This is a genomic window from Streptomyces sp. NPDC002795 (assembly GCF_042888725.1).
GTDB lineage: Bacteria > Actinomycetota > Actinomycetes > Streptomycetales > Streptomycetaceae > Streptomyces.
In genome coordinates this window covers 170,878-225,884 of record NZ_JBIAQB010000014.1, presented here as the reverse complement: position 1 = coordinate 225,884, position 55,007 = coordinate 170,878, and the positions used below count along the sequence as shown (strand labels likewise).

The following is a 55,007-nucleotide window of genomic DNA, read 5'->3' as shown; positions in this document are numbered from 1 at the left end:
TGGCGCCGGCAAGCAGCGGGGCGTACACGATGTACGAGTGGCCGACGACCCAGCCCACGTCGGACGCGGTGAACATGGTCTCGCCGGGGCCCACGTCGTACACGGCCTCCATGGACCAGCGCAACGCCACCGCGTAACCGCCGCAGTCGCGGACGACCCCCTTGGGTTTTCCGGTCGTTCCGGACGTGTAGAGGATGTAGAGCGGGTCCGTCGCCGCCATCGCGACGCAGTCCGCGGGGCGCGCCTCGCGCATCGCTTCCGCCCAGTCCACGTCCCGGCCCGGCGTCAATTCGCCCGGTCCCTGCGGACGTTGGAGGATCACACAGGCGTCCGGCTTGTGCCGCGACAGGTCCACCGCCCGGTCGAGGAGCGGCTTGTACGGGACGACCCGCGCCCCCTCGACCCCGCAGGACGCCGACACGACGACCTTCGGCGCCGCGTCGTCGATCCGCACCGCCAGCTCGTTCGCCGCGAAACCGCCGAAGACCACCGAGTGCACGGCCCCGATCCGCGCGCAGGCGAGCATCGCGACGACGGCCTCCGGGACCATCGGCATATAGAGGACGACCCGGTCGCCGCGCCCGACCCCGAGACCGGCGAGCACCCCGGCGAAGGTGGCGACCTGGTCGGTCAACTCCTCGTAGGTGTACGTGCGTTTGGTGTCCGTCACCGGGGAGTCGTACACGAGGGCGGGCTGCGCGCCGCGGCCCGCCGCCACATGGCGGTCCAGCGCGTTGTGGCAGACGTTCAGCTCACCGTCGGGGAACCAGCGGTGGAAGGGGGCCCGCGAGGAGTCGAGGGCCCTGGTCGGGGGCGTGTCCCAGTCGATCGCGCCGGCCGCCGTGAGCCAGAAGCCCTCTGGGTCATCGGTGCTCGCTCGGAAGACTTCCTCGTACGACGGCATGCCCGCACTCCTTTGCGCAGAACCCGGCCCGCGGAGCCCCCGGCGACAGGGCTCCCCTAGCGACGGGAACACGATCAGGTCAGGCGGTGACCGCCGTCAACAGCACCACCGCGTCCGTCAGCGCGAGGAGCCCGTGCCGTTCCTGCGGGATCGGGTGCAGCTGGCCCTGTGTGAGGGTGACGTCGCCGGAGACCGCGGTGAGGCGGACCTGGCCGCGCAGCACCTGGAGGGTGGCCGCCGGCGGGGCGTTGTGCTCCTCCAGGTTGCTGCCTTCGGTCAGCGCGATGACGCTCTGCCGCAGCAGCGGGTCCTCCTTGATGAGGAGTTCGGCGCTGCGGCCGTGCTCGGCCTTGCGGGCCGCGGTCAGGTGGTCGTCGGCGAGGGCCGCGAGATCGTACGGGGCGGGCGTCGTGGAAGTCATGACGTCAGGGGTACCCCGGACGGCGCCGCTGTGCGACCCGGACGGCGCCGCGCGATCATCGACGTATGAGCCGTATGGACGTCACCCTCCACCTCGCCCAGGAACCCGCCGCCGACGAACTCCTCGGCCGCAGTCCGCTCGCCGCGCTCGTCGGGATGCTGCTCGACCAGCAGGTGCCCATGGAGTGGGCGTTCGCGGGCCCGCGCACCATCGCCACGCGCCTGAACGTCGAGGACCTCGACGCCTACGAGATCGCCGCCCAGGACCCCGAGGCCTTCGCCGCACTGCTCTCCGAGAAGCCGGCCGTGCACCGCTATCCCGGCTCCATGGCCAAGCGCGTGCAGCAGCTGTGCCAGTACCTCGTCGCCCACTACGACGGGGACGCGGCCGCCGTGTGGGAGGGCGTCGACACCGGCAAGGAAGTGCTGCGGCGCCTCAACGAGCTGCCCGGCTTCGGCAAGCAGAAGGCCCAGATCTTCCTGGCTCTGCTCGGCAAGCAGCTCGGGGTGCGGCCGCAGGGCTGGCGCGAGGCGGCGGGCGCGTACGGCGAGCCGAAGGCGTTCCGCTCGGTCGCCGACATCACGGGACCCGAGTCCCTCACCAAGGTGCGCGCCCACAAGCAGGAGATGAAGGCAGCCGCGAAGGCGGAGAAGGCGGCGAAGGCCGAAAAGTAGCAGGGCGGGCGGGGCGCGTCAGCCCGCTGACCTCCTCGTAGCCCATGAGGGCGGATCTACGGCTCCGTGGATCGCCTCGTGGCCGGTGGCGGGCACATGACGTGGCATGAGCGCCGCGCCCTCCACCGCCGCCCCGGGCCGCCGGGCCCCGGCCCTGGCGCGTGTGCTCGTGATGGTGCTCGCCCTGCTGTTCGCGCCGCTCGCCGCCACGCCCGCCGGGGCCTCGGCGCCGCCGCCCGCCGCCGCCTCCTCCTGCGAGCCGGGCGAGGGGACCAGGGACGCCTCCGAGGAGGCCCTCCGGCTGCCGACGGGCCACCCCGTCCGGCTCCTCACGACCCCGCCCCCGTGCGCCCCTCCGCGCCCCCTCGTCGCCGCGCGCCCCGACACCACGGCGCACCCCGCACCGCCGTCCCACCGCGCCCTGCGCACCGTCGTCCTGCGCTGCTGACAGGACCCGCCCCGGATCCGTCAGCACGCACGACTTCGAAAAGGACGGCAGCACCCTCATGACCAAGGACCCCTACGCGCTTCTGCGCGCCCTGATGCGCGCGGAGGCCGCACGCGGCGAACGCACCTCTACGGAGAAGACACCCCCGCCCACCTCGCGGGAACGGCCGGCACCGGGCAGCAAGAACGGCCGCTGAAGCCGGTTCCCCGCGCCCCCGCACGGGACGCGGGGAACCACCCGTCAACGAAGCGCGCGTGACTACCCCGGAAGAGCCACGGACACGCCTTCTTCCCGCCAACTCACCCACGGCGCCACTCATTTCAGGCCCCTGTGGGTGGCTCGACTGGACCCGGTTGGAGCCGGTTCAGCACGGTATTTCCCGGCTGTGTACCGCGTCCCCATGGCTGCGCCCGGAGAGCCTCGCCCGGTAGGCTTTCCGTGTGATCTTCAAGCGCATCGGAAACGGCCGGCCGTACCCCGACCACGGCCGGGAAAGCACCCGGCAGTGGGCGGACGTCGCGCCGCGCCCGGTCCGCCTCGATCAGCTGGTGACGACCAAGGGCCAGCTCGATCTGGAGACCCTGCTCGCCGAGGACTCGACGTTCTACGGCGACCTCTTCGCGCACGTCGTGAAGTGGCGGGGCGATCTCTACCTGGAGGACGGCCTGCACCGCGCCGTGCGCGCCGCGCTCCAGCAGCGCCAGGTGCTGCACGCGCGCGTGCTCGAGCTCGGCTGAGGGCACTTCCCGGCTGACGGCGCTTCAGGTCCGTATTGGCCCTTTTGGGTTGGACTGAGCGACTGACCGTGATCATTTAATAGGCATCGTCGTCACACAGGATTACGCTGCGCTCATGAGCATGCTCACTCCACCCGGCATGGGCGGCAAGTACCGCATCACAGGGGACAAGTACCCCCGCATGCGGCGCGGGCGCCCGCGCAACAGGATCGTGCTCGCGGTGGTCGCGTCCGTCGCCGCGATCGGGCTGATCGGCTGGGGCTCGTTCCAGCTGGTCGACATCTTCACCGGGGGCGACAAGGCCAGCGCCGCGGGGGCGAAGCCCGGCTCCTGCGAGAAGAAGCCGAGCGCGTCGCCGTCCCCCGGCAAGGCGGCCAAGAAGCTGCCGAACCCCTCCCAGATCACCGTGAACGTTCTGAACGCCACGGCCCGCGGCGGCCTCGCCAAGGACACCGCGGACGAGCTGAAGAAGCGCGGCTTCAAGATCGGTGACGTCGGTAACGCCACGAAGGCGTACGACAAGAAGGTCAAGGGGCCCGGCCTGCTGCTCGGCGCCTCCGCGGCCACCGAAGCGGCCCTCCCGGTCCTCGGCACGCAGCTGACCGGCGCCGAGCTGAAGGCGGACAAGCGCGCGAAGCCGACCGAGGTCGACCTGATCATCGGCTCCGGCTTCAAGAAGCTCGCGAAGAAGCCGGCCGCGGACAAGGCGCTCTCGGCGCTGACCCACCCGAAGCCGAAGCCCTCGGCGTCCGGCGCGGGCTGCTGACGGGACCCGTACAGCGGAAAGCCGCGGACGGTCGTCCGCGGCTTTCTCCGTTCCTGTAGTTCCTGTACGGCGTCGGCTACTCCGCGACCCCGTACATGCGGTCCCCGGCGTCGCCGAGGCCCGGGACGATGTACCCGCTCTCGTTGAGCCGCTCGTCGACCGAGGCCGTCACGACGGTGACCGGCGTGCCGGCCAGCTCGCGCTCCATGATCTCGACGCCCTCGGGGGCGGCGAGCAGCACCACGGCCGTGACGTCGTCGGCACCGCGCTTGATCAGTTCCTGGATCGCCGCGACGAGCGTGCCGCCCGTGGCCAGCATCGGGTCCAGGACGTACACCTGGCGCCCGGAGAGGTCGTCCGGCATCCGCGTCGCGTACGTCGCGGGCTGCAGCGTCTCCTCGTTGCGGACCATGCCGAGGAAGCCCACCTCGGCGGTCGGCAGGAGGCGCACCATGCCGTCGAGCATGCCGAGGCCCGCGCGCAGGATCGGCACCACCAGCGGGCGCGGGTGCGACAACTTGACGCCGGTCGTCCGCGAGACGGGGGTGTCGATGTCGACCTGCTCGGTACGCACGTCCCGGGTCGCCTCATAGGCGAGCAGGGTGACCAGCTCGTCGGCCAGGCGCCGGAAGGTCGGGGAGTCGGTGCGCTGGTCGCGCAGCGTGGTGAGCTTGTGCGCCACCAAAGGGTGGTCGACGACGTGGATCCGCATGTCCTCAACAGTAACCGGGCCACAGGGCCGCGGCTCCCCCGCGCGGTGGCATCAACGGCCGCTACGGAGGGAAGGTGGAAGGGACTCGCCGACTGGCGCCGACTGGGCGGACTGGGGTGGTGTGGCCGATGGCGGACGAGAAGCGTCGGGAGCGGCCCGAGCGGGGGCCGGGCGCACCCGAGCCGGAGACGGACGCCGAGCGCAGGCGCAGGCGGGCCGTGTTCCTGCGGGAGCTGACGGAGGCGCGGGAGCTGCGCGCCCGGGTCCAGCCGCGCCGCGCCCGGGCCGCGCGGATGCGGCAGCAGATGCGGATGCGCACGTTTCGCTGGTGACGGGCCCCGCCGGTCCGCGCGGGATGCCCGTCCCGCGGGCCTGTGCGGAAGACGCGCCACGAACACAGCGCGCGGAAGACCTCTCTTGGAGCCGGACTTTCTGCCACGATTCCGAGTGGGCGGGGCTCCCCGCCTCCACAACCCCGCCGGGGGGATTCCCGACCGGCACACCTGAGACCAGTGGGAGAGTCACGGTGTACTTCGCCGCACTGCTCGCGCGCACCGAAGACGGGTGGGAAGCGAGCGACACAGAGCTCGACGACGTGGAGACCCTGTCGGATCTGTCCGACCTGGCCCGCGAGGCGGCGGCCGAGGCCGGCGCCGAGGACGACACGATCCTCGTCTTCATCGAACAAGAGGACGCCTGGTTCGGCGTCGTCCGCATCGACGGCGAGGAGGACCCTCGCATCTACGTCTCCGACGCGGCCGCCGCCGCCCGCAGCAGTTACGGCGAGATCCTGCTCACCGACGAACTGCTCGGCAAGGCTCCGGACGGTTCGGACGCCATCGACGACCTGGAGGCCCTGGACCTGGACGGGACGGAGGACGGCGAACCGGACGGCGAGGCCGGGTCCGACGACGAGGAGGCCGAGGCCGGAGCCGAGGTGGTGCCGCCGGGCCCGCTCGGCGACAGCGGCGTCCTGGCCGACCTGGGCGTCCCGGACAAGGAACTGCTCACCCTCGACGGGGCGGACGCGCTGAGCGAGATCGCCGATGCCCTGGGCGCATCGGAGGTCCTGGAGACGGTGCGCTGACCGCGGCGGGGATAGATTCCTCGCCGTGACACCCACCGACGCCGCTCCCGCCCCCGATCCCGTACGAGACCCCTGGAAGCCGCCGATGCGGCAGGCCCTGGCCGAGGCCGGGCTCGCCGCGGCGGACGGTGATGTGCCCGTCGGCGCCGTCGTGCTGGCGCCGGACGGGACGACCGTGCTCGCTCGGGCGCACAACGAGCGGGAGCTGACCGGGGACCCGACCGCGCACGCCGAGGTGCTGGCGCTGCGCAGGGCGGCGCGAGAAGTGGGCGAGTGGCGGCTCACGGGGTGCACGCTCGTCGTCACCCTGGAGCCGTGCACCATGTGCGCGGGCGCGCTCGTGCAGTCACGTGTCGACCGGGTCGTGTACGGGGCCCGCGACGACAAGGCGGGGGCGGCCGGGTCGCTGTGGGACGTGATCCGCGACCGGCGGCTCAACCACAGGCCCGAAGTGATCTCCGGAGTGCTCGCCGAAAAATGTGCGACACAGCTCACCCGTTTCTTCAGAGATACGGATTTCGGACCACGGCCCACCATGGGCTAGAGTTCCTCTCGGTAGCGTGTCCGAGCGGCCGAAGGAGCTCGCCTCGAAAGCGAGTGTGGGGAAACTCACCGTGGGTTCAAATCCCACCGCTACCGCCGGCCGAAGGGGCGGATCCGTCAAGGATCCGCCCCTTCGCTTTGCTCGGCCCACCCGCGTACACGAAGAGCCCCGGCGCCTGCCCAAGGCACCGGGGCTCTTGCGTCCCGTTCAGGACGGGGGGAGTGGCATCGGGGGGACAAACCACTCCCCCCGATGAGGACGGACTCCCGTAGCCCGCGCCGCTTCAGGGGGGAAGTCGCGGCGCGGACCCCGCAGTCGGGGTCACGTCCCAGCCCTTCGGATTCCTGCCAGACCCTCCGGGCTCATCACCAATACTGCCGCTTTGCGGGGGTGCTGGGCGTCGGCAAAGGGCCCGTAACCGGAGGCCGTTGGTCCTTAAAGGTCGTGTCGGTGATCGTCCGCGTTAGACTCGCCGCCGGCCGACAGGGGTCGACGGGGACCAGACACGGGTACGGGGAGGCAACGTGGTGCAGTCGAAGAAAATCGCACTCTTCGTCGGGGTGGTCTTCGTGCTCTATGTGATCATCACCGATCCCTCCAAGGCCGCCGACTACGTCCAGATAGGGTTCGAAGGCGTCTCGTCCGCCGCCCAGTCCATAGGCGACTTCATGACCTGGGTCGTCAATGGCGGGAAGTAGCCGCAAGCCGCCCGTCAGCACCCCCAGGGAGCACCCGTGATCCGCCATCTGGTCCTCTTCAAGCTCAACGACGGCGTGAGCCGCGACGAACCGCGCGTGGCCGAGGGCGTCGAGGCCTTCCGCGCGCTGGGCGAGAAGATCCCCGAACTGGCGTTCTGGGAGTGCGACTGGAACATCACCGACCGGCCGATCGCCTACGACTTCGCGATCAACTCGGCCGTCGAGGACACCGACGCCCTGAAGCGGTACATCGAGCACCCCGCGCACCAGGAGGGCGTCGCGATGTGGCGCGAGTTCGCCACGTGGGTGATCGCGGACTACGAGTTCTGAGCGGACTCTCCGGACCGTCACACCTTCGAGGAGCCTCTCACCTGAACGGTGAGGGGCTTTCGTGCGTCCCGGGCCCCGCCCCGGCCCCCAACTCGGCCTTCAACACGGAGTTATGCGGTGCTTGCACACAGTGCACATGTCTTGTGATGCTATGACCGCTTTTGACCGATGAGTTGACGGAAACAGAGGTGGAGTTGACCGTGCCGGCCAGTACTGCGCCTCAAGAAGCACCGCCCGAGGCACCGCCCGAAGCGCCGCCCGCACCCGCGAAGAGCCGGGGCGCCGACGCCCGCGCGCTGACCCAGGTCCTCTTCGGCCAGTTCAAGGAGCTCCTGCCGGGCAGCCCCGAGCACTCCCGGGTACGCGGCGCCCTGATCGAGGCGAACCTGCCGCTGGTGCGGTACGCGGCCGCCCGCTTCCGCAGCCGCAACGAGCCGATGGAGGACGTCGTCCAGGTCGGCACCATCGGCCTGATCAACGCCATCGACCGCTTCGACCCGGACCGCGGCGTGCAGTTCCCGACCTTCGCGATGCCCACGGTCGTCGGCGAGATCAAGCGGTACTTCCGGGACAACGTCCGCACCGTGCACGTACCGCGCCGCCTCCACGAGCTGTGGGTGCAGGTCAACGGCGCGACCGAGGATCTGACGACCGCCTTCGGGCGCTCCCCGACCACCTCCGAGATCGCCGAGCGGCTGCGGATCGGCGAGGACGAGGTGCTCGCCTGCATCGAGGCGGGCCGCTCGTACCACGCGACCTCCCTGGAGGCGGCGCAGGAGGGCGACGGGATGCCGGGCCTGCTCGACCGGCTCGGCTACGAGGACCCGGAGCTGGACGGCGTCGAGCACCGCGATCTCGTACGCCACCTCCTCGTACAGCTGCCCGAGCGGGAGCAGCGGATCCTTTTGCTGCGCTACTACAGCAATTTGACGCAATCTCAGATCAGCGCGGAACTCGGTGTCTCGCAGATGCACGTGTCAAGACTCCTCGCCCGCAGCTTCGCTCGGCTTCGGTCCGCAAACAGGATCGATGCCTAACTCGAACGGGTAGACAAGGCGCGCGGCGCATTTCCCGCCGGAAACCGCGCCAACTCCCGCCACACCCCTTGCTTCCTGCACCGATCCATCCCATACATGTCGACATGTCACTACAGCGTGTTGCCGACATGTGACATTCTGCTGGAACGGCGTTTGGCGCAGCCCCTCGTCCGGTATTCAGGTGGAGGCTGCGCTCTTACCTGACGGGAGCGTCCGCCGCGACCGTCCGCGACCTCAAGGGGGTGGCATGTCCGCAGACCAGGGCAGCTCGAAGGTGCTCACGCTCACGCCCGGCGCGCCCGCCGCGACCGATGACATGAGCGAGCAGACGCCTGCCGCGCTGATCGACGCTCCTGTTCCCGCTTCGGTTCCGGCCCAGGCCGCCGAGAGTCCCGAGGTGTCCGCGACACCTCGGACGAGCGGGTCCATCGACACCCGCACGCTGTCCCGCTCCCTGTTCCTGCGTCTTGCCACGCTCGACGAGCACAGCCCGGAGCGGGCGTACGTCCGCGACACCCTGATCGAGCTGAACCTGCCGCTGGTGCGGTACGCGGCCGCCCGGTTCCGCAGTCGCAACGAGCCGATGGAGGACATCGTCCAGGTCGGCACGATCGGCCTGATCAAGGCGATCGACCGTTTCGACTGCGAACGTGGCGTGGAGTTCCCGACGTTCGCGATGCCGACGGTCGTCGGTGAGATCAAGCGGTTCTTCCGGGACACCTCGTGGTCGGTGCGCGTGCCGCGCCGCCTCCAGGAGCTGCGCCTCGCCCTGACCAAGGCAAGCGACGAGCTCGCGCAGAAGCTGGACCGCTCGCCGACCGTCCCGGAGCTCGCCGTGGTGCTCGGCGTCTCCGAGGAGGACGTCGTCGACGGCCTCGCGGTGGGCAACGCGTACACCGCGTCCTCCCTGGACTCGCCCGCGCCCGAGGACGACGGCGGCGAGGGCTCGCTCGCGGACCGGCTCGGTTACGAGGACACGGCCCTGGAGGGCGTCGAGTACCGCGAGTCGCTCAAGCCGCTGCTCGCCAAGCTGCCGCCGCGGGAGCGCCAGATCATCATGCTCCGGTTCTTCGCGAACATGACGCAGTCGCAGATCGGCGAGGAGGTCGGCATCTCGCAGATGCACGTCTCCCGGCTGCTCACGCGGACGCTGTCGCAGCTGCGGGAAGGCCTGATCGCCGACTGACGGACGCCGGCTGATCCTTCAACCGGGTCCGCGGGGTTCCGATTTGACGGGGCGTCAGACACACTGGCGCGATGCTGCGGACTTGGTTGCTCGGTCACAGAAAGCTCGCCGTCGGGGCCGCGTCGGTCGCCGCCGTGTGTGCGAGCGCGGGCGCCGTCGTCGCCCTCGACGGTGGCGACGGGCCCGATGCGTACGTGGCCGTGGGCGCGGCGGGAGCGGCGCCGACCCAGCCGGGCGACCGCGTCGCGCCCAGCGGCAAGGTGGAGCTCGTACCGCTGGACCCGCCACAGGCGGACGGCCCCGGCGCCTCGGGCTCCCCGGACTCCCCGGGGAAGGGCGCGGCGGGCACCGCGGGCGGGGGCAAGGCCACGGGAGGCGGTTCGGACGCGGGCGGCGCCCCTCCGGCCCGTGAGGTCCCCGGCGAGTCCCCCGGCGCCAGCGGCACACCACCTGCCGCCGACAAGCCATCCGGCGGCTCCGGGAGCGCCGGCACCGCCCCCGACCGGGGCGACGACACCCCTTCACCCTCGGGCCCCCCGGGCCCCGCCGCGCTCAAGGTCGGCGACCCCGTGTTCAAGGACGCCGACAAGCGCTGGTGTCAGGACGTGACGCTGGCCCTGCACAACTCCGGTGGCAGCGCGGTGCGTTCGGGCAAGGTGACCTTCGAGACGCACGTGATGGGCGCCCTGGGCATCGACTGGGCGACCATCGACGTCACAAAAAAGCTCCCCGTACCCATCGGGTCCGGGGAGAAGAAGCGGAAGACGTGGACCGTGTGCGTCGACGAGTGGCGCGTCCCGCTCGGCATGCGGCTGGAGACCAAGGATGTCGACGTCGACTGGAAGTGAACTGCCTCCAGTGACCGTGCCTGCTTACTTGAGCGCCAGCCAGGCCACGCCCGCCACCACGACGATCGCGAGCACGATGCCGATGATCAGGCCGACGCTGGGGCCGGACTTCGCGGCGGCCGCCTGCTGACGTGCGGGAGGCTGCTCGTCGACGAAGGCGCGGAACATCTGGGTGTTGCCCGCGGGGTCGTTATTGCCCTGGGGGCCGGGGCCTTGGGGGTTGTTAGCCATGGGGCAGGACCCTAGCGAATTGCCGCGAAGGGCGCCACAGTCCGCGCACGCGCCATCTGAGCTGCGGCTTTACTGATTTGCACTCGATCTTTGCCGCGATTTTATTCGCGATCACCCGGTTTCGTTTGCCTGTGGCAACCAACTGCTTCTATGGTTGCCCTAAGCAACAAATAAAGATCTTTTGGTCAGGAGGTGCCGTGGCCGCACAACGTCATTACGACGAGCTGGCGCGACAGATGAGTGCCTTCGGAGCCGTCAAGAGGGACATGGCGCGGATCCTTCCGCACGACTGCCCGACCGGTTCGGCCGCGGTTCTCACGCTGCTCAAGCGCTACGGCGACATGCGGATGAGCCGCATCGCCGAGCTGCTCGCCGTGGACGTGTCCGTGGCCAGCCGGCACGTGGCACACGTCGCGGACCGCGGTTGGATCGAGCGTCATCCCGACCCCGCTGACAAACGTTCGCGCATCCTCAGCCTCAGCGAAAAGGGCTTGAAGCAGATGGAGGTGCTCAATGAACGGAGCACCCAACTGCTCGCCGACCGGCTGAGCGACTGGTCCGACGCCGAGGTCGATCAGTTGATCGCCCTCATGACACGACTGCGCGAGAGCTTCGGTGACTGCCGCACCACGGGGTCCCGAACGACGGTTCCGCAGGCCGCCACTGAGCCGACCGCCGAGTCGACCGCTCAGACCACCACCCGTACACCCGCGTAACAGGTAAGAAAAGGAATCCCATGGCAACAACCACACCAGCCGGTGTGCGGGGCAGCCATCCCAAGCATTCAGGGGCCGCCCCCGAAGAGGGTGCCCCGATGTCTCACCGGCAGATCATGGAGGCACTGTCCGGGCTGCTGCTCGGCATGTTCGCCGCCATCGTCTCGTCGACGATCGTCACCAACGCCCTTCCCAAGATCATCGGCGATCTTGGCGGCGGCCAGTCCGCCTACACCTGGGTGGTCACGGCCTCCCTGCTTGCCATGACGGCGACCACGCCCCTGTGGGGCAAGATGGCCGACCTCTTCAGCAAGAAGGCCCTGGTCCAGATAGCCCTGCTCGTCTACATCGTGGGCTCGATCGTCGCCGGCCTCGCGCAGAACCCCGGCATGCTGATCTCCGCCCGTGCGATCCAGGGCATCGGCGCCGGTGGTCTGTCCGCCCTGGCGCAGATCATCATGGCGGCGATGATCTCGCCGCGTGAGCGCGGTCGTTACTCCGGCTACCTCGGCGCCACGTTCGCCGTCGCCACCGTCGGCGGTCCGCTGCTCGGCGGCGTCATCACCGACACCGACTGGCTCGGCTGGCGCTACTGCCTCTTCGTCGGTGTGCCCTTCGCGCTGATCGCCCTGGTCGTGCTGCAGAAGACGCTGCACCTGCCGGTGCTGAAGCGGAAGGTCAAGGTCGACTGGGCCGGCGCCTTCTTCATCACCGCCGCGGTCTGCCTGCTTCTCGTCTGGGTCACCTTCGCCGACGACAAGTACAACTGGCTCTCGTGGCAGACGTACACGATGGTCGGCGGCTCGATCGTGCTCGCGCTGATCTTCGTGCTCGTCGAGTCCAAGGCCAGCGAGCCGATCATCCCGCTGCGCCTCTTCAAGAACCGCACCATCACGCTGGCCTCGATCGCCTCGCTGTTCGTCGGTGTCGCGATGTTCGCGGGCACCGTCTACTTCTCGCAGTACTTCCAGCTGGCGCGCGGCAAGACGCCCACGATGTCGGGTGTCATGACGATCCCGATGATCGGTGGACTGTTCATCTCCTCCACCGTCTCCGGGCAGATCATCACCCGGACCGGCAAGTGGAAGGCCTGGCTCGTCGCCGGCGGTCTCTTCCTGACCGCGGGTCTGGGTCTGCTCGGCACCATCGAGTACGACACCCCGTACTGGCGCGTCGGGATCTGGATGGCGCTGCTCGGCCTCGGCGTCGGCATGATGATGCAGAACCTCGTGCTGAGCACGCAGAACCAGGTCGCCCCCCAGGACCTCGGTTCCGCCTCTTCGATGGTGACCTTCTTCCGGTCCCTCGGCGGCACGATTGGTGTCTCGGCGCTCGGCTCCGTGATGACCAGCCGCATCAGCACGCACGCCACCGACACCATCGGTTCCCTCAGCCCGCAGGACCAGCAGGCGGCCGGCAAGGCGATGGGCGGCGGCTCGCTGCCGGACATGTCCGTGCTGCCCGGCCCGATCCGCAACTGGCTGGAAGCCGCGTACGGAAGCGGCATCGCCGACATCTTCCTGTACGCCGCGCCGATCGCGTTCCTGGCATTCATCTTCACGATCTTCATCAAGGAGGTTCCCCTGCGTACCACCGGAGCCCTCGAACAGGCCGCGTCGGGCGATTCGACGCCCGCGGCCGCCTCGGCCCAGGCCGCTGCCCCCGCGCCCGCGCCGGAGCAGGTGCCGAGCCTCGTCGGTGCGGGTGCGCCCGTGGCCGACACGCAGACCCAGCGCCTGGCCACCGTCGCCGCCACCGCTGGTGACGTGCCCGTCGGCGGCACCCCGGTCCGCGGCTTCGTCCGCGGCGCCGAGTCCGCCCCGGTGCCGCGCGCCGCGGTCACCCTGATCTCCCTCGGCGGCCGTCAGCTGGGCCGCGCCGTGGCCCAGGGCGACGGCTCCTACAACGTCGACGCCCCCGGCGCCGGCTCCTACGTCCTGATCGCCTCGGCCGACGGCTACCAGCCGCAGGCCTCCACCGTGCTGGTGGGCGAGGAGCCGGTCACGTACGACATCCTGCTCAGCGGGACCAGCGGCCTCACCGGCCTGGTGCGGGCCAGCGAGACCAAGGCGCCGGTCGCCGGGGCGATGGTCATCGTCACCGACGTCCGCGGCGATGTCCTCGCCACCGGTCAGTCGGGACCTGGCGGCGAGTTCACCTTCGCCGAGCTGATCCCGGGCCCGGTCACCGTGGCCGTGAACGCGCCGGGTCACCGGCCGACCGCACTCCCGGTCGAGGTCACCGGCTCCGGTGTCACCCGCGTCGAGATCGACCTGCACTCCGGCTCCCAGGTTCAGGGCACCGTCCGGGCCGCGGGCCGCGCGCTGAACGACGCGCGGGTCACGCTGGTGGACGCCGCGGGCAACGTGGTCGCCACCGCCACCACCGGTGAGGACGGCGCGTACGCCTTCACCGACCTGGACGGCGGCGAGTACACCGTGATCGCGACCGGCTACCCGCCGGTGGCCACCGGCCTCAGCGTGAACGGCAGCGGCGTCGACGGCCACGACATCGAACTCGCCCACCCCGGCGAGTAGGGCTTCTCTGACGGGTCGGGCTGGATGCGGGAGGCCGCAATGGCCGGTCGCGACTCCAGCAAGATCCGTCAGGGGAGGCCTCATTGGGCCCCGGGCCACCTGAAGGTGTGGTTCGCGCTTTGAGCGGACGCGGACCGCACAGGCCCGGTTGTGAGAATGGGCCCCGGACCCGGCGGCGTCGCCAACGGCAGGGGACGGCCGTGACGCCGCCGACCGGGGCCCGTCCACGTACGGGACCGACCTTCCGGACAACCTCCGGATTCCGTACGTGACTGAGAACTTGAGCTAGGAGAGCAAAAGCATGGGACTGAGCGCGCGGATCCGCACGCGGGACGGGTGGGCCCTGCCGCACGCCGTCGTCACGGTGACCGACATGACCGGATCGCAGGTGCTGCGGGCCGAGGCCGATGACGAGGGCGGTGTGCACGACCCGGCCGCGCTCGCGCCCGGTCCCTACACGGTGATCGTGACCGCCGTCGGCTACGCCCCCGCCGCCTCCACCGCGATGGTGACGGCGAGCGGACGGGCCGACGTGGGCAGCATCGTGCTGCACCGGCAGGGCGGCGCCGAGCTGCCGCCGCCCGGCCCCTGGATGGTCGACCCGGCGCACTCCTCGGTCGCCGCGACGGCGCAGCACCTCGGCATCACGTCCGTGCACGGGCGGTTCACCGACTTCACGGCGCGCATCGACATAGCGCAGGACGTGGAGAAGTCGCGGGTCGAGGCCGTCATCCAGTCGGCGTCCATCGACACCGGCAACGGGATGCGCGACGGCCACCTGAAGTCCCCGGACTTCCTGGACGTGGAGTCGTACCCGGAGATCACCTACCGGTCGACCGGCATCGAGCCCGCGGGCACCGACCGCTGGACCGTGCACGGCCAGCTGAGCCTGCACGGCGTGGCGCGCGAGGTCGACCTCGACCTCAGCTACCTGGGCACGGGCGCCGACCCATGGGGCGGCACGCGGGCGGCGTTCAAGGCGACGGCCGAGCTGAAGCGCGAGGACTTCGCGATGAACTACAACCAGGTCGTGCAGGCCGGCATCGCCGCGATCGGCGCGACGCTGAAGGTCGAGCTCGACATCCAGGCCGTCCAGGGAGACGCGCTGCCGCAGATGTGACACCGGCGGGTGTCGGTGGCCGGGGTTAGGGTCCTTCTGACGGATCAGGCTGGATGCGGGTGGCCGCGCGTGTTCGGTGCCGGGGAGCGGGGTCTGGTGCGTGCAGCTGCAAGGCGGAGGAGGGCGTCAACGCGGAGCGTTGGCAACCGACGACAACGCCGAGGGGGTCCCCCCTGCTCCTTAAGAGCTTGGGGGAGGGCGTGCCAGGGCCCGCGACTCCAGCAAGATCCGTCAGAAGGGCCCTAAGCTGCGAAGCATGGCTCCGAACATCGCGACCAACACCCGTGTCTCACTGGACGAGTTGCTGGACTTCGTACGCCCCCGGCATCGCGCCCTCCTCATCACCGCCCGCGCCGACGGGTCCCCGCAGGCCTCACCTCTGACCTGCGGGGTCGACGGCGACGGGCGGATCGTTGTTTCCACGTACCCGGAGCGGGCCAAGACGCGGAACGCGAAGCGGGATCCGCGGGTCAGCCTCGTCGTGCTCAGCGACGAGTGGAACGGGCCGTGGGTGCAGGTCGACGGTGCGGCGGAGGTCATCGACTCGCCCGACTCCGTCGAGGCGCTCGTCGAGTACTTCCGGTGCATTTCGGGGGAGCACCCGGACTGGGACGAGTATCGCGAGGCGATGGTCAAGCAGGGGAAGTCGATCATTCGTGTCACGCCGGAGAAGTGGGGTCCTGTGGCCACGGGTGGGTTCCCGGCGAGGTTGGCGTAACCGGTACCGGGGTTGACGCCTCGGGGCTCCGCCCCGGACCCCGGTCCTCAATCGCCGGACGGGCTTGAATTGAGTTGCTTCGAGCCCCTGTCCGAGCGTCGGGTGGGCATATCAAGCCCCGCCGGCGATTGAGGCGCGGGGTCCGGGGCAGCGCCCCGAGGCGTCAACCCCGTTGGGCCACCAGCGTCTCGATGCCCGCGATCTGGAGGTCCAGGGCCACCTGGAAGTCCATGTCGCGCATCGCGTCCACGTCGCCGCCCTCCTCCACCGCCTCCATCATCCGCTCGGCGTGCGAGAAGTCGTCCGCCATCTCCTCCGGGACGGAGAACGCGGCCATCGCCTTGTGGAAGTACTCGTCCTGCGTGAGGCCCACCTCGGCGCAGCGCTGGCGGAAGTGGCCCTCGATGGTGCCGTAGCCGTACACGAACTGGAAGACGGAGGAGACCGCGCCGCGCTGCTGGGCGAGCGTGAGGCCGGTGCGGGCGATGACCCGCTGCACCGCGCGCGAGAACAGCAGTGACTTCGGGCCGACGTTGAGGAAGTTGCCGACGAGCGGCGAGATCCACGGGTGCCGTACGAGCAACTTCCGGTAGGTGGCGGCCAGTTCGCGCAGCTGCGTCTGCCAGTCCGGCAGGACCTCCGCGTCCGTGTCCGGGATCTCCAGCTCGCCGAAGGCCTGGTCGAGGGCGAGTTCGAGGAGATCGTCCTTGGTGTCGACGTACCAGTAGACGGACATCGCGGTGACGCCGAGCTCCCCCGCCAGGCGCCGCATCGAGAACTTGGCGAGCCCCTCCGCGTCCAGGAGCTTCACAGTCGCCCGGGTGATCCGCTCCCGGTCGAGCCCGCTGGGCTGCTCGGCCCGCCGGCCGCGCGACGCTCTGGGCCTGGGCTCCACGGCGCCATCCGTGTCCTCGAGCCAGACGCTCATCCGCGCTGCCTTCGCCATGGCGTTCCTTCCCAGGGGTTCCTCGTACGCGGGCGGGACCGGCCTGCGCACAGGACCGCTCCCCACCCGCACCGATGCTAAGCGGAAGTCACCGCTGCTGATTGTGCCCGCTCAGCGCTGCGCAGCAGGGCCGCCGCGAGCAGGCCGCCCGCGAGGACGGCGATCGCGCCGACCAGTTGACTGGTCTCCAGACCGGAGGCGAAGGCTTCGCTGATACGGGCCTTCTCCCCGGCCGAGTCCGCCGCCGCGAGCGCCGCCGGGAACGAGGCCGCGGAGACGGATACGAGCGCGGCGAAACGGGCGTTCAGGACCGCGCCGAGGACGGCGACGCCCAGGCCGTTGCCGAACTCCGCGAGCGTGCCGTTGACCCCGGCACCCACGCCCGCCTTCTCCGGCGGGATCGCGCTCATGATGGCGTTGGCCATCGCCGGCATCGCGAGTGCCATGCCCACGCCCATGACGACCAGGCCGAGCAGCATCCCGCCGTACCCCTCGCCGCCGAGCAGCGCGATGGCCGCGAGCCCCGCCGCCATGCACGTCATGCCGACCGCGATGGTGAGCGGTGTGCCCATCCTGGGCAGCAGCCGGGCGCCGACCCCCGTGAGGTTGAGCGCGACGACGGTGAGCGCCATCGGCGCGGTGCGCAGACCCGCCTCCAACGGCCCGTATCCGAGCAGGAACTGGAGGTGCTGAGTGAGCAGGAACAGCGAGCCGGCCATGCCGAACGCCACGAGGACGACCCCGGCCACCGCGCCCGTGAACGTGCGGTTGCGGAAGAAGTGCATGTCGAGCATCGGATACGGGATCCGCAGCTCCCACGCCACGAACGCGGCCATCACGAGGACGCCGATCACGGCCGAGGCGAGCGTGGTCGTGGAGGTCCAGCCGTCGTCGGGGCCCGAGATGATCGCGTAGACGACGCCGGTCATGCCGATGGTGGAGAGCACCGCCCCGAGCAGGTCGGGACGGTCGCCCTGGGGGTTCTTCGACTCGGGGACCAGCGCGATCACGGCGACGAGGCCGACGAGCGCGACGGGGATGTTGATCAGGAAGATCGAGCCCCACCAGAAGTGGTCGAGCAGCACCCCGCCGACCAGCGGGCCGACGGCGAAGCCGAGCGTGCTGACCGTGGACCACAGGGCGATCGCCCGGACGCGCTCGGCCTCGCTGAAGACCTGGACGACGACCGCGAGCGTCGACGTCATCATCAGCGCGCCGCCGACGCCCATGCCCGCGCGGGCGGCGATCAGCTGCGCGGTGGATCCGGCGAACGCGGCGGTCAGCGAGCCGACGCCGAAGATCGCGAGGCCCGCCGCGAGCATCTTCTTGCGGCCGTAGCGGTCGGAGGCGCTCCCCGCAGTGAGCAGCAGTCCTGACTGGACGAGCGAGTAGGCGCTGATCATCCACTGGATGTCGGACGTCGAGGCCCCCAGTTCCCGGGTGAGGGAGGGGATCGCGACGTTCAGAACGGTGTTGTCGAGCAGCACGGTCAGCTGGGCGACGCAGATGACGCCGAGGATGAGCCAGCGCTGGGGGTGGCCTGCGGTGACCTGGGGTGCCTGGGTGGCCGGGTCGGCCGTGGGGGCCATGGACACTCCTCTACGGTGTATGGGGCTGACGTCTCCCATACACCGTAGAGGATGTGCTGTACGCCGTACAAGCGGCTTACTCTGCTACTTGGTTACTTGGCCTGCGTCAGGTCGTAGAACGTGCTGCTGCCGACCGTCACCTTCTTGAAGTTGGCCGCGACCCACTTCGTGATCTTCGACGAAGAGCCGGAGCCGATGAAGTAGTGGATCTTGCCGTCCTCGACGTACTGCTTGAACTGGGCGAGTGTCGGGGACGGGTCGGTGCCGTTGAAGCCGCCGATCGCCATCACCGGGTCCCCGGTGGCCAGTTGGTAGCTCGACTGGTTCTGCGAGCCGATCGTGGCCGCGACCCAGGTGTAGTCACCGGCGTTCTGCTGGAGGAGCTTCTTGGCCTTGCTGCTGACCTGGGCGCCGTTGAGGAGACCGCCCATGCCACCGCCTCCGGCCTTGCCGCCCTTCTTCTGGTTCTGGCCGGGCATGCCGCCGCCGGGGAAGCCGCCCTGCTGCTTGCCCTTGCCCATGCCGTTGCCCTTGCCCTGGGCGCCGGTCGGTGGCTGGCCCATCTGACCACCCTTGCCGGCCTGACCGCCCTGCTTGCCCGGCATCCCGCCGCCACCGCCGCCACCGCCAGGGCCGCCACCCTTGCCGCCGCCCCCACCGGGACCACCCATCATGCTGGCCCCGGAGGGACCCGCCGTCACGATCGACCCGGTGTGCCCGGTGTTCAGCGTGGAGACGGTGTACGCGGAGGGCGCGGCCAGCGAGGCCACGAGGCCCAACCCAGCGGCGCCGAGCGCCAGTTGACGGTTGAGCCGGCCCCCGAGGGCGAGGCCCAGGCCCGCCACGAGGCCGCCGATGAGCACGGCCCACCGCAGCCACGGCAGGTAGTCCGCGGTCCGGCCGAGCAGCGCGTACCCCCACACGGCCGACGCCACGACAGAGGCGCCCAGCGTCACCGACCAGCCGAGATGCCTCCGCTCCTCCCACAGCACGGTCGCGCCCATGCCGACGACGGCCGCGAGATACGGGGCCAGGGCCACCGTGTAGTACTGGTGGAAGATGCCGGCCATGAGGCTGAAGACCAGGCCGGTCATCAGCAGCGAGCCGCCCCACGCGAGGAACGCGGCGCGCGCCGTGTCGATCCGCTCGGCCTTCCAGGTCAGCACCACGCCCGCGACGAACAGGATCAGCGCGGCGGGGATCAGCCACGAGATCTGGCCGCCGATCTCGGAGTTGAACATCCGGGTGAGGCCGGTCTCGCCCCACTGCCCCGTGCCGCCGCCCATGCCGCCGCCACCGCCGCCGACGGAGCCGGCCTCGTCGCCGTTGATGCGGCCGAGTCCGTTGTAGCCGAAGGTCAGTTCAAGGAACGAGTTGTTCTGGGAGCCGCCGATGTACGGCCGCGAGGACGCGGGCCACAGCTCGACGATCGCCACCCACCAGCCGCCCGAGACGACCATCGCGGCGGCGGACAGGGCGAGTTGCCCGAACCGCTTGCGCACCCGTACCGGCGCGAACACCGCGTAGAGGACCGCAAGCGGCGGCAGGACCAGGAAGGCCTGCAGCGTCTTGGTGAGGAAGGCGAGGCCGACGGCGACGCCCGCCCAGATCAGCCACGTGGTCCGGCCGTGCTCCATGGCGCGCAGCACGCAGTAGACCGTGACGGTCATCAGGAGCGCGAGCAGCGCGTCCGGGTTGTTGAAGCGGAACATCAGCGCGGCGACCGGGGTCGTCGCGAGGACCACCATGGCGATCAGTCCCGCGGTGGCGCTGAACCGGCGGCGCAGCGCCCCGTACAGCACACCGGCGGTGGCCACCGCCATCAGGACCTGCGGGCCGAGGATCGCCCACGAGTTGAGGCCGAAGAGCCGTACCGACAGACCCATCGGCCACAGCGCGGCCGGTGGCTTGTCGACGGTGATCGCGTTCGCCGCGTCGGACGAGCCGTAGAAGAACGCCTTCCAGCTCTCGCTGCCCGCCTGGGCGGCCGCCGAGTAGAAGGAGTTGGCGTAACCGGAGGAGGAGAGGTTCCAGAAGTAGGCGGCCGCGATCACGAGGAGCATGCCGAGGAAGGCCGGGCGTGCCCAGCGCGGGTCCTCGGGCCTGCCGCGCCACACACGCGTCAGGAACGCGGCCGGGGGCGGGGACTCGGCGGGCGCCGCGGAAGGCGCGTCGTACGAGGGTCGGATGTCTGTGGTCATCGCTGGGTCGTCCTTGCCTGCGGAACCTCGGAGTTCCGTACGGGGATGGGGGCGGGCTCGGGGGTGCTCCGGTCGGTGGGAGTGGTCCGGTCCGTGAACACCCACGCGCGGAAGAGCAGGAAGCGCAGGATCGTCGCCGCGAGGTTGGCCGCGATCAGCACGATCAGCTCGGTCGAGTGCGCGGGGTTGCCGGAGGCCGTCTGGAGCGCGGCGAGCGAGCCGCTGGTCAGCGCCCAGCCGATGCCGAAGACGACGATGCCCTGGGCCTGGTGGCGTACGGCCTTGTCCCGGCCGCGCACGCCGAACGTCAGGCGCCGGTTGGCCGCCGTGTTGGCGAGGGCCGAGACGAACAGCGCGGCCGCGTTGGCGAGCTGCGCCCCCGAGAACGTACGGAAGCCGGAGTACAGCAGCAGATACAGCAGCGTCGACATGGCGCCGACGACGCAGAAGCCCAGCAGCTGGCGGGCAAGGCCCTTGGGGACATCGGTGAGCTGGCGGTCGCGCGGATCGTCGCCGAAGGGGCGCGCGAGCCGGTCGAGGGAGAGCGAGCCCGTCGCGAGCGCCTTGCCCACGCGCCAGACGCCCTTGAGGTCCTCGGTCGCCGTCTTGACGATGTGGACGGTCGAGTCCGGGTCGTCGACCCAGTCGACGGGCACTTCGTGGATCCGGAGCCCGGCCCGCTCCGCGAGCACCAGCATCTCGGTGTCGAAGAACCAGCCGGTGTCCTCGACGAGCGGGAGCAGCACCTGCGCGACATCGCGCCGGATCGCCTTGAACCCGCATTGGGCGTCGGAGAAGCGGGCCTGAAGGGAGCCGCGCAGGATGAGGTTGTACGTGCGCGAGATGAACTCGCGCTTCGAGCCGCGCACGACCCGGCTCGCGCGGGCGAGCCGCGAGCCGATCGCGAGGTCGGAGTGCCCGGAGATCAGCGGCGCCACCAGCGGGAGGAGCGCGTTCAGGTCGGTGGACAGGTCCACGTCCATGTACGCGAGGACCGGTGCGTCGGATGCCGACCACACGGTGTTCAGGGCGCGTCCGCGCCCCTTCTGTTCGAGCCGGAAGTGCTCGACCTCGCGGAACTCGTCCGTCAGGTCGTTCGCCACCTGGGGCGTGCTGTCGGTGGAGGCGTTGTCCGCGACGGTGATGCGGAAGCGGTAGGGGAAGGTGCGGACCAGGTGGGCGTGCAGCCTGCGCACGCACGCACCGAGGTCCTTCTCCTCGTTGTAGACGGGGATGACAACGTCCAGGACCGGCACATCGCCGCTGCCGACCGGGAGGTGCTCCCGCGCCGGCAGCGCCCCGAACCGCGCGGAGACGGAGGTCGGATCGATGCCCGGAGAAGAGTCGGTTCGCATGCCACCGACATTCGCCAACTGCCCTGTTAGGGCTGTGTGGTGAGGCTTTGGACGGGCTGTGAGAAATTCAAGCCCCGCCGGCGATTGAGGCGCGGGGTCCGGGGCAGAGCCCCGCGACGTCGGCACGGGTGGCTGCCACGGCCGCGTAGGCCGGCAGATGCACGGTGAAAACGGTGCGGCCGGCCGCGCTCTCGACCGTCACAGACCCACCGTGCGCCGCCGCGACCGCCTGCACGATGGCGAGGCCGAGGCCGGTCGAGCCCGCCTTCCTGGACCGCGAGGAGTCGCCGCGCGCGAACCGTTCGAAGACGCGCGGCAGCAGCTCGGCGGGGATGCCGGGCCCGTCGTCCTGTACGTCGAGGCAGACCCAGGGGCCGTGCCGGTGCACGCGCGCGGTGACCGTGGTGCCGGGCGGCGTGTGCGTGCGCGCGTTGGCGAGCAGGTTGACGAGGACCTGGTGCAGGCGCGCGGAGTCGGCGAGCACGGTGGCCGGTTCGTCGGGGAGCTCCAGTCGCCAGGCGTGGCCCTGGTCGGCTGCGCGGGCGTCGCTGAGCGCGTCGACGACGAGCGGCGACAGGTCCGTCGGCTCGTACGACAGCGGCCTTCCGGCGTCGAGGCGGGCGAGCAGCAGCAGGTCCTCGACGAGCCCGGTCATCCGGTCCGCCTCGGACTCGATGCGGCCGAGCGCGTGCCGGGTGTCGGGACCTGGCTCCTCGCGGCCACGTCGCGTCAGCTCGGCGTAGCCGCGGATGGAGGCCAGCGGCGTACGCAGCTCATGGCTGGCGTCCGCGACGAACTGGCGCACCCGCGTCTCGCTCTGCTGCCGCGATTCGAGGGCGCCGTGCACATGGTCGAGCATGCGGTTGAGCGCGGCGCCGACCTGCCCGACCTCGTTCCTGGGGTCGGCCTCTGACTCGGGTACGCGTTCGTAGAGGGTCACCTCGCCGCTGTGCAGCGGGAGTTCGGAGACCCGGGTCGCGGTCGCGGCGACGCGGCGCAGCGGCCGCAGATTGACGCCGACCATGATGGCTCCGGCGGCGCCCGCCGCCACGAGGGCCGCGGCGGCGACGAGCAGCTCGGTGACGATGAGCTTGTTGACGGTGGAGTCGACCTGGGCGGTGGGGCGGCCCACGTAGTAGTCGCCGTTGGATCCGGAGACGTACTGGACGCGGTAGCTGCCGAGGCCCGGGAGGTCGACGGTGTGCGCGGAGTGGTGGTCGGAATGGTCGTCGGTCTGGGGGACGTCCTCCAGCGCGTCGAGCACGGCCTGGGAGAGTCCGTCGGTCCGGAGCTGCCTGCCGCCCTCGTCGTTCGTCGCCTCGACGCTGACCTTGCCTTCGGTGGCCTGACCGTCGTCGACCTCGGCGCCGAGGGTGCCCTCGGGGGAGCCCAGGGTCACGAACGCCAGGTCACCGAATTCCTTCTGCCCCATGGGGCCGGCCCCGGGAAAGTCGCCCTTCGGCCCGCTCGCCCGCATCGCTATGCCGCGTACCTGCTTGTCGAGCTCGTCGTACAGGTACGAGTGCAGCGAGACGGCGGACACGACACCGATCACGGACGCGACGACGGCCATCAGCGCGACGGCCGTGACGACGAGCCGGGTACGGAGCGTCTGGGGCCGGCCCCTTCGCTTCACGACGCCGTGGTGGCGGCCATGGCCGGCTTGATCAGATAGCCGGCGCCGCGCCGGGTGTGGATCATCGGCTCGCGCCCGGCGTCGATCTTCCTGCGCAGGTACGAGATGTAGAGCTCGACGACGTTCGCCTGCCCCCCGAAGTCGTACGACCACACGCGGTCCAGGATCTGCGCCTTGCTGAGCACGCGCCGCGGGTTGCGCATGAGGAAGCGCAGCAGCTCGAACTCGGTGGCGGTGAGGTGGATGTTGTCCCCGCCCCTCGACACCTCGTGGCTGTCCTCGTCGAGCATCAGATCGCCGACGACAAGCACGGACTCGCTGCGCCGGTCGGCGGCGCCGGTCCTGCGGAGCAGACCGCGCAGCCGGGCGACGACCTCTTCGAGGCTGAACGGCTTGGTGACGTAGTCGTCGCCACCCGCCGTGAGCCCCGCGATCCGGTCCTCGACGGCGTCCTTGGCGGTCAGGAAGAGAACAGGCACTTCCGGCAGCTCACGGCGCATCCGCCCGAGCACGCTCAGCCCGTCCATGTCCGGCAGCATCATGTCGAGCACGACGGCGTCGGGCCGGAACTCACGGGCCGTCTGCATGGCGCCGCCCCCGTCCCCCGCGGTGCGGATCTGCCAGCCCTCGTAGCGCAGGGCCATGGACAACAGCTCGGTGATGGACTGCTCGTCGTCCACGACAAGCACCCGGACGGGGCTTCCATCCGGCCTCAGCAGTTCGGTACGCCCCTGGGGCGAGGTCGCGGTCATGGCGCCAGCTTGCGACGCGCCTCTGAGAGCACCCTTTCCCGAACCTGTGAAAACTCTGAGAAACCCGTTGAGTGTGCTGGGGCTCTCCTGGGCCCCCTGGGTCCCCTGGATCCCCTGGGTCTCAGTCCAGCCCGAACAGCGCGGCGGCATTGTTCCGGCACACCGCCCGCACCCAGTCGTCCCCGAGACCTAGCCCCTCGATCACCTCCAACTGATGCACGTACGGATACGGGATGTTCGGAAAGTCGCTGCCGAGCAGCACCCGGTCCCCGAGATCGGCCAGCCGCCCCAACTCGCCTTTCGGGAACGGCGCCTGACGCTCGACGAAGTCGGTGAACGCCATCGTCGTGTCCAGCCGCACCTCCGCGTACCGCTCGGCCAGCTCGAAGAAGTCGGTGTACTCGGGCATCCCCATGTGCGCGACCACCAGCGGCAGCCGCGGATGCCGGGCGAGCAGCCGCGCGATGGGCTCGGGCCCGGTGTGCTTTCCGGGCGCGGGCCCGGAGCCGCAGTGCGTCACGATCGGCGTCCCGGCCTCGGCGAGCAGCCCCCACACGGGATCGAGCAGCGGATCGTTCGGGTCGTAGGCCCCCACCTGCACATGCGCCTTGAACACCCGCGCCCCCGCGTCCAGCGCCTCGCGCACGTACGTCTCGGCGCCCGGCTCGGGGAAGAAGGTGGCGGTGTGCAGACAGTCGGGCGTACGGGCGGCGAACCCGGCGGCCCACTCGTTCAGCCAGGGCACCATCCCGGCCTTGTGCGGATACAGCATCGAGGTGAAGGCCTCGACCTTGAACTCCCGCAGCCTGGCGAGCCGCTGCCCCTCCTCCTCGCGGTACGTGATCGGCCACTCGGTCCCGACCAGCGGCCCGGCGGAGTCGAAGTACGCCCACACCTTGCGCAGCACGCGCTCGGGCATGAAGTGGGTGTGCACGTCGACGAGGCCGGGGAGCCGGTACCGGTCGAGAAACGCGGCGACCTGGCCGGTCTCGGAGGACGTCTCACCCACGTCACTCACGCTCGAACTCCTGGCTGCGCTCAACCTTCGCGACATGCACCGTGTACCGCTCGTACCACTCGGCGCGGCCCTGCTTCTGCACGGCGCGGTGCTCACCGACGGAGCGCCACTGCTCGATGGCGGCGGAGTCGCGGAAGTACGAGACGGTGATGCCGAGCCCACCGGGATCGCGCGCGGACTCGTGGCCCAGGTATCCCGGGATCTCCTTGACGAGCTCGTCCATCCGGTCGGCCGCCTCCCCGTACCCGCGGTCCCCCGGGGTCCGCACGGAGCTGAACACCACGACGTAGTAGGGCGGTTCGAAGGCGGGTAGCGGCCGGTGCGCCGCCGCCCCGTCAGCCACATCGGCGTGATCACTCATGTCCGTACGATCTCTCGTTCCCGTGCGCGAGGAAAGGGATTTGGCCGAACGGCGGGCCGGCCGCTCAGAAGAGCCCACCCTGCACCGCCGGCACCTCCCGCACCTCGGGCCCCGCACCGCCGGCCCCCTCCAACGCCCGTTCCAAAGGCCACCCGGCCAGCACCCGCGCGTCCACGACCAGGCGCCGCCCGTCGTCCCCCTCCACCAGATGCAGATCGGGCCCGGCCGCGGCAATGACCTTCCCCGCCACGACGGCCCCTTCCCCGAGCCCGCTCACCACAGCATCGACCCGGTCGATCCCATCCAGCCCGAACACCTCCCCGTGATCCACCACCCGGCACGGCAACCGCTCCAGGGACTCGGGCCAGCCGTCGAGCCCCGCCGCGACACCGTGCGCCCGCACCAGCTCGGCGCCCCGCTCACCCACCCCCGGCAGCCCGCCCCGCACGGCGCGCTTGCGCTCGTACGGAATCCGGTCCGGCACCCCGAGCGCCACCCGCAGCAGCTCCTCGGCCCGCCGGGCCGCCATCAGGGGCCCCCGCCCCAGCCACGTAAAGGCGACGGCCCCCTGCTCGAGCAGCCGATCGCTCCCCCTCCGGGTCCCCGTGATCCCCACCTTCACGAGTCCGTCCCCGAACCACGCCAAATACACGTGGTACGGCCGCGGGTCATCGGCGATGGTGTCGGCGGCCACGGACCGGGACCGGTCGATCGCGGCACACTCCGCACACTGCGCCCGCGTCCCCCGCACCGGCACCGTGTCCCGCCCCGGACAGACGGTCCACCGCCCTGCCCGCCACACCCCGAGACACCGCCGCTCCCCACCGACCCGGAACGCGACGCTCTCCCCGAACCGCACCCCGCTCTCCCGCTCGCCCCCGCCGTCCCCCACCCACCCGAAGACCGGCCCGCCCCCACGCCACCGCATTCCGGTGCACCACCACGTCATACGAACCAGGATGACGCACGGCACTGACAACACCCGGAAAACGCAAGAGGCCCCGGATTTCTCCGGGGCCTCTTGTCTGTGTGCACTCGGCAGGATTCGAACCTGCAACCTTCTGATCCGTAGTCAGATGCTCTATCCGTTAAGCTACGAGTGCTTGTTTTTTCTTTTTTGTTGTCTCCGTTCCCGGCCTTTCGGCCCGTCCCGGCGACAAGAAGAACATTACATGACTGCCGCCGCCATGTGAAATCCGATTGCCCCACCCCTCCTGACCTGCGAAAACGCACTGTGGGGGCCGGGCGGGCCGCGGCCGGACCCGGGAAGCGCCGAAGCCCCGGTCCAGAGGGACCGGGGCTTCGGATCTTGCTGCGGAGGCGGAGGGATTTGAACCCTCGATGGGGGGGGTAAACCCCAAACCGCATTAGCAGTGTGTTGCCCCTCGTCGGACGACGACGGGGGGTGACTCCTCCATCGCGTCATCGCAGGTCGTGCGAAGGGACAGTCCCACCTTGATGTCTCGCGGCCAAGGGTGGCTGTGCCAGTTGGTGCCATCACGAGGCACGTGGGCCCGGTGTGTGAGACCCGCAACGAACCCCCGTGATCAATTTCCGCGCCGCCCGGCCCGCCGCCTAACGTCCCCCGGACACATCAACAGCCGGGGGGCTAATCGAGCGGGAGCAAGACGGTGACTCACCTGGCGTACGGCAGCAGCGGCCTCGTCGGCAGACTCATTGACGCCGTGGTGCCCGAGTGGGCCGAGCTGCCGTTGCTGATCCTCATCTTCGTCGGCCTGTTCGGGATGATCGTCTACGGCCGGTACAAGGCGCGCCGCGACGGAGCCGCATCGCCCGCGAACCGCCCCGAGAACATCGCGATACGCAAGGGCGCGTCACTCATGATGGCCGTCTCGTCCGCCCTCTTGGAGATTCTCGGCGTGATCGGGATCTTCGCCTTTGGGTGGCCGTGGTGGATCGGCGTCGCGCCGATCGCCCTCTGCGTCCTCGGCGTCTTCATGTTCCGCTCGGCGTTCAAAGCGGGGGAGCAGCACCAATGATGCCGCGCGAAGACAAGTGGCAGGTTGTGATCCTGGTCGCGGGGGCCCTGTCCACCGTCAGCCTCGTCCTGGAGTACAGCGGCTGGGCCCGTGCGTTCTTCCTGGCCCTTGGCGTCTTGTGCGTAAGCACCGTGTTCCGGGATCTCCGGGTGAAGCGCCGTAAGCGCCTGGCCCGGCGCCAGGCCCTGCTGACGCGCCTCGACCGCCTCATGCGCGACGAGGTGAAGCGCCGATGATCAATAAGGGGCTCGTCCGGATCATGTACGCGCTGATCTTCGGCGGCATGATCGCCTACGTCGCCCAGGGCCTGTTCCACGACGGCTGGGTGTCGGCAGCCTTCGGTGCCGTCACCGTGGCCGTCTGCGGCGTCTGGAACCTGCGCCGAGCCACAGTGCAGCGTGACCGGCGCCTCGGCCGCACTGGCACCCGCTTCAGCCGGTTCCTGCTCAGCCGTATCGGCCTGGTGGTCGTCCTCGTCGTACTGGCGCTGTGCGCGGCGCTCGTCATCGCGATCGGCGACGACGACTGCCCCTCGACGGACTTTGCTGGGAAGTGCCGTATGCCCCGCCACATGAACTGGTAGCCGCACAGGCGTATCGATGTGTGAAGGAGCGGTCAGGTGGGGGCGCCTGCATCGTTGCCGGTCGGGCGTGCCATGCGGACAGTCACCGCCCACTGTTCCCAGCTTCCGGGGGGCTGATGGGTGACCGTCGTTTGGCGGTCCTGTGCGGTCGTCATGCTGACGTTTGTGGCGCTGGCCAGGTGATCGAGTTTTCCGTTCGCGGCGGCATGGGCTCGGATCAGGGCTGAGCAGACGCCCTGGACGCGTGGTGGTAGCCGGTCAAGGCCGCGGAGAGCCGAGGCCCAGTCACCGGGAGTTGGTGCAGATGCGTTCCGGTCGCGGGAGTTGATCCCGGTGCGAAGCATGCCCATGGCCCACAGACAGTTGTCGAGAATCTCGACCATCAACGTGGCATCCTCGCCGATCGCCTCGGTCTCCAATGGAGTGAGGGCGATGGTGATCTCCAGGCTGCCGTTCTGTTCGGCGTTGGAACGGAAAAGAGCGCTCATCAGCCCTCCGTCGATGCGTGCGAACAGTGCCTCATCTGTTGTGCTGGTGTGTCAGCTCGCGGGATTCTGTTCCGCTCGACAGCGACGACTGTGCCATGTGCGTCGAGCGCGGCGAAGGCGATCAGACCAACCGCCTCATCCCGGCGAACCAACCGGGCTCAACTGGACACGCAGCTCGGTCACTATCGGGCGGCCTGGACGATCAAGGTTCCGATGTGGCCCTGCTGCGGGGCGTCGAGCACTTGGGCCTGTGCCTCGGTGAATCCGGCGGTCCGAAGCAGTTCCTCCCAGGTCTCTGGGGTGTGGCTGTAGCGGTACGTGAACAGGGCCGGCCCGGCGAATCCGCCCTTGTACATGCCCTGTGGCCCGTACGCGCCGGGGATCGCGGGGGGCTGCGAGAAGACGAACGCTCCGCCGGAGTTAAGGCGTTGAGCGACGAGAGGGAAGAGCCGGGCGGGGTCGGTGAACCAGGCCGCGCCGAAGATGGAGTACACGGCGTCGTACGTGTCGGTCGTCTCCGCGAGGTAGTCGAGGACCTCGGCGCATTCGATTCGGGCGCCGGTTGCCTGCCAGTGTTCGCGGGTCTTGTCGACCATGACCGGGGAGAGGTCCACGCCGGTGGCCTTCACGCCTTGTTCGGCGAGGTGGGCGAGGGCGCGGCCGGTGCCGCATCCGATCTCCAGGACGGTGGCCGGGGTACCGAGGAGTTCGGGGCCGGGCCCGTGGCCCGCGTACTGGGTCCAGCAGAAGACCGGTTCGGCGTCGGGCTTGAAGGCGCTCTCAGCGTAGGTGTCCCAGAGTTCGCGTTCGGCAGCGATGTTGTGGTGTGCAGGCAACGGGGTCTTCCTTGGTGACGTGACGGGGGGTGGGCCCCACCTTGCGGAGGCCGGTTCCTCGATCGGGCCGGGGGCTCGTCGAGGGGTTCGGGACCTCCGCGAAGCGGGCCAAGGTGATCAGTGGGAGTCGGGGACCTTGTCGTCGCAGGGTGAGCAGTTGGCGCCGTCCACGGCCCACAGCTCCTCGTCGGGGGTGAAGCCGTTCTCGCGCAGCATGTCGGCGGTGCGCAGCACGATGCCGTCGCGGCGGCGTTGGATGAAGGGTGCGTGGTGCTTGAACTCGCCGTCGTTGTAGGCGGTGAAGAAGGCGAAGAGGACGGGGGTGTCGAGGTAGATCTGGTGGACGCCCTTGTCGACAAGCTTGCCGACGCCGAGGTGCCAGTCGGGGCGCTCGATCGCGGTGATCATGTACATCACGGCGTTGCCGAGGATGCGCTCGGCCATGTCGCGCACCATCTCGTTGTCGCGGAGCAGCAGGGCGATCTCGCGGTCCCAGAGCGTCATGCCGCTGTCGAAGACGTTGATGGGCAGGTGCTTCACGTGCTGCTGTACCGCGTTGAGGAGTTCACGCGGGTCTCGGATGCGCGAGGGTGCGGTGCGGGGTTCAAGGGCTGTGGTCACGTCGAGCGGTCCCTTCTCCTGCTGGGGGACGCTGAGGCGGATGCCTTGCAGCGATGGCACCGGCAGATCGGCAGCACGCTCGACGTCAGCGGCGGGCCGCCCTCGCCCGCGTATAAGGTGCGCGGCTCGGTGCGGGTGCCGTCGGCGTGGATCGTGTAGACGCTGATGCTGATCGCCATACCTAGGACGCTAGAAGTGGCTGGGAAGGGCGCACCACGTTGTTGCACGGTCTTGCACGTGGATTACCCGAAGGTGTTGATCGCGTCCGTGATCAGCGTGCGGGCGCGGACCCCGTACACAGCGTTTTTGCTCATCTCGGCGAACGCCTTCGCGTAGGTGGTGACCTCGCCGGGCGCGGTGACGTTCACGGCGGCAGTCAGCAGCTCCGAACTCACCTGGCGGTCGTCGAAGATGTAGAAGGCTTCCAACGGCCACATGCGGCGTTCGGCGTCGAACGGGATGATGCCGAGGCTGACGTTCGGCAGCGCCATGACGGCCAGGAGGTAGCCGAGCTGGGAGGCCATCGTGTCCGGCGATCCGATGCGGTAGCGGAGCACCGTCTCTTCGAGGAGGAACGCGAACTGGTGGTCTCCCTCGTGCAGGACGCCGGAGCGCTCGATGCGGGAGGCGGCAGCATCGGGTGCGTCGTCCGGCGTCCCCTGGAAGCGGGCGATCGTCGACAGCAGCGCGGTCGCGTAGGCCTCGGTCTGGAGGATGCCCGGCACCACGTTGGAGCAGTAGATCCGGAAGCGTCGGGTGCCGGCGTACAGGGGAAGTACCTCGTCCTGGGCGCGGCGCATGCCGTGCCGGTGCAGCTTCTTCCAGTGCACGTACATCTGGTCGGCCTGGCGGTTGGCGGCGACCAGATCGGCGGCCTGGTCCTCGACGCCGCACGCCGTGCACCAGTCCCGTACGTCCGTGTCCGAGGGCGGGGTCTTGGCGTTCTCGATCCGGGATCGCTTCGACGGGCTCCACCCGCACCGAAAAGCCAGTTCCCCACCCGACAGGCCGGCATCCCGGCGGATGTCCCGTAGACGTACCGCGAGGCGTTCACGGGCGGCCTGGGCTGCGGATGAAGGGGAGGTGGTCATAGGTGGCTGGCTCTTCGGTCGCGCTGGTCAGATCGTGTACTTCTCGTGCGGGATTCCGCGTTCCCACACCGTCTCGAAGGCGCTCGCGGCCAGTTGCACGACGGCTGGCTCGGTGCGCACCTCCCACTTCACATCGGCCCAGTTCCCGTCGCCGGAGAAGTGGTTGAACAGCACCGCTGTGCGGTCGAAGAGCCAGAAGTCATTGCCCGGCAGAGCGATGTCCGAGGCGAGCCTCCGGGGCAGCCATCGCACGTCTTCACCGGCATGGATGTTGACCGTCGCTCCGGCGTGCTCGTAACCGATGTAGTCGGTGACGGGCTCGGAGACGATGCGGGCCCGACGCATGGCCACACCGCGTGCGACCGTGCTGCTGACCAGGTCGACCCAGGGCGTCCAGTACGCCGAGGTCGGGTCCGTGTCGCGCTCGCCGGTGCGCTTCCAGTGCTCGAAGTCGGCCGCCTCGTCGCCCACCCCGTACACGTCGCGCATCTCCAGGTGGCACGCGGAACGGTGGGCGCCGGCGAGCAGTTCCTCAAATCCCGGCTCGTCGCTCTGCGACATCGCACGCCTCCCTGATCATCGACACCATGCGGGCCGGGACCCGTACGACGGCCTCATGGTCCGGAATCCCCTTGGCGTGGCCGGGAACCTCGGTCGCCGCGCACTCGGCTTCCAGTTCGGTGCTGGGCTTCCAGCCCTGGAACACCAGCTCCGCGTTCTCCTCGTCGACCCACACCGTGGGCGAGCCCTGCTGGCCGGTTTCTGGATCAATCCCGATGAACCGTAACGCCATGACCGCCTCCAGAGCCGAGCCGATTGCATCGTCTTGCACGACGGTTGCCCGACGAGGTGAGGGTGGTCAAGGGCACACGGAGTGGCATAGGTCGGATCCAGCCACAAAAGATCTTCACGACCGCGGCGCGCAAGATTTCGGCTGTCGCTGCCATTTCCGTGCCATCCGGGGACTGAATCCGCTCCGGAACGACTCAGGGAGCCCGCGTCATCAGACACGAGCTCCCTGGTCAGAGGGCGGAGGCGGAGGGATTTGAACCCTCGATGGGGGGTAAACCCCAAACCGCATTAGCAGTGCGGCGCCATAGACCGGACTAGGCGACGCCTCCAGCTCTGCTCCCTCTCGCGGATGCGCGAGTGGGTGCGTGCAGATGATGACACAGCTGAACGCCGCGTCACCAATCGCCCCCCACGGTACTAGGAGGGCAGGCCACAGGGCAAAGCCTGGGTGTCGGGCCGCAACGTCGGGGTGGGTACGGGCGTTGAGCACGTCATGTTCATGCGCGTTTCTTCTCGGCTCATCGGCTCCGTCGCGTCCGTCGTCGGCCCGCTCGTCCTCCTCGCGGCCGCCCCCGTCGCCGCACACGCGGACGCCGGGCACACGGACGCCGGGCTCGACCACCTGACCATCACCGTCGCCGACTCGGACAACGGCAGCGACGGGACGTACGAGCTGGAGTGTGCGCCCGTAGGCGGGACGCACTCGGATCCCGGCGCGGCCTGCGGGCGGCTCGACGAACTGGAGGCGCAGGGCGTGGACCCGTTCGCTCCCGTCGCCGGCGACGCGCGCTGCACCATGCAGTACGGGGGCGCGGCCACCGCCCGTGTCACGGGGACCTGGCACGGGCGCTTCGTCGACTCGTCCTACGCGTTGAGCAACGGGTGCGAGATCGCGCGGTGGCAGCAGATCGAGCCCGTGCTGCCTGCGACCGGGCCGTGACCCTCGGTCCAATGGTCACAGGCTCGTGACTCTGCCCGCCCGGGATCCCCACATCCTCTACGTGGGCTCCGTCGCATCCGGCGCCTCCAGTCCAACCTCTGCCCGTAGACTCCCTCCCGTGATACGCCGTGGACCGCGCAGCAGGATGGTCCGCGCGGTCGGCAAGTCGCAGTAATCAGGGAGGAACCGTCGTCGTGAGCAGCAGGCCATCCCGAGGCGCTGCTCGCCTCGCAGCCATACTTGACGCGCTTCCGGACGGGTTGTTGCTCGTCAACACCAACGGAACCGTGGTCAACGCCAACTCCATCGCCCTGGAGTCCTTCGAGGCCCCGGGCACGGCACTTGTGGGGCGCGGCCTGCTCGACCTACTGCCCGAGTTCGACTCGCGGCTGATCCCCGGCTCCATGCGCCGGCCGGACACCGTGACCGACGAACGCGGGCGGACCAAGCCGACGCGGATGACCGCTCGGCGCACCGACGCGAGCGAGTTCCCCGTCGAGGTGACCTCCGCCAATCTCGCCGACGGCGTACGGGACGCGGTGGATCCGTACGCCACCGGGAGCGGCCAGAGCTACAGCGGCTCCGAGCTGCTCATGCTCGTCGTACGGGACCTGTCGGGGGCCGTCGACACCGAGGCCGAACTGGCCCGTTCGCAGCGGCAGACCGAGATGATTCTGCGTGCCGCGTCCGAGGGCGTCGTGGGCACCGACACCGACGGGCGCATCGTGCTCGTCAACCCTGCCGCCGCGCAGATCCTGGGCTTCCGGGCCAGTGATCTGGGCGGGCAGGAGCTGCACCCGCTCATCCTGCACTCGCGTCCGGACGGTGAACCGTTCCCGTACGAGGAGTCCCCGCTCGCCGACACGCTGCGCTCCGGGCGCAAGCACCGGGTGCGCGGTCAGGTTCTGTGGGCCAAGAGCGGCGCGAAGGTGCCCGTCGACATGACGACGGCGCCGGTGCGCGACGGGGAACAACTGGTCGGCGCCGTCATGACGTTCGCCGACCGCCGCTCCACGGAGAAGCTGGCCGTCGAGCACGCCGAGGAGATCGCCCGGCGCGACGAGGCCGCCGAGCGGGAGCGCGAGGAGCACGCCGCCGAGCTGCGGCGGGTCGGTGAAGAGGGCGCTGCCGAGCTGGAGCGGGTGCGCGATGAGCTGACCTCCGAGCTCACGTCGGTACGCGAGGAACTGGGCTCCGAGCTGACGTCCGTACGCGAGGAGCTGACCGGTGAACTCGCCGCCGTCCGCGAGCAGCACGCCGAGGAGCTGTCCGCCGAGAAGGAGCGGGGCGCCGCGCTCGCGGAGCGCGAGAAGGATCGTTACGAGGCCCTGGCCGCGCGGCACACGCAGCTGCTCGCCGTGCTCGGGCAGTCGCTGCGCGGGCCGTTGGACGAGCTGCGGCAGGAGCTGAGCCAGCTCGCCGCCGACGACGCGGGGCAGCTGTGGCCCGAGGCCAACCAGGTGCTGCATCACCTGGCCGCCGGGTACTCGCGGATGACGACGCTCGTCGACAACGTGCTGGCGTATCAGACCTTGGACGAGGGCGGTTCCCTGCTCTCCCGTACGAATGTCATGTTCGACGCCGTCGTGGCCGCCGGTGTCGACGGGGCCGTCGAGCTGATCGGTCCCGGCCGGGTGCAGTTCGCCGTGCACGCGCCGCCGATCGAGGCCGAGGTGGACGCGGGACGGCTCGCGACCGCGCTCGCGCATCTGATCGCCGACGTCGCCGGGATCGACGCGACCGGCAATGCCCGGGTGCCCGCCACTTCCGGGTACGTCGACTCGACCGTCGTCGTGGCCGCGGCGCAGCGGGGCGCGAACGTACGCATCGAGGTGCGCGGTCCCTACTCGGGCGGCGACCCGGTGCACGAGCCGATCGTGCATGGCATCGTGCGGGCGCACGGCGGCGTGCTGCAGACGCACGAGATGCCGGGGATGAGCGGCAGCGCGTACGTCCTCGAAGTGCCGATCGGGACGGGGGGCGGGGCCGTTCCCGCCGCCGCGGTCGTCCCTGATGCCGGGGTCGCTCCCGGCGCCGACGGTGTTGCGGAGCAGGCAGCGGGGCCGGATGAGGCTCCCGGCGGCGTGCCCGCCAATGTCTCCGTCGAGGGCTCCGAGGCCACCGGGTCCCAGGATGCCTCCGCCGAGGCGCATCCGAACCTTCCCGCGCAGGCCACCGGTGGTGGCAGCAGGCGCCGCAGGGCGCGGCGGGCCGCGGGTCCCTCGACGGACGCGTTCCTGGAGAGCAGCGTCTCGGGCGGCGAGGAACCTGCATCGGCTCCCTCCAGCGGTACGGGGCGCAGGCGCGGACGGCCTGCCCCGGAGGAGGCTGCCGCCAAGGGCTCCGTGGTGACCTCGGCCGAACACGAGGCGGGCTCCCCGGCGTTGGGCGAGACGGTGCCGCCGCAGGGCGTGCCCGCGCCGACCGGGCGCAGGGCCCGACGCGCCGGGGACCAGGAGCAGGCCGCCCTGCCCGCGCTGCCGTCCGGGTCCACCCCTGAGTCGAAGCAGGGCGCCGAACCGGCTCAGGGCGAGCTGGAGTTGGCCGGTGCCGGGTCCGCGCAGCCCTCCGGCCGGCGGGCGCGGCGCGCACTCGGCAGCGCGCAACCGGAACAGGACGCGCAGCAGTCGAGGACGCAGCAGTCGAGGGCACAGCAGTCGGGTCCGCGCGAGGTGTTCGCGCTGCCGCCCGCCGAGGCCGACCGCACCCCGGAATCCCGGGCCGCGGCCGAGGCCGAGGCGCGACCCGATGTGCAGGCCGTCCCGGGTGACGTACCGCAGGACGCTCAGGAATCGCAGGACGCCCTGCGGGAAACCGGCACGCAGCCGCAGCCGCAGCCCCTGCCGTTGCCGGACGAGACGCACCAGCACGACACCGCCGAGGCACACCCGGCCGCGGACCACACGCCGCCGCAGCCGCACCCGGCGCAGCCCACGCCCGCTCGGGGCACACCCACGGCGCTGCAGCAGGCGACCCCTGCGGGTGGCACGGGCGCCGCGCTGCCGCCGGAGGACAAGCCGGAGACCAGGCCAGACAGCGAGCCGGCCAGTGTGCCGGACAGCAAGCCGGCGGAACTGGCGGAGGACCAGCCGGAACCCCAGCCGCAGAGCGACCCGGCCGACGAACCGGAGAGCACCCCGGCCCCTGCCCCTGCCGCTGCCCAGCCGCTCCCCGCCGAGGCTCCGAAGCCCCAGGCTCAGGACCAGGCCCCGTCCGGTGACACGAACTCGACGCAGGGGCGCGCCTTCAGCGTGCGGACGCTGGGGCAGGGCGTGCCGTTCGGGCGTCAGGTCGCCTCGCAGCCGCGTCGTCCGCAGCCGCCGGTGCAGCCGCTTCCGCCGCAGGCTCCGCCGCAGCCGAGCGCCACGCCGCAGCAGGGCCAGGCGCAAGGCCAGGCGCAGGGCCAGACGCAGAGCGGTTCGGGGACGATCGGCGGCTCCGGCACGCTCGGCGGCTCCGGGCGGCGGCGCAAGCTGTCCACCCGCCAGGAGAACCGCCAGGAGAACCGTCAAGAAAGCCGCAAGGACGGCCGCAAGGAGCAGCCGGACACCGGCAGCACCGCGCAGCCCCCGGCGCAGAACGCCCCGAAGCCGAACACCCCGGCCCAGGGCACCGCTCACAGCACGCCTCCGCAGGGCACGCAGGCCAGGCCGCACCCGCAGCCCCCGCTCCTCTCGCCGAACTCCTCCGAGGACGGCGGCCGTTCGTACGCGATCGGCGCGCCCGAGCAGGACGGCGTCGAGGGCCCCGAGCCGCTGGACGGTCCCGGCGGTGCCGTGGAGGTCGCGAACCGGCCGCAGCCGATGCCGATGGACGACGAGTTGCCGCCCGAGCCGCTCGACAACCCGCGTCGGCTCCTCGTCTGGCCCGCGCCGGACGTGGCGACGCAGCAGGCGCTCATCGACCGCGGCTACCGCCCGGTGACCGTGCACTCCCGTGAGGAGGTCGACGCGCAGATCGCGGCGTTCCCCGCCGCGCTGTTCGTGGACCCGCTGACCGGGCCGATCACGCGGACCGCACTGCAGTCGCTGCGCCAGGCCGCCGTCGCGGCCGAGGTGCCGGTCCTGGTGACCGCGGGCCTCGGACAGGCGACGCGCGACGCCGCGTACGGCGCCGACCCCGCCGTGCTGCTCAAGGCGCTCGCCCCTCGGGACAGCGAGCAGCACCCGCCGCGGGTGCTGCTGATCGAGGAGCACGAGGAGATCGCGCTCGCCCTGACCGCGACCCTGGAACGGCGCGGGATGCAGGTCGAGCGGGCCGCGAACGACGCGGACGCGGTGGCCATCGCGTCCGAGCTGCGGCCGAACCTCGTGGTCATGGATCTGTTGCAGGTACGTCGCCGGCAGGCCGGCATCATCGACTGGCTGCGTGCGAACGGGCAGTTGAACCGCACCCCGCTGGTCGTCTACACGGCCGCTGTGGAAGGTGCCGACCTGCCGCGGCTCGCGGCGGAGGAGACGGTGCTGTTCCTGGCGGAGCGGTCGACGAGCACCGAGGTGCAGGGCCGGATCGTGGACGTACTGGCGAAGATCGGGACGAACTGAGCCTCAACACACGTACAGGGGCGGCCCTTTCGGGCCGCCCCTGTTTCACGTGAAACAGGCCGTCACAACTGCGTGACGTCCAGCTCCCCCTCCGCGTACTGCTTGCGCAGCACCTTCTTGTCGAACTTGCCGACGCTGGTCTTCGGCACCGCGGGGATGATCGTCCAGCGCTCCGGAAGCTGCCACTTGGCGACCTTCTCGGCGAGGAACGAACGCAGTGTCTCGAAGTCGGCGCCCGCGCCCTCCTTCAACACCACAGTGGCGAGCGGTCGTTCGCCCCACTTGTCGTCGGGAACGGCGACGACCGCGGCCTCGGCGACGTCCGGGTGGGACATCAGCGCGTTCTCCAGGTCGACGCTGGAGATCCACTCGCCGCCGGACTTGATGACGTCCTTGGCCCGGTCGGTGAGCGTGAGGAAACCGTCGGGGCTGATGGTGCCGACGTCGCCGGTCTTCAGCCAGCCGTCCTCGCTGAACTTGTCCTCGGGACGCAGCACTTCCTTGCCGGAGCCGCCGTAGTACGCGCCCGCGATCCAGGGGCCGCGCACCTCCAGCTCGCCCGCGGACTCACCGTCCCAGGGCAGCTGCTCGCCGCCGGGGCCCGTGAGCCGCCCCTCGACGCCGGCCGGGAAACGGCCCTGCGTGAGCCGGTACGCGAACTCCTCCTCGCTGCCCGGCTCGGCGCTCGCCGGGGGACGGGCGACCGTGCCGAGCGGGGACGTCTCGGTCATGCCCCAGGCGTGACAGACCCGCATGCCCAGGTCGTCGAAGGCCTTCATCAGCGAGGGCGGACAGGCCGCCCCGCCGATGGTGACCTGCGTGAGCGTGGAGACGTCGCGCGGCTTGGCGGTGAGCTCGGCGAGCAGTCCCTGCCAGATGGTGGGGACGGCCGCGGCGTGCGTGGGGCGCTCGGACTCGATCATCTCGGCGAGCGGCGCGGGCTGCAGGAAGCGGTCCGGCATCAGCATGTTCACGCCGGTCATGAACGTGGCGTGCGGCAGTCCCCAGGCGTTGACGTGGAACTGGGGGACGACGACGAGCGAGGTGTCGGCGTCCGTGAGGCCCATCGACTGCGTCATGTTGACCTGCATGGAGTGCAGGTAGATGGAGCGGTGCGAGTAGACGACGCCCTTCGGGTCGCCCGTGGTGCCCGAGGTGTAACACATCGCGGCGGCCCTGCGTTCGTCCAGGTCGGGCCAGTCGTACGTGGTCGGCCGGTCCGCGATCAGCTCCTCGTACTCGTGCACCTGCGCACGGGCACCGTCGAGTACGGAGCGGTCGCCGGGCCCGGACACCACGATGTGCTCGACCGTCGGCAGCTTCGGGAGCAGCGGGGCGATCATCGGGAGCAGCGAGCCGTTGACGAGGACGACCTTGTCGGCCGCGTGGTTCACGATCCACGCCAACTGCTCGGCGGGCAGCCGCAGGTTGAGCGTGTGCAGGATCGCGCCCATGCACGGCACGGCGAAGTACGCCTCGACGTGCTCCGCGTTGTTCCACATGAGCGTGGCGACACGGTCGTCCTCGCGCACGCCGAGCTCGTCGCGCAGCGCGTTCGCGAGTCGGTGCGTGCGCTCGGCGGCTTCGCGGAAGCTGCGGCGGTGCGGCTCGGCCTCGCCGGTCCACGTCGTGATCTGGGACGATCCGTGCACCCGCGCGCCGTGTTGCAGAATGCGGGTCACGGTCAGCGGTACGTCCTGCATCGTGCTCAGCACGGCGTCCTCCCGGTGGGCGCTACGGAGCAGTAAAGGTCCGCTGATTCTCACTGCATACCAGGCGGTATGTCACTACTTTCGGGGATGATCGATCAGTGAATAACCCAGGACTCACCGCTGGTCACGCCGTGTGCCGCAGTTCCGGGTCCTCACGGAGCTTGCCGAGCGCGCGCGACACCGCGCTCTTCACGGTGCCGATGGAGACGCCGAGCACCTGGGCCGTCTGGGCCTCGCTCAGGTCCTCGTAGTAGCGCAGGACGACCATCGCCCGCTGCCGCGCGGGCAGTTTCGTGATGGCGCGCCACATCGCGTCGTGCAGCGCCTGCTGCTCGGCGGGGTCCCCGGCGGGCGTCTCCCGGTGCTCCGGCAGCTCGTCGCAGACGAACTCGTCGACCTTGCGCTTGCGCCACTGCGAGGTCCGGGTGTTCAGCAGGGCCCTGCGCACATAGCCGTCGAGCGCCCGGTGGTCCTCGATCCGGTCCCAGGCGACGTACGTCTTCGCGAGCGCGGTCTGCAACAGGTCCTCGGCGTCGCACGGGTTCGACGTCAGCGACCGGGCGGTGCGCAGCAGCACCGGCTGACGGGCCCGGACGTACGACGCGAACGACGGATACGCCGGGGACGCAGCGGCTGCCGGGCGCTTCCCCGCATGGGTGCGCGGAGCGGCCTCGGAAGCGCTGGAGCAGACAGGCACCAGGGTTGCGGTCATGGCTCCACGCTATGAGCGCCCCCTACTTCCGGGGATCGGCCGGAGGTCCCGAAGCGGCGTCCGCCTCAGGTTGTACGAGGGGTGCTGGCCCCACCTCCTGAAGGTGGAGTCGGGGGCGGGGTCCCCTGGGGGACGGCCCTGACTCCCCTTCGCGCGGGAGCTCCACGGGAGCGAGGGGCGCCCACCCGGTTCAGCCGTCCGCCCCCAGAATCAGACCCGATGTGGGGACCCCCGTGCCCGCCGTGACCAGGGTGGTGGACGCGCCGGATATCTGGTTCACCGCCGTGCCCCGCACCTGCCGCACGCCTTCCGCTATGCCGTTCATCCCGTGCAGATAGGCCTCGCCCAACTGTCCCCCATGGGTGTTGAGCGGCAGCCTCTCCTCCGCCACGAACCCGGCGGCCTCGCCCGGCGCGCAGAACCCGAACTCCTCCAGCTGCATGAGCACGAACGGCGTGAAGTGGTCGTAGAGGATACCGACGTCGATGTCGTCGGGTCCGATGCCCGCCGTGCGCCACAACTGCCGCGCCACGACGCTCATCTCGGGCAGCCCCGTCAGCTCGTCCCGGTAGAAGCTCGTCATCTGCTCCTGCGCGCGGCCCGCGCCCTGCGCCGCCGCCCGGATCACCGCGGGCGGGTTCGGCAGATCGCGGGCCCGCTCCACGCTGGTGACGACGATCGCCTGCCCGCCGTCCGTCTCCTGGCAGCAGTCGAGCAGCCGCAGCGGGTCGACGATCCAGCGCGACGACGCGTGGTCGGCGAGCGTGATCGGCTTCTCGTAGAAGTACGCCGCCGGGTTCGTCGCCGCGTACTTGCGGTCGGTGACCGCGACATGGCCGAACGCCTCGGGGGTCAGCCCGTACGTGTGCAGATAGCGCTGCGCCGCCATCGCCACCCAGGACGCCGGGGTGAGCAGCCCGAACGGCAGGTTCCAGCCGAGCGCCGCGCCCTCCGCCGACGGCTCCCTGTGCTGCACGCCCGAGCCGAAGCGCCTGCCCGAGCGTTCGTTGAAGGCGCGGTAGCAGACCACCACGTCGGCCACGCCGCTCGCCACCGCGAGGGCCGCCTGCTGCACGGTGCCGCAAGCCGCGCCGCCTCCGTAGTGCACCCGCGAGAAGAAGGAGAGCTCCCCCATGCCCGCGGCCTGCGCCACGGTGATCTCCGGGTTGGTGTCCATGGTGAAGGTGACCAGGCCGTCGACGTCGGACGGGGACAGGCCCGCGTCGTCGAGCGCCGCGTGCACCGCCTCCACCGCGAGCTTCAGCTCGCTGCGCCCCGAGTCCTTGGAGAACTCCGTGGCACCGATGCCGACGATGGCGGCCTTCCCGCCGAGCCGGTCCTTGCCGCGCACGCTCATGCCGCGCTCCTCTCGGGGACGACGACCGTGACCGTGCCGGTGACGTGGCTGCCGATGCCGTTCCTGCCGAGGATCTTCACCTGTGCCGTGTCGCCCTCCACGGCGGCGATCGTGCCGCTCAACACCATGGTGTCGCCCGGGTAGTTGGGCGCCCCGAGGCGTATCGCGACCTTACGGAGGACGGCGTCGGGCCCGAAGTGGTCGGTGATGTAGCGCCCCACCAGACCGTTCGTCGTGAGGATGTTCATGAAGATGTCGGGGGAGCCCTTCTGGTGCGCCAACTCCGCGTCGTGGTGCACATCTTGGTAGTCACGGGACGCGATCGCCCCGGAGACGATCAGCGTCCGGGTGATCGGGATCGCCAAGGGCTCGAGCTCGTCCCCGGCCTTCATCCCGCCTTCGGCCTTCGTCCCGCCTTCGGCCTTCATGCGGCCTCCCCTCCGTCGGCCGCGCCCGCTCCCGACGCGATCACCTCGCCCAGCTCCTCCAGGAGTTCGGCGCCGCACCCCAGATATCCGTCCAGCTGCCGGCCCCACAGGAAGTGCCGGTGCACCGGGTGGTCCAGGTCGGCGCCCATGCCGCCGTGCAGATGCTGGCCCGTGTGCACGACCCGCTTGCCCGCCTCCGAGGCCCACCAGGCCGCGGTCAGCGCATGGCTCTCGTGGTCGAGCCCGGCGTCGCGCCGCCAGGCCGCCTCGTACGCGGTGACCCGGATCGCCTCGATGTCCATGTACGCCTCCGCGGCGCGGAGTTGGACGCCCTGTTTGGCGGCGAGCGGCCTGCCGAACTGCTCCCGTTCGTTCGTGTACTCCACGGCCCGGTCGAGCGATCCCGCGCCGACCCCGGCCTGTAGCCCGGCGAAGGCGGTCCGCGCGGCCGCGAGCACGTCTTGGTAGGCCTCGGGCCCACCGATCCGCTCGGCCTCCACGCCGTCGAGCACGAGCCGCCCCGCGGACCAGGGCGCGGTCAGCTCGACCGGCTCGCGCACGGCGTCATCCGCCCACACCATCCACAGGCTGTGGATATCTTTTCCGGTTTCGCCCCGCACCGCCACCAGCACCTGTGTGGCGTCCCGCAGCCACGGCACCCACGGCACGGCCCCGCTCAGCCGCGCCCGCCCGTCCCGCAAGGCGTCCACCACGATCCCACCGCGCGCGGGAAACGCCCCGGCCGCCACGGCGGAACCGTCCCGAAGCCCCGGCAGCAGCCGCTCCCTCTGCTCGTCCGTACCGTGCGCCGCCACCGCCAGGAGCCCGTACACACAGCTCGCGGCGAACGGCACCTGCGCCGTCGTCCTGCCCTGCTCCTCCAGCATCAGGACGAGCCCGAGCAGCCCGGTCTCCTCCACCGCGCCCGCGAGGCCCGCCGCGCCCAGCTCCTTCCAGAGCTCGCCGTCCGTGCCGCCTCCGAGGCCCGCGAGCCGCTCCGGCGTGGACAGATCGCCGAAGATCCGCGCGGCGAGGTCCCGCGCCGCCTCCTGCTCCGGGGTAGGGGTGAAGTCCATCTCACGCCTCCTCGTCCACGCGGAAGACGGGTAGCTCCAACTCATCGTCCACAGCGAGGAATTCGAGCCGTACGGGCATCCCGATCCGCACCTTGTCGCTCGGCACCCCCACGACATTGCTCACCATGCGCACGCCCTCGGCCAGCTCGATGAGGCCCACCGCGTACGGCGGATCGAAGGCGGGGAAGGGCGGATGGTGCATGACCACATAGCTGTAGACGGTGCCCTCGCCGCTCGCCTCTACGGTGTCCCACTCCTGCCCGCCGCACGTGTTGCACCCCGGCAGCCAGGGGAACCGCAGCGCCTCGCACGCGCGGCAGCGCTGGATGAGCAGCCGGTGGTCGGCGACGCCCTCCCAGAAGCCCGCGTTGTCCCGGTTGACGACGGGACGTGGCCTCCTGCTCTTGTCCTTCTTCGCAGCCCCGTCGCTGGAACTCCGCTTGGCCGGCGTGTACTTCAGGATCCGGAACAGATGCGTCCCGGCGAGCTCCCCGCCCACCCGGACGTTCATCCTCGTCGTGATGAAGTGCCCCGTGCCCAGCTTCGTCGTCTTCAGCGGCGAGACCGACTCGATCACCGAGTCGTACGCGATCGCGTCACCGGGCCGCAGCGGCCGCAGGTACTCCTGCTCACAGTCGGTGGCGACGACCGAGGTGTACCCCGCCCCGTCGAGCAGCGCGAACAGCTCGTCGTGGGCGGGCGAGCGCCCCTCGAAGCCGGACAGGCCGCCCATCGTCCAGGCCTGCAGCATGGTCGGCGGCGCGATCGCGTCCGGCCCCTCGTAGGCGGGGTTCGTGTCACCCATGGCCTCGCACCAGTGCCGGATCATCGGCGCGTTCACCGGGTCCTTGCCCTCGGCCTCGGTGGCCGCCACCCGCCCCTCGAAGGTCCTCAACTTCTCGTACGCCAAGGGCTCGTGCCCCATGAACTCCTGTCCCGCAACACCCGCGCTCACCGCTTCCCCCTCCGCATCCCGAGCCGCATCGTCGCCACGATCTCGCGCTGCACCTCACTCACCCCGCCACCGAAGGTGTTGATCTGTGCCGCGCGGTTCATCCGCTCCAACTCGCCACTGCCCACGCCCGCTGCACCGCCCCCCGTATCACCGAACGCGCCGGGCGAACCGGCCCGCACCCACCCGGCGTCGCCCGCGATCTGCTGACATATTCGATACGTCTCGACGGCGGATTCCGTTCCCGCGAACTTCACGCCGCTGGCGTCTCCGGGGGCCAGCCTGCCCGCCCCGACATCCCCCACCAAACGCCAGTTGAGCAGGCGCGTTGCCGCCAGCCGGGCATGCGCTTCGGCCAGTTGAGATCGGACCCACGGCGCGTCAACGCGGCGCTCGCCGGTCACCGGATCGGGGGTGCGGGCGGCGTCGGCCACCCGCTCGTAGAAGTCCTCGGCCTGCATCCCGATCGCGGCGAGGGCGACCCGCTCGTGATTGAGCTGGTTGGTGATCAGCCCCCAGCCCTCGTTCTCCTCACCGACGAGATGCGAACCGGGGACCCGGATCCCGTCGTAGTACGTGGCCGTCGTGGTCAGGCCGCCGACGGTGTCGATCGGGGTCCACGAGAAACCGGGCGCGTCGGTCGGCACGAGGATGATCGAGATGCCCTTGTGCTTGGGCGCCTCGGGGTCGGTCCGGCAGGCGAGCCAGATCCAGTCGGCGTTCTGCGCGTTCGACGTGAACACCTTCTGCCCGTCGATCACCCAGTCGCCGCTCGCCTCGTCGCGCACCGCGCGCGTGCGCAGGGACGCGAGGTCCGTGCCCGCCGACGGCTCGCTGTAGCCGATCGCGAAGACCAGGTCGCCCTTGAGGATCCGGGGCAGGAAGTAGGCCTTCTGCTCCTCGGTCCCGTACTTCATGAGCGTCGGGCCGACCGTGTTGAGCGTGACCATGGAGACCGGTGCACCGGCCCGGTACGCCTCGTCGAAGAACACGAACTGCTCGTCCGCGCCGCGTCCCTGTCCGCCGTACTCGACGGGCCAGCCGAGGCCCAGGAGGCCCTCGTCACCGATGCGGCGCAGCAGCCTGCGCTGACCGCTCGGGGCGTCGGCCGCCGGCGGTCCGCCGGGCATCAACGTACGGAATCTCTCTCGTAGTTGAGCGCGCAGCTCGCGCTGGCGCTCGGTGGGGGCGAGGTGCACGGCGGCTGCCCTCCAGGACTGGCCTCGTACCGACAAGGGTTTCTGACTGTCCGTCAGATACCGACGGGTGTCAAGAGATCGGCCACGTCATGGGCACGCCCGCGTACGCCTCACCGGCACGCGCGCACATACGCCTCACCAGCACGCGCGCGTAGTCGCGAAAACGCCTGCGCGGCGGCGCCGAAGCACCGCCGCGCAGACTGTCACGCACCCCACGCGAGACCCCCGCCGTGCAGGAGCCGGCGGGTTACCAGAGCTGGGTGAAGTTCACGTTGACGTTCGACTGGTCGATCGCCGTGAAGCCCGAACCGTTCACCTGAGCCTCGTTGTTCTGGTTCGAGGCGCCGTTGCCGACGGCCTGCTGCTGCGTGGTCGACGAGTTGCCGAAGTTGTCGTCACCGACACCACTGCCGCTGACCGTCGCCACCCCCGCGTTCGATCCGTTGTCCGCGAAGGAGCCGTTGTCGGCCATGGCCACTCCGGAGAAGAGCGCTGCGGCAAGGGGCAGAGCGGCGACGGCGGCGATGGCGCGGGCAGTACGGATGGAAGCCATGTCTGTTCCTCCAGGAAACGAAGTACGCTCCGGGCGCTCGGACGGGGTCCGGCCACCCATTAAGTACGGGATGTACCAAGGCAGTTGGCCGACCGCCTCGGCGATGTTCACGACGTCGCGAGATCAGAATTGCCCACCGAATCCCCGGCGAACCACCCCGGAAGCCGTGATTCGCTCGCAAGCGTGAGGACATGTCGATAAACCCTCTTCACGCCCGGAAAACCCCAGCTCAGGCCGGAACGGCACACCTCTGGACCAGCCCCGCCCAAGCGGCCCAAACGACGAAGCGTTTCAGCACATTTTTGGTAAATGCTTCCCTCGGACGACCTACCCCACTTCCCTTCTTCGAACATGCGTACGAAAATGAGGGCATGGCCACCATGGACCGGCATCCGCCCCACTGCCCACCCCACCCGTCCCTCGCGACCCTGGCCCTCGCGCACGCCCTGTCCGCCGCCGAACGCGGGCTCGCCGTCATCCCCCTGGCCAGGACCAAGCTCCCGGCGCTGCCCTCGCCGCACCGCAGCGACCCGCCCTCGACCCCGCGCTGCCACGGCGAATGCGGCCTCCCGGGGCACGGCGTGTACGACGCCTCGACCGACCCGCGCCGCATCCGCGCGCTCTTCGCGGCCGCGCCCCGGGCCACCGGCTACGGCATCGCGTGCGGCCTGGCCCCGCACCACCTCATCGGCGTCGACCTGGACACCAAGTCCGGTACGGATGCCTCCGCCTCCCTGCGCGAGCTGGCCTTACGGCATCTCTTCACAATCCCCGACACGGTGGTCGTGGCCACACCGAGCGGCGGCAGGCACTTGTGGCTCTCCGGGCCGCCGGACGCCGTGGTGCCCAATTCCGCCGGCCGCCTCGCCCCCGGCATCGACATCCGGGGCGCCGGCGGCTACCTCGTGGGGCCCGGCTCCCGCACCGAGTACGGCGTCTACGGCGCGGTCCCGGGCACCGGGCACCTGCCGCCCGCACCCTGCCCACCGGCGCTTCTGCGCCTGCTCACGCCCTCGCCGCGCACGCACCACCCCATGACGGGCCGCCCCGGTCAACACGGTGCGGGCCTCGTCCAGTTCGTTCTCAGCGCCCATGAGGGCCAGCGCAACACGCGCCTCTTCTGGGCGGCCTGCCGCGCGTACGAGAACGGCGTCGGCGACACCCTCGCGGACGCCCTGACGGACGCGGCGGTGCACACCGGCCTGACGGAGCGCGAGGCCCGCTCCACGATCGCCTCGGCGGCGCGCCTCACGGCGGGCCCATAGAGCCCTTCCGAAGCCCTCTACCGAGGCCTCCCGAACACGGGGCGAGCCCCCGACCCTGATCCCGGGTCGGGGGCTCGCTCAACTGCGCGGTGGGTGTGGGATTTGAACCCACGGAGGCTCTCGCCTCGACGGTTTTCAAGACCGTTCCCTTAGGCCGCTCGGGCAACCCACCCCGCGCCGCAGCGGTCCTGAGGACCGTCGAGGCGCGGGACCAGCGTAGCGGGTCGGGTCGCGGGTCCGGTCAGCTGTCGCCCTTGCGCTCGCCCAGGGTCACGTCGGCCGTCTGCTCCTTGCCGTCGCGCGTGTAGGTGAGCTTCACGGAGTCGCCCGGCTTGTGCGTCCAGATCTGGCCGATCAGCGTCGGTCCCGAGTCGATGGGCTGGTCGTCGAGCTTCGTGATGACGTCACCGGGCTTGAGGCCCGCCTTGTCCGCCGGACCGTTCGGCGTGACGGCCGCGGAGCCTCCCGCGCCCTGCTCGGTGATCTTCGCGCCGCCGGTGCCCTCCTCCAGGGAGACGGAGGCCCCGATCACCGGGTAGACCGGCTGCCCGGTCTTGATGAGCTGCTGGGCGACCATGTTGGCCTGGTTGATCGGAATGGCGAAGCCGAGACCGATCGAGCCGGACTGGCCCGAACCGCCGCCCATGCCACCACTGGAGGCGGACTGGATGGCGGAGTTGATGCCGATCACGTGCCCGTTGCCGTCGAGCAGCGGGCCGCCGGAGTTGCCCGGGTTGATCGACGCGTCGGTCTGCAGGGCGCTCATGTACGAGGCCTTGCTGCTGCCGGTGCCGTCACTGGACGCCACCGGGCGGTCCTTGGCGGAGACGATTCCTGTGGTCACCGTGTTCGACAGGCCGAAGGGCGCGCCGATCGCGATGGCCGAGTCGCCGACCGCGACCTTGTCGGAGTTGCCGAGAGTGAGCGGCTTCAGGTCGTCCGGCGCGTTCTTGAGCTTGATGACCGCGACGTCGTAGCCCTGCGCGTGGCCGATCACCTCGGCGGCGTACTTCTTGCCGTTCGAGAACGTCGCCGACAGCTTGCCGCCGTCCGCGGCCTCCGCCACCACGTGGTTGTTGGTGAGGATGTGGCCCTGCTTGTCGTACACGAAGCCCGTGCCGGTGCCGCCCTCGCCGCTGTTGCCCTCGGCCTCGATGGTGACCGTGCTGGGCAGCGCCTTGGCGGCCACGCCCGCGATGGTGCCCTTGTCACGCTTGAGGTCGGCCGGGTTGGAGGCGGAGACGGTGGTCGAGCCGGTGTCCGACCCGTCGCCCCGCTCGGCCGCCCAGTAGCCCACGCCGCCGCCGACCGCGCCCGCGACCAGTGCCGCCGCGATGATCCCGGCGACCAGGCCGCCGCGCCGGCCGCCCGGCTTGGGCTGCGGCGGCTCGTAAGAGGCGCCCCAGCCTCCGCCGCCACCGCCCGACCCGTAGGCCGGCATGGCGGGCGGTGGGGGCGGCCAGTCGCCGCCGTGGGCCGGTCCTGCCGCACCCTGTGCGGTGCCCCCGGAGGATGCCGCGGACGCGGCGGGCACTCCGGGCGCCCCGTGGTCGGCGGGCCTCGGCTCCTGGCCGGCAAAGTCGGGTGCGGCCCCCTGGGGAGCCGGCGCGGGAGCAGCGGGAGCGTCCACCGGCACAGGAGGTGCGGACGGGGCCGGGGGAACCTCAGTGCCCTCGTTCTCGGTGCTCACAGCTTTCTCTCCTCGATCCACGGCTGGCGTCGCCGATCCGTCCTGTCTGGATGCTCAGGGACGGCACCTGTCGCGCGCGAGGCCGTCCCGGCATGGTCCTGTCACGGTCCACTTGTGCTGTTGTACGTCGTCAGCCTTTCCCACGGGACGTCAGGCCACCGTAAGACGTTCCTGTGCGTCACCTGACATCCTTTACGTCCGGCAAAACGGACGCATCCGCTGGGCCGAATTTTTCCTGGCCGACCGCCGCGCGGTGGCACCATGACGCGGTGACCCTCGCACAACAGCAGCGCATCCAGGTCGTCGCCCACCGCGGTGCCTCTCAGGACGCCCCCGAGCACACATTGGCCGCCTACAAGAAGGCCATCGAGGACGGCGCGGACGCCCTCGAATGCGATGTGCGGCTGACGGCGGACGGTCATCTCGTATGCGTGCACGACCGTCGCATCAACCGTACGTCGAACGGCCGCGGAGCCGTCTCCACACTGGAGCTGTCGGACCTCACCGCCCTCGACTTCGGCTCCTGGAAGGACCGCGACGAGGGCCCCGAATGGACGGGCAGCGCGGCCGACACCTCCGTCCTGACACTGGAGCGCCTGCTGGAACTGGTCACCGACGCGGGACGCCCGGTGGAGCTGGCGATCGAGACCAAGCACCCCACGCGGTGGGCGGGGCAGGTGGAGGAGCGGCTGCTGCTCCTGCTCAAGCGGTTCGGCCTGGACGCCCCGGCACCCGACGAGCCCTCGCGCGTACGCGTGATGAGCTTTTCCGCGCGCTCCTTGTCGCGTGTCCAGGAGGCCTCTCCGACGCTGCCGACGGTCTACCTGATGCAGTTCGTCTCCCCCCGCCACCGCGAAGGACGTCTCCCCAGGGGCGTGCACATCGCGGCGCCCAGCATCCGGATCGTGCGCAACCACCCCGCGTACGTCGAGAAACTCGCGCGCGCGGGTCACCAGATCCATGTCTGGACGGTGGACGAGCACGAGGATGTCGACCTCTGCGCGGAGCTGGGCGTCGACGCGATCATCACCAACCGCCCGGCGGCGGTGCTGCGCCGGCTCGGCAGGACCTGAAGCAGGGACGGAATCCGGCCACCTTTCCGCCACACCGTCACAGGGTGTGCCCCGGCGCGTTCGGAACGTATTCGATCGTCACGAGTGCGTCACCGGAAGCGGGATGGCCGGTTTCCGGTCCAGTCCATTGGGGCATTCACACCGTGGCGTGGGGCAAAGGAGGTCTCGGGGGTGGCGTTGGTGGTGGCACAGGAGGTGCCCGCGTCGTCGAGCATGGCCGTACCCCATGGCCCTGCGGGCGTGGGCGCGGCAAGACGTCGCATGCGTGAACAGCTGCGCATCAGTGACGTTCCGGAAACGGTGATCGACGATGCGGTTCTCATCCTTTCCGAACTGCTCAGCAATGCGTGTCGGCACGGCCGGCCGCTCGGCGACGATCTGGCCGGCGACGGTGACGTACGCGCCGCATGGCGGGTCGACGACCGTGGCTGCCTCGCGGTCGAGGTGACGGACGGCGGCGGGCCCACCCGCCCGGTTCCGGCCACACCCTCGATCACGGCGCACGGCGGCCGCGGGCTCAACATCATCACGGCGCTCGCCGACGACTGGGGCGTACGCGACGGCATGCGCGGCGAGGTCACCGTCTGGGTGATCGTCCACAAGGACGTCCACGCGGAGGCCATGGCGCAGCGCCGGGACGACTTCGCCTCGCGGGTGGCCACGCCGCCCGTCGCGGACCTGGCCGACCTGGGCTTCCCGGACGCTTTCGACGACCTGGGCTGAAAGCCGGTCGGGCGCGGCCAGTTGGGCGAATCCCCCTGTTGTCAGTACGAGCGGCTAGGCTCGCGCCGTACGTACGAGAGCCGTATCCGGGAGACACCCAAGATGGCCAAAAAGCGCCCGCAGTCCAAGGGCAAGCCGCACGTCACCGATGGCGCCCGTGCCGGAGGAGCTGAGGGGAACTTCCCGGTCGTCGGTGCCCGCGAACCCTGCCCCTGCGGCAGCGGTCGCCGCTACAAGGCCTGCCACGGCCGGGTCGCCGCGCACGCCGCGACCGAGTTGGTACAGCGCCCCTTCGAGGGCCTGCCGGGCGAGGGCGACTGGGTCGCGCTGCGCGAGCTGGTCCCCGCCGCGACGGCCGAGCTGACCTTGAAGGACGGCCTCCCCGATGGCGTCCCCTCGGTGACCCTCGCCACCGTGCTGCCCATGGCCTGGCCGGCGCTGCGCCGCGACGACGGCTCGGTCCTGCTCGGCCTGCAGAACGACACGCCATCCGGGGACATCAGCCGCGACCTGGCCGACACTCTGCTGCGCGCGCTGGCCGCGGAGCCGGGCAACCCGGTGCAGACGCGCCGCGCACCGGCCGACGGGCCGCGTCTTCAGGACGTACTCGCCACCGAGGCCACTTTCGAGCCCGCCGTCCACACCGGCTTCGAATTCTGGGTGCCGGACTCGGAGAACACGTCGGGCGAGGTCGCCGCCTCCCTGGAGCGGGCCAACGCGGCGGCGATCCCCACGGTGAAGCTGTCCAGCGTGGACAGCGCCTACTGGTGCGAGACGCCGGAGAAGAACCACCTCCGGTGGGTCATGCCGCACGCGGAGGAGAAGCTGCTCGACGCGCTGGCGCGGCTGCACGCGGCGGGCACGTCGTCGCTCGGCGAGGGCACGCGTCTGGTGGGCTCCTTCCGGGCGCACGGCCTGACCGTCCCGGTCTGGGACCTGCCCAGCCCGATGCGGGCGGAGGACGTCGAGAAGCCGGCTGCCGAGTTCGCCGAGCGGCTGGCCGGTGCACTGGCCACGGACGCACCGCTGACCCCGGACGAGCGTCGCGCGCGCGGAGGGCTCACCAACCGACAGGTGACGCTCAGCTGATTCACAGCTTCGGGTGGGCTGACCGACCAGTCAGCCCACCGGGACGGGAACACCGCACCGAACCGCGAGGTGAGCCGGGTCACAACTCCCGGTAGTTGCAGGTAAATCCATGTCCGAATAGAAGAGATCGAATTTGCTAACCGGCGATCTCTTGTTACCGTTCAAGTAGCCCGGTTGCTGGTGCATCCCCCGTCGCCAGCAACCGGGCGCTTCCATGTGCGCTCCGCGCCCGTCGGGTCTCAACCCCCGTGCGACGGCGCCGAGTTGCTTCCGGAGCGCAGCAGCAGCGGGCCCTCCTCGCCCTTCGCGTACTCCGCCACCGCCGTGTACTGGTCGCTCTCTCCCCGCGTGGGTCCCCGCGGTGTCTCGCACATCCCCGGCTCGTCCTCCGCGCCCACGGCACAGTGCAGCTGCACGGTGCGTCCGCCGGGTGCCATCAGGGTCAGTACGGCGGCCAGACCCGAGCCCGTCGCGTTGCGGTAATAGGTACGCGCCCAGGTCTCGTGGCCCTGGACGAGCACGCAGGTCTGCGCCTCGATGCCGTCCGGAGCGGATAGTTGGGGACCGCAGTGGGCCTCGGTGGCCAGGCCGAGTCCGGTCAGCAGGGAGGGCTTCCCGGGCTTACCGGTCTTCTGCTCAGCCGGCTTGGCGTCCCCGCTGTCGTCCCCGTTGGCCTCCGCCTCGGTGGCCTTGGCCTCGGCGGTGGCCTGCCGCGTGGGCCCGTCATCCACCGGCCCCGCGGACGCACCCGCCAGCGGCAGCGCCGCTGTCAGAACCACCACGGCGAGCAGACCGAACAGCCGGAGCCGCGTGCGCGGCCGCTCCCGCTCGATCTCGTCCGGGAGCTGGGGGAGGCGTGGCGCGGGAGGCATGCGCCGAAGATATCGGCGCACGCCCTGCCCACCGGCCCGCCGCGCGCCGGATTCCGCTACAACTCGGGCGCGCTCACACCCGTACGGGTGAGGGCGTCGACCAACGTGCCGACCACGGCCTCCACATCCGGCACCCACGGGGCCGCCGAGCCGGGCAGCGGCGCACGCTCCCAACACACCTGCCCCGCGCCGGAGATCGACGGCGGCAGGGCGAGATATCCACCCTCGCCGTGGAACCGCAGCGAACCGGGCACAAAGTCCTGCGCGTACAAGAGTTCGCCGAGCTGCTCCAACGAGTACGGCGCCACGAGGATCGCGAGCCGCTCCGGCGTCGCGATGACCGGGCCGAGCCGGACGTCCCTGCGGTTGAGCGCGGCGAGCGCGCGGGCGCCCGCGACGGCCGGGAGGCTCACGGCACAGGGTGCGCGCCCCCCAGAGGCCCCGGACGGGGCACCAGTGGCGAGCACGATCGGCGCGTCGGGGCGGTTGGTCCACCACCAGCAGACCATGCGCTCATCGGTCGTCGCGGCGAGCAGCCCCGGGTCGAAGGGATGCGCGCCTGGCACCGTGCATTCAGGGTCGGGGCATGCGCAGCGGACGCCGTCACGACGGCCTCCCGCTTCGAGCCCTATGCCCGGCAGGACCGGCCACTGCCACGCTGTCGCGAACGTGAGGGCCGCGCTGATCAGGTCAGACTTCCCGTTGTCACGCCTGGACAGGAGCCTGCGTCGCCTTCCGAGGATCTCGCGCATGAGCGCTCGTTCCTTTCCGTAGACCGAAGAGAACGCTATGGGCCACATCACACCATGTGTCGATCAGTCACTACGCGTACGTGTTGGAGCGTCGCACCCCAGCCTTGATCGCCGGCCTGAGGCAGGGGGAACCCCCCTATAGTCCGAGCGCCTGCTGTGTGCTTGAAAAGCCTGGCGTGGGGTGGCGGCGCCTGGCGTTTGCCGTCCCGCGTATTTCTCGCCGCCTCCGCCACGGGAGGATGGGACACGGTCGCCGATGGTTATGACGCGCGGTTCCGTCACCAGGTTCCGGGCGGATCCCAACTACCCCTGGTCTTCACCGACTACGTACCCATCGCGGCCGCTATGACGCTCTGTCGACCACAGCTGAACAATGCCAGTCGACCGCAATGGGCGCTTCCCCCAGGCAGTTTTTGGCCATCTTCGAACGATCGGGATCAGCTCGGGATCGGGACGGGATCACATATGAGAACCGAGATCGTTTTGCCGCGGATACCGCTTGACCACGGCAGACACCGGGCAATCCCAACGGGACAATGCTGGACATCCCCCAACGAGTCCGTGTACATGTGGAGGCATTGCTAGCGGCGCAGAATGACATGGGGGTTTGCGATGCTAATGAGCAATATGCACCGGCCGGAAAGCCGGAAACCATGACAACCCCACGCCTGCCGAAAGTGGCCGGAATCGACTCCCCTCCTGGACAGATTCCCCCTCCCGCCCCCAGTGCCGCGCCCGCTCCCTCCGTGTCGCAGGTCACTCCCTCCGCCGTGGCACCCGGAGCCGTGATCCAGGACCGGCTCGCGGGCTGGGTCTCCGATCTCACGACGCTGCACGAACTCACGGAACGCCTCGCCCGCACGGCAGCACTCGAGGACGCACTGCACGAACTGCTGCGCGCCGGAGCCGCCCTGGTGGGCGCCCGGCGCGGACTTGTCGTCCTGGAACCGGGCGACGGGCGGGGCCCCGACACCACCATCGGCCTCGGCCTCTCCCGGCCCGACCTCGGGCACATCGAGACGGTGCCGCGCGGCGCGACCTCGTACGGGCGGATCCTCGACGGACTGTCCGCAGAGCCCGAGACGCGCGCCGATCTGCTCGAGGAGGACGCACTCGACCCGCGCCACCGCGAGGTCGCCGCGCGCCTGGGCTACGCCGCGAGTTACACGATGCCGCTCGCCACCGAGGCGGCCGGCCGGCTCGGCGCCGCGGTCTGGCTCTACGACGAGCCGGCCGAGCCCGTCGAGCGCCAGCGCCACCTCATCGGCCTGTACACGCGCTACGCCACCGAGCACCTCGCCCGCCTCCTGGAACTGGAGCGCACGCGCGCGTGGTCACGCACCGTCGCCGACGAGCTGCTGCCACCGCGCCTGCCCCGCGTCGCCGGAGTGCAGCTCGCCGCGCGGCACCGCACAGGGCCCTGCGGCGGCGGCGACTGGTACGACGCGCTGCCGCTGCCCGAGGGGGCGCTCGGGCTCGCGGTCGGCTCGGTCAGCGGCTCCGGCGCGAGCGCGGTCGCCGCGATGGGCCGGCTGCGCGCCTCTCTGCGGGCGTACGCCGTCATGGAGGGGGAGGACCCCGTGGCGGTCCTGTCCGACCTGGAACTTCTGTTGCGCCTGACCGAGCCGGCGCGCAGCGCGACCGCCCTGTTCGCGTACTGCGAGCCCGCGCAGCGCAAGATCGTCCTCGCCGGGGCCGGGCACAGCCCGCCCCTGGTGATCGGCGAGCGGCGCACCGAGTACGCCGAGACGACGCTCTCCGCGCCGCTCGGGATGCTCGCCTGCTGGGAGGCGCCGAGCGTGGAGATCACGCCGGCGCCGGGCGAGACCGTGCTGCTCTACACGGACGGTCTCCTGCGCCGCACCGGCGATCCCATGGACCGCGCGTTCGCCCGGCTGCACGCGGCCGCCGCGGGCGTGCCCAAGACGATCCGTGACGACCCCGGGGCGATCGCCGACCACGTGCTGCGGTCGGTGCTCCCGGACGGCCTCGACACGGCCGAGAGCGAGGAGGACGTGGTGCTGCTCGCGGCGCGCTTCGAGTGACCTCCGAGACGCTGTGTGCAACAGGCCCTCCGGCCCTGGACC

Annotated in this window: 57 protein-coding genes and 4 tRNA genes (1 of these 61 running past the window's edge); 28 read left to right on the top strand and 33 right to left on the bottom strand. The window is 70.6% G+C overall.

Going from position 1 to position 55,007, the window contains the following annotated elements; translation table 11 throughout:
- Together ACFYWS_RS34905 and ACFYWS_RS34900 are read right to left on the bottom strand one after the other, a co-directional pair.
- Positions 1–904, bottom strand: the beginning of a protein-coding gene (locus tag ACFYWS_RS34905; protein WP_389283117.1) for a propionyl-CoA synthetase. 998 nt of this gene lie to the left of the window's left edge; 904 of the gene's 1,902 nt are visible here — the first part of the coding sequence; the start codon lies at positions 902–904; its stop codon lies beyond the left edge, outside the window.
- A gap of 79 nt (positions 905–983) precedes the next feature.
- Positions 984–1,325, bottom strand: coding sequence for a cupin (locus tag ACFYWS_RS34900; RefSeq protein WP_389283115.1), 342 nt, complete (start codon positions 1,323–1,325; stop codon positions 984–986).
- Positions 1,326–1,399: 74 nt separating this feature from the next.
- Between ACFYWS_RS34900 and ACFYWS_RS34895 the strand changes: the two genes are divergently transcribed.
- The 5 genes from ACFYWS_RS34895 (at position 1,400) to ACFYWS_RS34875 (ending at position 3,950) form a co-directional block, all read left to right on the top strand.
- Complete coding sequence (locus ACFYWS_RS34895; protein ID WP_389283156.1) at positions 1,400–1,999, top strand: HhH-GPD-type base excision DNA repair protein; 600 nt, start codon at positions 1,400–1,402, stop codon at positions 1,997–1,999.
- Positions 2,000–2,105: 106 nt separating this feature from the next.
- Positions 2,106–2,447 carry a hypothetical protein gene (locus ACFYWS_RS34890; RefSeq protein WP_389283113.1) on the top strand — a complete coding sequence of 114 codons (342 nt, stop codon included), beginning with the start codon at positions 2,106–2,108 and terminating at the stop codon, positions 2,445–2,447.
- 58 nt (positions 2,448–2,505) lie between these two features.
- Complete coding sequence (locus tag ACFYWS_RS34885; RefSeq protein ID WP_389283111.1) at positions 2,506–2,643, top strand: hypothetical protein; 138 nt, start codon at positions 2,506–2,508, stop codon at positions 2,641–2,643.
- A gap of 244 nt (positions 2,644–2,887) precedes the next feature.
- Complete coding sequence (locus tag ACFYWS_RS34880) at positions 2,888–3,184, top strand: type II toxin-antitoxin system VapB family antitoxin (protein WP_360849173.1); 297 nt, start codon at positions 2,888–2,890, stop codon at positions 3,182–3,184.
- A gap of 115 nt (positions 3,185–3,299) precedes the next feature.
- Entirely contained in the window at positions 3,300–3,950 is a 651-nt protein-coding gene (locus tag ACFYWS_RS34875) for a LytR C-terminal domain-containing protein (RefSeq protein WP_389283110.1), read from the top strand.
- A gap of 76 nt (positions 3,951–4,026) precedes the next feature.
- Here ACFYWS_RS34875 and upp read toward each other — a convergent pair whose 3' ends face one another.
- Positions 4,027–4,662 (bottom strand): uracil phosphoribosyltransferase, encoded by a 636-nt coding sequence (upp, locus tag ACFYWS_RS34870; protein ID WP_389283108.1) that lies wholly within the window; start codon positions 4,660–4,662, stop codon positions 4,027–4,029.
- Positions 4,663–4,790: 128 nt separating this feature from the next.
- On the opposite strand from upp, the gene ACFYWS_RS34865 reads away from it, so the two are divergent.
- From ACFYWS_RS34865 to ACFYWS_RS34825, 9 genes are all read left to right on the top strand, one after another.
- Positions 4,791–4,994 carry a hypothetical protein gene (locus ACFYWS_RS34865; RefSeq protein WP_389283106.1) on the top strand — a complete coding sequence of 68 codons (204 nt, stop codon included), beginning with the start codon at positions 4,791–4,793 and terminating at the stop codon, positions 4,992–4,994.
- Positions 4,995–5,188: 194 nt separating this feature from the next.
- Positions 5,189–5,749, top strand: a complete 561-nt coding sequence (locus tag ACFYWS_RS34860) for a hypothetical protein (RefSeq protein ID WP_389283105.1) — start codon at positions 5,189–5,191, stop codon at positions 5,747–5,749.
- Positions 5,750–5,834: 85 nt separating this feature from the next.
- On the top strand, positions 5,835–6,293 hold the full coding sequence (tadA, locus tag ACFYWS_RS34855; RefSeq protein WP_389283154.1) for a tRNA adenosine(34) deaminase TadA: 459 nt from the start codon (positions 5,835–5,837) through the stop codon (positions 6,291–6,293).
- Between the two features lie 10 nt (positions 6,294–6,303).
- Positions 6,304–6,388 (top strand) — tRNA-Ser (locus tag ACFYWS_RS34850).
- Positions 6,389–6,820: 432 nt separating this feature from the next.
- Complete coding sequence (locus tag ACFYWS_RS34845; RefSeq protein ID WP_389283157.1) at positions 6,821–6,991, top strand: hypothetical protein; 171 nt, start codon at positions 6,821–6,823, stop codon at positions 6,989–6,991.
- Between the two features lie 36 nt (positions 6,992–7,027).
- Positions 7,028–7,321 (top strand): Dabb family protein, encoded by a 294-nt coding sequence (locus ACFYWS_RS34840; RefSeq protein WP_389283103.1) that lies wholly within the window; start codon positions 7,028–7,030, stop codon positions 7,319–7,321.
- Positions 7,322–7,482: 161 nt separating this feature from the next.
- Entirely contained in the window at positions 7,483–8,358 is an 876-nt protein-coding gene (locus tag ACFYWS_RS34835; protein WP_389283102.1) for an RNA polymerase sigma factor SigF, read from the top strand.
- Between the two features lie 247 nt (positions 8,359–8,605).
- Positions 8,606–9,544 (top strand): RNA polymerase sigma factor SigF, encoded by a 939-nt coding sequence (locus ACFYWS_RS34830; protein ID WP_389283101.1) that lies wholly within the window; start codon positions 8,606–8,608, stop codon positions 9,542–9,544.
- Positions 9,545–9,615: 71 nt separating this feature from the next.
- Positions 9,616–10,392, top strand: coding sequence for a hypothetical protein (locus tag ACFYWS_RS34825; protein ID WP_389283100.1), 777 nt, complete (start codon positions 9,616–9,618; stop codon positions 10,390–10,392).
- Between the two features lie 24 nt (positions 10,393–10,416).
- On the opposite strand, the gene ACFYWS_RS34820 is transcribed toward ACFYWS_RS34825, so the two are convergent.
- Positions 10,417–10,623: a hypothetical protein gene (locus ACFYWS_RS34820; RefSeq protein ID WP_389283098.1), complete on the bottom strand. Its 207-nt coding sequence runs from the start codon at positions 10,621–10,623 to the stop codon at positions 10,417–10,419.
- A 197-nt stretch (positions 10,624–10,820) separates the two neighbouring features.
- Between ACFYWS_RS34820 and ACFYWS_RS34815 the strand changes: the two genes are divergently transcribed.
- The 4 genes from ACFYWS_RS34815 (at position 10,821) to ACFYWS_RS34800 (ending at position 15,714) form a co-directional block, all read left to right on the top strand.
- On the top strand, positions 10,821–11,339 hold the full coding sequence (locus tag ACFYWS_RS34815; RefSeq protein ID WP_389283096.1) for a MarR family winged helix-turn-helix transcriptional regulator: 519 nt from the start codon (positions 10,821–10,823) through the stop codon (positions 11,337–11,339).
- A gap of 20 nt (positions 11,340–11,359) precedes the next feature.
- On the top strand, positions 11,360–13,876 hold the full coding sequence (locus ACFYWS_RS34810; protein WP_389283094.1) for an MFS transporter: 2,517 nt from the start codon (positions 11,360–11,362) through the stop codon (positions 13,874–13,876).
- 301 nt (positions 13,877–14,177) lie between these two features.
- Positions 14,178–14,996, top strand: coding sequence for a YceI family protein (locus ACFYWS_RS34805; protein ID WP_389283093.1), 819 nt, complete (start codon positions 14,178–14,180; stop codon positions 14,994–14,996).
- 256 nt (positions 14,997–15,252) lie between these two features.
- Complete coding sequence (locus tag ACFYWS_RS34800) at positions 15,253–15,714, top strand: PPOX class F420-dependent oxidoreductase (RefSeq protein WP_389283091.1); 462 nt, start codon at positions 15,253–15,255, stop codon at positions 15,712–15,714.
- A gap of 163 nt (positions 15,715–15,877) precedes the next feature.
- Here the strand turns inward: ACFYWS_RS34800 and ACFYWS_RS34795 are convergent, their stop codons facing one another.
- The 10 genes from ACFYWS_RS34795 to ACFYWS_RS34750 form a co-directional block, all read right to left on the bottom strand.
- Complete coding sequence (locus tag ACFYWS_RS34795; protein WP_389283089.1) at positions 15,878–16,660, bottom strand: TetR/AcrR family transcriptional regulator; 783 nt, start codon at positions 16,658–16,660, stop codon at positions 15,878–15,880.
- Positions 16,661–16,737: 77 nt separating this feature from the next.
- The gene (locus tag ACFYWS_RS34790) at positions 16,738–18,249 is read right to left on the bottom strand and encodes an MFS transporter (RefSeq protein WP_389283087.1); all 1,512 of its coding nucleotides are present in this window, start codon (positions 18,247–18,249) and stop codon (positions 16,738–16,740) included.
- Positions 18,250–18,341: 92 nt separating this feature from the next.
- On the bottom strand, positions 18,342–20,450 hold the full coding sequence (locus ACFYWS_RS34785; protein ID WP_389283085.1) for an ArnT family glycosyltransferase: 2,109 nt from the start codon (positions 20,448–20,450) through the stop codon (positions 18,342–18,344).
- On the bottom strand, positions 20,447–21,805 hold the full coding sequence (locus tag ACFYWS_RS34780; protein ID WP_389283083.1) for a glycosyltransferase: 1,359 nt from the start codon (positions 21,803–21,805) through the stop codon (positions 20,447–20,449). The genes ACFYWS_RS34785 and ACFYWS_RS34780 overlap by 4 nt, the downstream gene beginning before the upstream one ends.
- A gap of 67 nt (positions 21,806–21,872) precedes the next feature.
- Positions 21,873–23,378, bottom strand: a complete 1,506-nt coding sequence (locus tag ACFYWS_RS34775) for a sensor histidine kinase (RefSeq protein WP_389283152.1) — start codon at positions 23,376–23,378, stop codon at positions 21,873–21,875.
- 59 nt (positions 23,379–23,437) lie between these two features.
- The gene (locus ACFYWS_RS34770) at positions 23,438–24,193 is read right to left on the bottom strand and encodes a response regulator transcription factor (protein WP_389283081.1); all 756 of its coding nucleotides are present in this window, start codon (positions 24,191–24,193) and stop codon (positions 23,438–23,440) included.
- 121 nt (positions 24,194–24,314) lie between these two features.
- Positions 24,315–25,202 carry an amidohydrolase family protein gene (locus ACFYWS_RS34765; protein ID WP_389283150.1) on the bottom strand — a complete coding sequence of 296 codons (888 nt, stop codon included), beginning with the start codon at positions 25,200–25,202 and terminating at the stop codon, positions 24,315–24,317.
- A 1-nt stretch (position 25,203) separates the two neighbouring features.
- Entirely contained in the window at positions 25,204–25,572 is a 369-nt protein-coding gene (locus ACFYWS_RS34760) for an antibiotic biosynthesis monooxygenase family protein (protein WP_389283079.1), read from the bottom strand.
- Positions 25,573–25,636: 64 nt separating this feature from the next.
- Positions 25,637–26,521, bottom strand: a complete 885-nt coding sequence (locus tag ACFYWS_RS34755) for a DUF2797 domain-containing protein (protein WP_389283077.1) — start codon at positions 26,519–26,521, stop codon at positions 25,637–25,639.
- An 81-nt stretch (positions 26,522–26,602) separates the two neighbouring features.
- A tRNA-Arg gene (locus ACFYWS_RS34750) sits at positions 26,603–26,675 on the bottom strand.
- Positions 26,676–27,203: 528 nt separating this feature from the next.
- On the opposite strand from ACFYWS_RS34750, the gene ACFYWS_RS34745 reads away from it, so the two are divergent.
- From ACFYWS_RS34745 to ACFYWS_RS34735, 3 genes are read left to right on the top strand one after another with little or no spacing between them, the layout of a single operon-like run.
- Positions 27,204–27,572, top strand: a complete 369-nt coding sequence (locus ACFYWS_RS34745; protein ID WP_389283075.1) for a hypothetical protein — start codon at positions 27,204–27,206, stop codon at positions 27,570–27,572.
- Positions 27,569–27,808, top strand: coding sequence for a hypothetical protein (locus ACFYWS_RS34740; protein WP_389283073.1), 240 nt, complete (start codon positions 27,569–27,571; stop codon positions 27,806–27,808). The genes ACFYWS_RS34745 and ACFYWS_RS34740 overlap by 4 nt, the downstream gene beginning before the upstream one ends.
- Positions 27,805–28,155, top strand: coding sequence for a hypothetical protein (locus tag ACFYWS_RS34735; RefSeq protein WP_389283071.1), 351 nt, complete (start codon positions 27,805–27,807; stop codon positions 28,153–28,155). Before ACFYWS_RS34740 ends, ACFYWS_RS34735 begins: the two co-directional genes overlap by 4 nt.
- A 32-nt stretch (positions 28,156–28,187) precedes the next feature.
- Here ACFYWS_RS34735 and ACFYWS_RS34730 read toward each other — a convergent pair whose 3' ends face one another.
- The 7 genes from ACFYWS_RS34730 to ACFYWS_RS34700 form a co-directional block, all read right to left on the bottom strand.
- Positions 28,188–28,643, bottom strand: a complete 456-nt coding sequence (locus ACFYWS_RS34730; protein WP_389283069.1) for a hypothetical protein — start codon at positions 28,641–28,643, stop codon at positions 28,188–28,190.
- Between the two features lie 182 nt (positions 28,644–28,825).
- Positions 28,826–29,479, bottom strand: a complete 654-nt coding sequence (locus tag ACFYWS_RS34725; RefSeq protein WP_389283067.1) for a class I SAM-dependent methyltransferase — start codon at positions 29,477–29,479, stop codon at positions 28,826–28,828.
- A 117-nt stretch (positions 29,480–29,596) separates the two neighbouring features.
- The gene (locus ACFYWS_RS34720) at positions 29,597–30,100 is read right to left on the bottom strand and encodes a hypothetical protein (protein WP_389283065.1); all 504 of its coding nucleotides are present in this window, start codon (positions 30,098–30,100) and stop codon (positions 29,597–29,599) included.
- Between the two features lie 242 nt (positions 30,101–30,342).
- A complete protein-coding gene (locus ACFYWS_RS34715) occupies positions 30,343–31,191 on the bottom strand; it encodes a helix-turn-helix domain-containing protein (RefSeq protein ID WP_389283063.1) in 849 nt (282 codons plus the stop codon).
- 27 nt (positions 31,192–31,218) lie between these two features.
- Complete coding sequence (locus ACFYWS_RS34710; protein ID WP_389283062.1) at positions 31,219–31,752, bottom strand: DUF6879 family protein; 534 nt, start codon at positions 31,750–31,752, stop codon at positions 31,219–31,221.
- Positions 31,724–31,984: a hypothetical protein gene (locus ACFYWS_RS34705; RefSeq protein WP_389283060.1), complete on the bottom strand. Its 261-nt coding sequence runs from the start codon at positions 31,982–31,984 to the stop codon at positions 31,724–31,726. Before ACFYWS_RS34705 ends, ACFYWS_RS34710 begins: the two co-directional genes overlap by 29 nt.
- A 237-nt stretch (positions 31,985–32,221) precedes the next feature.
- Positions 32,222–32,312 (bottom strand) — tRNA-Ser (locus ACFYWS_RS34700).
- A 164-nt stretch (positions 32,313–32,476) separates the two neighbouring features.
- On the opposite strand from ACFYWS_RS34700, the gene ACFYWS_RS34695 reads away from it, so the two are divergent.
- Positions 32,477–32,923: an SSI family serine proteinase inhibitor gene (locus tag ACFYWS_RS34695; RefSeq protein WP_389283058.1), complete on the top strand. Its 447-nt coding sequence runs from the start codon at positions 32,477–32,479 to the stop codon at positions 32,921–32,923.
- A gap of 194 nt (positions 32,924–33,117) precedes the next feature.
- Positions 33,118–37,467, top strand: coding sequence for a PAS domain-containing protein (locus tag ACFYWS_RS34690; protein WP_389283056.1), 4,350 nt, complete (start codon positions 33,118–33,120; stop codon positions 37,465–37,467).
- A 62-nt stretch (positions 37,468–37,529) separates the two neighbouring features.
- Here the strand turns inward: ACFYWS_RS34690 and ACFYWS_RS34685 are convergent, their stop codons facing one another.
- The 8 genes from ACFYWS_RS34685 to ACFYWS_RS34650 all read right to left on the bottom strand — a co-directional run bounded on the left by ACFYWS_RS34685 (position 37,530) and on the right by ACFYWS_RS34650 (position 45,456).
- Complete coding sequence (locus tag ACFYWS_RS34685; protein ID WP_389283054.1) at positions 37,530–39,182, bottom strand: long-chain fatty acid--CoA ligase; 1,653 nt, start codon at positions 39,180–39,182, stop codon at positions 37,530–37,532.
- A gap of 121 nt (positions 39,183–39,303) precedes the next feature.
- Complete coding sequence (locus ACFYWS_RS34680; RefSeq protein WP_389283052.1) at positions 39,304–39,891, bottom strand: SigE family RNA polymerase sigma factor; 588 nt, start codon at positions 39,889–39,891, stop codon at positions 39,304–39,306.
- A 190-nt stretch (positions 39,892–40,081) separates the two neighbouring features.
- Positions 40,082–41,248, bottom strand: a complete 1,167-nt coding sequence (locus ACFYWS_RS34675; protein ID WP_389283050.1) for a lipid-transfer protein — start codon at positions 41,246–41,248, stop codon at positions 40,082–40,084.
- Entirely contained in the window at positions 41,245–41,640 is a 396-nt protein-coding gene (locus ACFYWS_RS34670; RefSeq protein ID WP_389283148.1) for a MaoC family dehydratase, read from the bottom strand. The genes ACFYWS_RS34675 and ACFYWS_RS34670 overlap by 4 nt, the downstream gene beginning before the upstream one ends.
- A 32-nt stretch (positions 41,641–41,672) precedes the next feature.
- Complete coding sequence (locus ACFYWS_RS34665) at positions 41,673–42,752, bottom strand: acyl-CoA dehydrogenase family protein (RefSeq protein ID WP_389283048.1); 1,080 nt, start codon at positions 42,750–42,752, stop codon at positions 41,673–41,675.
- A gap of 1 nt (position 42,753) precedes the next feature.
- Positions 42,754–43,677: a bifunctional MaoC family dehydratase N-terminal/OB-fold nucleic acid binding domain-containing protein gene (locus tag ACFYWS_RS34660; RefSeq protein WP_389283146.1), complete on the bottom strand. Its 924-nt coding sequence runs from the start codon at positions 43,675–43,677 to the stop codon at positions 42,754–42,756.
- A 26-nt stretch (positions 43,678–43,703) separates the two neighbouring features.
- A complete protein-coding gene (locus ACFYWS_RS34655) occupies positions 43,704–44,903 on the bottom strand; it encodes an acyl-CoA dehydrogenase family protein (protein ID WP_389283046.1) in 1,200 nt (399 codons plus the stop codon).
- Between the two features lie 247 nt (positions 44,904–45,150).
- A complete protein-coding gene (locus ACFYWS_RS34650; protein ID WP_389283045.1) occupies positions 45,151–45,456 on the bottom strand; it encodes a hypothetical protein in 306 nt (101 codons plus the stop codon).
- A gap of 371 nt (positions 45,457–45,827) precedes the next feature.
- Between ACFYWS_RS34650 and ACFYWS_RS34645 the strand changes: the two genes are divergently transcribed.
- Entirely contained in the window at positions 45,828–46,721 is an 894-nt protein-coding gene (locus ACFYWS_RS34645) for a bifunctional DNA primase/polymerase (RefSeq protein WP_389283043.1), read from the top strand.
- Positions 46,722–46,808: 87 nt separating this feature from the next.
- Here ACFYWS_RS34645 and ACFYWS_RS34640 read toward each other — a convergent pair.
- A tRNA-Ser gene (locus ACFYWS_RS34640) sits at positions 46,809–46,893 on the bottom strand.
- Between the two features lie 69 nt (positions 46,894–46,962).
- Entirely contained in the window at positions 46,963–48,411 is a 1,449-nt protein-coding gene (locus ACFYWS_RS34635) for a S1C family serine protease (protein WP_389283041.1), read from the bottom strand.
- Between the two features lie 269 nt (positions 48,412–48,680).
- Between ACFYWS_RS34635 and ACFYWS_RS34630 the strand changes: the two genes are divergently transcribed.
- The 3 genes from ACFYWS_RS34630 to ACFYWS_RS34620 all read left to right on the top strand — a co-directional run bounded on the left by ACFYWS_RS34630 (position 48,681) and on the right by ACFYWS_RS34620 (position 51,296).
- Entirely contained in the window at positions 48,681–49,484 is an 804-nt protein-coding gene (locus ACFYWS_RS34630) for a glycerophosphodiester phosphodiesterase (protein WP_389283040.1), read from the top strand.
- An 84-nt stretch (positions 49,485–49,568) separates the two neighbouring features.
- Positions 49,569–50,207, top strand: coding sequence for an ATP-binding protein (locus ACFYWS_RS34625; protein ID WP_389283038.1), 639 nt, complete (start codon positions 49,569–49,571; stop codon positions 50,205–50,207).
- Positions 50,208–50,309: 102 nt separating this feature from the next.
- Positions 50,310–51,296 carry a DUF5926 family protein gene (locus ACFYWS_RS34620; protein WP_389283036.1) on the top strand — a complete coding sequence of 329 codons (987 nt, stop codon included), beginning with the start codon at positions 50,310–50,312 and terminating at the stop codon, positions 51,294–51,296.
- Positions 51,297–51,535: 239 nt separating this feature from the next.
- Here ACFYWS_RS34620 and ACFYWS_RS34615 read toward each other — a convergent pair whose 3' ends face one another.
- Both ACFYWS_RS34615 and ACFYWS_RS34610 read right to left on the bottom strand, forming a co-directional pair.
- Complete coding sequence (locus tag ACFYWS_RS34615) at positions 51,536–52,168, bottom strand: hypothetical protein (RefSeq protein WP_389283034.1); 633 nt, start codon at positions 52,166–52,168, stop codon at positions 51,536–51,538.
- A gap of 56 nt (positions 52,169–52,224) precedes the next feature.
- Positions 52,225–52,920, bottom strand: coding sequence for a bifunctional DNA primase/polymerase (locus ACFYWS_RS34610; protein WP_389283033.1), 696 nt, complete (start codon positions 52,918–52,920; stop codon positions 52,225–52,227).
- A gap of 536 nt (positions 52,921–53,456) precedes the next feature.
- Here ACFYWS_RS34610 and ACFYWS_RS34605 point away from each other — a divergent pair.
- Positions 53,457–54,965 carry a PP2C family protein-serine/threonine phosphatase gene (locus tag ACFYWS_RS34605; protein ID WP_389283031.1) on the top strand — a complete coding sequence of 503 codons (1,509 nt, stop codon included), beginning with the start codon at positions 53,457–53,459 and terminating at the stop codon, positions 54,963–54,965.
- Positions 54,966–55,007: the final 42 nt, after the last annotated feature.

What these genes read in the sequence shown, in the direction of transcription:
- ACFYWS_RS34665 (WP_389283048.1), bottom strand. Translation starts at nt 42,752, where the DNA reads ATGGACTTCACCCCTACCCCGGAGCAGGAGGCGGCGCGGGACCTCGCC.
- ACFYWS_RS34645 (WP_389283043.1), top strand. Translation starts at nt 45,828, where the DNA reads ATGGCCACCATGGACCGGCATCCGCCCCACTGCCCACCCCACCCGTCC.
- ACFYWS_RS34730 (WP_389283069.1), bottom strand. Translation starts at nt 28,643, where the DNA reads ATGAGCGCTCTTTTCCGTTCCAACGCCGAACAGAACGGCAGCCTGGAG.
- ACFYWS_RS34650 (WP_389283045.1), bottom strand. Translation starts at nt 45,456, where the DNA reads ATGGCTTCCATCCGTACTGCCCGCGCCATCGCCGCCGTCGCCGCTCTG.
- ACFYWS_RS34830 (WP_389283101.1), top strand. Translation starts at nt 8,606, where the DNA reads ATGTCCGCAGACCAGGGCAGCTCGAAGGTGCTCACGCTCACGCCCGGC.
- ACFYWS_RS34735 (WP_389283071.1), top strand. Translation starts at nt 27,805, where the DNA reads ATGATCAATAAGGGGCTCGTCCGGATCATGTACGCGCTGATCTTCGGC.
- ACFYWS_RS34825 (WP_389283100.1), top strand. Translation starts at nt 9,616, where the DNA reads ATGCTGCGGACTTGGTTGCTCGGTCACAGAAAGCTCGCCGTCGGGGCC.
- ACFYWS_RS34795 (WP_389283089.1), bottom strand. Translation starts at nt 16,660, where the DNA reads ATGGCGAAGGCAGCGCGGATGAGCGTCTGGCTCGAGGACACGGATGGC.
- ACFYWS_RS34900 (WP_389283115.1), bottom strand. Translation starts at nt 1,325, where the DNA reads ATGACTTCCACGACGCCCGCCCCGTACGATCTCGCGGCCCTCGCCGAC.
- ACFYWS_RS34695 (WP_389283058.1), top strand. Translation starts at nt 32,477, where the DNA reads ATGTTCATGCGCGTTTCTTCTCGGCTCATCGGCTCCGTCGCGTCCGTC.
- ACFYWS_RS34820 (WP_389283098.1), bottom strand. Translation starts at nt 10,623, where the DNA reads ATGGCTAACAACCCCCAAGGCCCCGGCCCCCAGGGCAATAACGACCCC.
- ACFYWS_RS34780 (WP_389283083.1), bottom strand. Translation starts at nt 21,805, where the DNA reads ATGCGAACCGACTCTTCTCCGGGCATCGATCCGACCTCCGTCTCCGCG.
- ACFYWS_RS34770 (WP_389283081.1), bottom strand. Translation starts at nt 24,193, where the DNA reads ATGACCGCGACCTCGCCCCAGGGGCGTACCGAACTGCTGAGGCCGGAT.
- upp (WP_389283108.1), bottom strand. Translation starts at nt 4,662, where the DNA reads ATGCGGATCCACGTCGTCGACCACCCTTTGGTGGCGCACAAGCTCACC.
- ACFYWS_RS34805 (WP_389283093.1), top strand. Translation starts at nt 14,178, where the DNA reads ATGGGACTGAGCGCGCGGATCCGCACGCGGGACGGGTGGGCCCTGCCG.
- ACFYWS_RS34680 (WP_389283052.1), bottom strand. Translation starts at nt 39,891, where the DNA reads ATGACCGCAACCCTGGTGCCTGTCTGCTCCAGCGCTTCCGAGGCCGCT.
- ACFYWS_RS34790 (WP_389283087.1), bottom strand. Translation starts at nt 18,249, where the DNA reads ATGGCCCCCACGGCCGACCCGGCCACCCAGGCACCCCAGGTCACCGCA.
- ACFYWS_RS34710 (WP_389283062.1), bottom strand. Translation starts at nt 31,752, where the DNA reads ATGTCGCAGAGCGACGAGCCGGGATTTGAGGAACTGCTCGCCGGCGCC.
- ACFYWS_RS34810 (WP_389283094.1), top strand. Translation starts at nt 11,360, where the DNA reads ATGGCAACAACCACACCAGCCGGTGTGCGGGGCAGCCATCCCAAGCAT.
- ACFYWS_RS34760 (WP_389283079.1), bottom strand. Translation starts at nt 25,572, where the DNA reads ATGAGTGATCACGCCGATGTGGCTGACGGGGCGGCGGCGCACCGGCCG.
- ACFYWS_RS34705 (WP_389283060.1), bottom strand. Translation starts at nt 31,984, where the DNA reads ATGGCGTTACGGTTCATCGGGATTGATCCAGAAACCGGCCAGCAGGGC.
- ACFYWS_RS34785 (WP_389283085.1), bottom strand. Translation starts at nt 20,450, where the DNA reads ATGACCACAGACATCCGACCCTCGTACGACGCGCCTTCCGCGGCGCCC.
- ACFYWS_RS34620 (WP_389283036.1), top strand. Translation starts at nt 50,310, where the DNA reads ATGGCCAAAAAGCGCCCGCAGTCCAAGGGCAAGCCGCACGTCACCGAT.
- ACFYWS_RS34865 (WP_389283106.1), top strand. Translation starts at nt 4,791, where the DNA reads ATGGCGGACGAGAAGCGTCGGGAGCGGCCCGAGCGGGGGCCGGGCGCA.
- ACFYWS_RS34890 (WP_389283113.1), top strand. Translation starts at nt 2,106, where the DNA reads ATGAGCGCCGCGCCCTCCACCGCCGCCCCGGGCCGCCGGGCCCCGGCC.
- ACFYWS_RS34775 (WP_389283152.1), bottom strand. Translation starts at nt 23,378, where the DNA reads ATGGCCGTCGTCGCGTCCGTGATCGGTGTCGTGTCCGCCGTCTCGCTG.
- ACFYWS_RS34615 (WP_389283034.1), bottom strand. Translation starts at nt 52,168, where the DNA reads ATGCCTCCCGCGCCACGCCTCCCCCAGCTCCCGGACGAGATCGAGCGG.
- tadA (WP_389283154.1), top strand. Translation starts at nt 5,835, where the DNA reads ATGCGGCAGGCCCTGGCCGAGGCCGGGCTCGCCGCGGCGGACGGTGAT.
- ACFYWS_RS34895 (WP_389283156.1), top strand. Translation starts at nt 1,400, where the DNA reads ATGGACGTCACCCTCCACCTCGCCCAGGAACCCGCCGCCGACGAACTC.
- ACFYWS_RS34800 (WP_389283091.1), top strand. Translation starts at nt 15,253, where the DNA reads ATGGCTCCGAACATCGCGACCAACACCCGTGTCTCACTGGACGAGTTG.
- ACFYWS_RS34755 (WP_389283077.1), bottom strand. Translation starts at nt 26,521, where the DNA reads ATGACGTGGTGGTGCACCGGAATGCGGTGGCGTGGGGGCGGGCCGGTC.
- ACFYWS_RS34670 (WP_389283148.1), bottom strand. Translation starts at nt 41,640, where the DNA reads ATGAAGGCCGGGGACGAGCTCGAGCCCTTGGCGATCCCGATCACCCGG.
- ACFYWS_RS34660 (WP_389283146.1), bottom strand. Translation starts at nt 43,677, where the DNA reads ATGGGGCACGAGCCCTTGGCGTACGAGAAGTTGAGGACCTTCGAGGGG.
- ACFYWS_RS34875 (WP_389283110.1), top strand. Translation starts at nt 3,300, where the DNA reads ATGAGCATGCTCACTCCACCCGGCATGGGCGGCAAGTACCGCATCACA.
- ACFYWS_RS34675 (WP_389283050.1), bottom strand. Translation starts at nt 41,248, where the DNA reads ATGAGCGTGCGCGGCAAGGACCGGCTCGGCGGGAAGGCCGCCATCGTC.
- ACFYWS_RS34885 (WP_389283111.1), top strand. Translation starts at nt 2,506, where the DNA reads ATGACCAAGGACCCCTACGCGCTTCTGCGCGCCCTGATGCGCGCGGAG.
- ACFYWS_RS34605 (WP_389283031.1), top strand. Translation starts at nt 53,457, where the DNA reads ATGCTGGACATCCCCCAACGAGTCCGTGTACATGTGGAGGCATTGCTA.
- ACFYWS_RS34740 (WP_389283073.1), top strand. Translation starts at nt 27,569, where the DNA reads ATGATGCCGCGCGAAGACAAGTGGCAGGTTGTGATCCTGGTCGCGGGG.
- ACFYWS_RS34610 (WP_389283033.1), bottom strand. Translation starts at nt 52,920, where the DNA reads ATGCGCGAGATCCTCGGAAGGCGACGCAGGCTCCTGTCCAGGCGTGAC.
- ACFYWS_RS34715 (WP_389283063.1), bottom strand. Translation starts at nt 31,191, where the DNA reads ATGACCACCTCCCCTTCATCCGCAGCCCAGGCCGCCCGTGAACGCCTC.